The sequence below is a fragment of the Rhodanobacter sp. FDAARGOS 1247 genome (genome assembly GCF_016889805.1).
Lineage (GTDB): Bacteria > Pseudomonadota > Gammaproteobacteria > Xanthomonadales > Rhodanobacteraceae > Rhodanobacter.
The window spans coordinates 3,681,783-3,739,453 of sequence record NZ_CP069535.1; the positions used below are offsets into that span (position 1 = coordinate 3,681,783).

Annotated in this window: 44 protein-coding genes (3 of these 44 running past the window's edge); 13 read left to right on the forward strand and 31 right to left on the reverse strand. The window is 68.6% G+C overall.

All coding sequences use genetic code 11. The annotated features are described in order from the left end of the window. Window positions 1-2,289 carry the 3' portion of a Calx-beta domain-containing protein gene (locus I6J77_RS16695; RefSeq protein ID WP_239309071.1) on the forward strand. The gene continues 468 nt to the left of window position 1, outside the view, so the window shows 2,289 of its 2,757 coding nt (coding positions 469-2,757); its start codon lies off the left edge, out of view; it ends in the stop codon at window positions 2,287-2,289. A gap of 195 nt (window positions 2,290-2,484) precedes the next feature. Here I6J77_RS16695 and I6J77_RS16700 read toward each other — a convergent pair whose 3' ends face one another. From I6J77_RS16700 to I6J77_RS16710, 3 genes are all read right to left on the reverse strand, one after another. Beyond that, on the reverse strand, window positions 2,485-6,480 hold the full coding sequence (locus I6J77_RS16700; RefSeq protein ID WP_204109908.1) for an ESPR-type extended signal peptide-containing protein: 3,996 nt from the start codon (window positions 6,478-6,480) through the stop codon (window positions 2,485-2,487). A 241-nt stretch (window positions 6,481-6,721) separates the two neighbouring features. Then, window positions 6,722-8,722: a PA domain-containing protein gene (locus I6J77_RS16705; protein ID WP_204109909.1), complete on the reverse strand. Its 2,001-nt coding sequence runs from the start codon at window positions 8,720-8,722 to the stop codon at window positions 6,722-6,724. Further along, on the reverse strand, window positions 8,719-9,168 hold the full coding sequence (locus I6J77_RS16710; RefSeq protein WP_204109910.1) for a hypothetical protein: 450 nt from the start codon (window positions 9,166-9,168) through the stop codon (window positions 8,719-8,721). The genes I6J77_RS16705 and I6J77_RS16710 overlap by 4 nt, the downstream gene beginning before the upstream one ends. Window positions 9,169-9,619: 451 nt before the next feature. Here I6J77_RS16710 and I6J77_RS16715 point away from each other — a divergent pair, with 451 nt between their 5' ends. Then, window positions 9,620-10,417, forward strand: coding sequence for a TatD family hydrolase (locus I6J77_RS16715; RefSeq protein WP_204109911.1), 798 nt, complete (start codon window positions 9,620-9,622; stop codon window positions 10,415-10,417). Between the two features lie 25 nt (window positions 10,418-10,442). Here the strand turns inward: I6J77_RS16715 and I6J77_RS16720 are convergent, their stop codons facing one another. From I6J77_RS16720 to I6J77_RS16740, 5 genes are all read right to left on the reverse strand, one after another. Further along, window positions 10,443-10,979: a pseudouridine synthase gene (locus I6J77_RS16720; protein ID WP_204109912.1), complete on the reverse strand. Its 537-nt coding sequence runs from the start codon at window positions 10,977-10,979 to the stop codon at window positions 10,443-10,445. Between the two features lie 33 nt (window positions 10,980-11,012). Then, on the reverse strand, window positions 11,013-11,966 hold the full coding sequence (locus tag I6J77_RS16725) for a class I SAM-dependent methyltransferase (RefSeq protein ID WP_204109913.1): 954 nt from the start codon (window positions 11,964-11,966) through the stop codon (window positions 11,013-11,015). 76 nt (window positions 11,967-12,042) lie between these two features. After that, window positions 12,043-12,705: an NYN domain-containing protein gene (locus I6J77_RS16730; RefSeq protein WP_204109914.1), complete on the reverse strand. Its 663-nt coding sequence runs from the start codon at window positions 12,703-12,705 to the stop codon at window positions 12,043-12,045. Window positions 12,706-12,787: 82 nt separating this feature from the next. Further along, entirely contained in the window at window positions 12,788-13,900 is a 1,113-nt protein-coding gene (locus I6J77_RS16735) for an S-(hydroxymethyl)glutathione dehydrogenase/class III alcohol dehydrogenase (RefSeq protein WP_204109915.1), read from the reverse strand. Between the two features lie 70 nt (window positions 13,901-13,970). Beyond that, window positions 13,971-14,891, reverse strand: a complete 921-nt coding sequence (locus tag I6J77_RS16740; protein WP_204109916.1) for a LysR substrate-binding domain-containing protein — start codon at window positions 14,889-14,891, stop codon at window positions 13,971-13,973. A gap of 107 nt (window positions 14,892-14,998) precedes the next feature. On the opposite strand from I6J77_RS16740, the gene I6J77_RS16745 reads away from it, so the two are divergent. Further along, window positions 14,999-15,181 carry a hypothetical protein gene (locus I6J77_RS16745; protein ID WP_204109917.1) on the forward strand — a complete coding sequence of 61 codons (183 nt, stop codon included), beginning with the start codon at window positions 14,999-15,001 and terminating at the stop codon, window positions 15,179-15,181. A gap of 108 nt (window positions 15,182-15,289) precedes the next feature. Then, window positions 15,290-16,234, forward strand: coding sequence for an aldo/keto reductase (locus tag I6J77_RS16750; RefSeq protein ID WP_204109918.1), 945 nt, complete (start codon window positions 15,290-15,292; stop codon window positions 16,232-16,234). 13 nt (window positions 16,235-16,247) lie between these two features. On the opposite strand, the gene I6J77_RS16755 is transcribed toward I6J77_RS16750, so the two are convergent. Together I6J77_RS16755 and I6J77_RS16760 are read right to left on the reverse strand one after the other, a co-directional pair. Then, window positions 16,248-17,267, reverse strand: coding sequence for a TraB/GumN family protein (locus I6J77_RS16755; RefSeq protein ID WP_204109919.1), 1,020 nt, complete (start codon window positions 17,265-17,267; stop codon window positions 16,248-16,250). A 122-nt stretch (window positions 17,268-17,389) separates the two neighbouring features. Further along, window positions 17,390-19,615 carry an NADP-dependent isocitrate dehydrogenase gene (locus I6J77_RS16760; RefSeq protein ID WP_204109920.1) on the reverse strand — a complete coding sequence of 742 codons (2,226 nt, stop codon included), beginning with the start codon at window positions 19,613-19,615 and terminating at the stop codon, window positions 17,390-17,392. 199 nt (window positions 19,616-19,814) lie between these two features. Between I6J77_RS16760 and I6J77_RS16765 the strand changes: the two genes are divergently transcribed. Continuing rightward, entirely contained in the window at window positions 19,815-20,183 is a 369-nt protein-coding gene (locus I6J77_RS16765; RefSeq protein WP_239309073.1) for a hypothetical protein, read from the forward strand. A gap of 78 nt (window positions 20,184-20,261) precedes the next feature. Here I6J77_RS16765 and I6J77_RS16770 read toward each other — a convergent pair whose 3' ends face one another. The 5 genes from I6J77_RS16770 to I6J77_RS16790 all read right to left on the reverse strand — a co-directional run bounded on the left by I6J77_RS16770 (window position 20,262) and on the right by I6J77_RS16790 (window position 29,235). Then, on the reverse strand, window positions 20,262-20,795 hold the full coding sequence (locus I6J77_RS16770; protein WP_204109921.1) for a hypothetical protein: 534 nt from the start codon (window positions 20,793-20,795) through the stop codon (window positions 20,262-20,264). A gap of 37 nt (window positions 20,796-20,832) precedes the next feature. After that, on the reverse strand, window positions 20,833-21,135 hold the full coding sequence (locus tag I6J77_RS16775) for a LysM peptidoglycan-binding domain-containing protein (RefSeq protein WP_056714474.1): 303 nt from the start codon (window positions 21,133-21,135) through the stop codon (window positions 20,833-20,835). Window positions 21,136-21,305: 170 nt separating this feature from the next. Continuing rightward, entirely contained in the window at window positions 21,306-24,446 is a 3,141-nt protein-coding gene (locus I6J77_RS16780; RefSeq protein WP_204109922.1) for an efflux RND transporter permease subunit, read from the reverse strand. Between the two features lie 194 nt (window positions 24,447-24,640). Then, window positions 24,641-27,880 carry an efflux RND transporter permease subunit gene (locus I6J77_RS16785; RefSeq protein ID WP_204109923.1) on the reverse strand — a complete coding sequence of 1,080 codons (3,240 nt, stop codon included), beginning with the start codon at window positions 27,878-27,880 and terminating at the stop codon, window positions 24,641-24,643. Window positions 27,881-27,981: 101 nt separating this feature from the next. Further along, window positions 27,982-29,235 (reverse strand): efflux RND transporter periplasmic adaptor subunit, encoded by a 1,254-nt coding sequence (locus I6J77_RS16790; RefSeq protein WP_204109924.1) that lies wholly within the window; start codon window positions 29,233-29,235, stop codon window positions 27,982-27,984. 473 nt (window positions 29,236-29,708) lie between these two features. Here I6J77_RS16790 and I6J77_RS16795 point away from each other — a divergent pair, with 473 nt between their 5' ends. Then, the gene (locus I6J77_RS16795) at window positions 29,709-30,230 is read left to right on the forward strand and encodes a cytochrome c5 family protein (protein WP_056767984.1); all 522 of its coding nucleotides are present in this window, start codon (window positions 29,709-29,711) and stop codon (window positions 30,228-30,230) included. A 169-nt stretch (window positions 30,231-30,399) separates the two neighbouring features. On the opposite strand, the gene I6J77_RS16800 is transcribed toward I6J77_RS16795, so the two are convergent. After that, window positions 30,400-30,993: an ACP phosphodiesterase gene (locus I6J77_RS16800; RefSeq protein WP_204109925.1), complete on the reverse strand. Its 594-nt coding sequence runs from the start codon at window positions 30,991-30,993 to the stop codon at window positions 30,400-30,402. 48 nt (window positions 30,994-31,041) lie between these two features. On the opposite strand from I6J77_RS16800, the gene I6J77_RS16805 reads away from it, so the two are divergent. Next, entirely contained in the window at window positions 31,042-31,731 is a 690-nt protein-coding gene (locus tag I6J77_RS16805; protein WP_204109926.1) for an alpha/beta hydrolase, read from the forward strand. A gap of 34 nt (window positions 31,732-31,765) precedes the next feature. Further along, complete coding sequence (zapE, locus tag I6J77_RS16810) at window positions 31,766-32,887, forward strand: cell division protein ZapE (protein ID WP_204109927.1); 1,122 nt, start codon at window positions 31,766-31,768, stop codon at window positions 32,885-32,887. Between the two features lie 15 nt (window positions 32,888-32,902). On the opposite strand, the gene I6J77_RS16815 is transcribed toward zapE, so the two are convergent. The 5 genes from I6J77_RS16815 to gpmA all read right to left on the reverse strand — a co-directional run bounded on the left by I6J77_RS16815 (window position 32,903) and on the right by gpmA (window position 37,482). Next, entirely contained in the window at window positions 32,903-33,445 is a 543-nt protein-coding gene (locus I6J77_RS16815; RefSeq protein WP_204109928.1) for a DUF1453 domain-containing protein, read from the reverse strand. A gap of 113 nt (window positions 33,446-33,558) precedes the next feature. Then, a complete protein-coding gene (locus I6J77_RS16820; protein ID WP_204109929.1) occupies window positions 33,559-34,974 on the reverse strand; it encodes a hypothetical protein in 1,416 nt (471 codons plus the stop codon). Then, complete coding sequence (locus tag I6J77_RS16825) at window positions 34,971-36,206, reverse strand: glycosyltransferase family 2 protein (RefSeq protein WP_239309075.1); 1,236 nt, start codon at window positions 36,204-36,206, stop codon at window positions 34,971-34,973. The genes I6J77_RS16820 and I6J77_RS16825 overlap by 4 nt, the downstream gene beginning before the upstream one ends. Further along, the gene (locus I6J77_RS17845; protein WP_239309077.1) at window positions 36,169-36,366 is read right to left on the reverse strand and encodes a hypothetical protein; all 198 of its coding nucleotides are present in this window, start codon (window positions 36,364-36,366) and stop codon (window positions 36,169-36,171) included. The genes I6J77_RS16825 and I6J77_RS17845 overlap by 38 nt, the downstream gene beginning before the upstream one ends. Before the next feature lie 372 nt (window positions 36,367-36,738). Continuing rightward, a complete protein-coding gene (gpmA, locus tag I6J77_RS16830) occupies window positions 36,739-37,482 on the reverse strand; it encodes a 2,3-diphosphoglycerate-dependent phosphoglycerate mutase (protein ID WP_056767969.1) in 744 nt (247 codons plus the stop codon). A gap of 146 nt (window positions 37,483-37,628) precedes the next feature. Between gpmA and I6J77_RS16835 the strand changes: the two genes are divergently transcribed. After that, the gene (locus I6J77_RS16835) at window positions 37,629-38,288 is read left to right on the forward strand and encodes a hypothetical protein (protein ID WP_056714448.1); all 660 of its coding nucleotides are present in this window, start codon (window positions 37,629-37,631) and stop codon (window positions 38,286-38,288) included. An 86-nt stretch (window positions 38,289-38,374) separates the two neighbouring features. On the opposite strand, the gene hemF is transcribed toward I6J77_RS16835, so the two are convergent. Both hemF and I6J77_RS16845 read right to left on the reverse strand, forming a co-directional pair. Next, on the reverse strand, window positions 38,375-39,283 hold the full coding sequence (gene hemF, locus I6J77_RS16840) for an oxygen-dependent coproporphyrinogen oxidase (protein ID WP_204109930.1): 909 nt from the start codon (window positions 39,281-39,283) through the stop codon (window positions 38,375-38,377). Between the two features lie 113 nt (window positions 39,284-39,396). Continuing rightward, entirely contained in the window at window positions 39,397-40,101 is a 705-nt protein-coding gene (locus I6J77_RS16845; protein WP_204109931.1) for a YdcF family protein, read from the reverse strand. 136 nt (window positions 40,102-40,237) lie between these two features. On the opposite strand from I6J77_RS16845, the gene I6J77_RS16850 reads away from it, so the two are divergent. The 4 genes from I6J77_RS16850 to I6J77_RS16865 are packed head-to-tail and all read left to right on the forward strand — an operon-like array spanning window position 40,238 to window position 44,595. After that, the gene (locus I6J77_RS16850) at window positions 40,238-41,443 is read left to right on the forward strand and encodes a beta-ketoacyl-[acyl-carrier-protein] synthase family protein (RefSeq protein ID WP_239309079.1); all 1,206 of its coding nucleotides are present in this window, start codon (window positions 40,238-40,240) and stop codon (window positions 41,441-41,443) included. Then, window positions 41,440-42,231, forward strand: coding sequence for a beta-ketoacyl synthase chain length factor (locus I6J77_RS16855; RefSeq protein WP_204109932.1), 792 nt, complete (start codon window positions 41,440-41,442; stop codon window positions 42,229-42,231). The genes I6J77_RS16850 and I6J77_RS16855 overlap by 4 nt, the downstream gene beginning before the upstream one ends. Next, a complete protein-coding gene (locus I6J77_RS16860; protein ID WP_056767955.1) occupies window positions 42,228-42,986 on the forward strand; it encodes a glycosyltransferase family 2 protein in 759 nt (252 codons plus the stop codon). The genes I6J77_RS16855 and I6J77_RS16860 overlap by 4 nt, the downstream gene beginning before the upstream one ends. 28 nt (window positions 42,987-43,014) lie before the next feature. Further along, entirely contained in the window at window positions 43,015-44,595 is a 1,581-nt protein-coding gene (locus I6J77_RS16865) for an NAD(P)/FAD-dependent oxidoreductase (protein WP_204109933.1), read from the forward strand. A gap of 123 nt (window positions 44,596-44,718) precedes the next feature. Here I6J77_RS16865 and I6J77_RS16870 read toward each other — a convergent pair whose 3' ends face one another. Further along, window positions 44,719-45,327 carry a hypothetical protein gene (locus I6J77_RS16870; RefSeq protein ID WP_204109934.1) on the reverse strand — a complete coding sequence of 203 codons (609 nt, stop codon included), beginning with the start codon at window positions 45,325-45,327 and terminating at the stop codon, window positions 44,719-44,721. 39 nt (window positions 45,328-45,366) lie between these two features. Beyond that, a complete protein-coding gene (locus I6J77_RS16875; protein ID WP_204109935.1) occupies window positions 45,367-46,194 on the reverse strand; it encodes a glycoside hydrolase family 19 protein in 828 nt (275 codons plus the stop codon). A 160-nt stretch (window positions 46,195-46,354) separates the two neighbouring features. Then, on the reverse strand, window positions 46,355-47,092 hold the full coding sequence (gene fabG / locus I6J77_RS16880; protein WP_056714429.1) for a 3-oxoacyl-ACP reductase FabG: 738 nt from the start codon (window positions 47,090-47,092) through the stop codon (window positions 46,355-46,357). A gap of 49 nt (window positions 47,093-47,141) precedes the next feature. Next, a complete protein-coding gene (locus I6J77_RS17900; protein WP_204109936.1) occupies window positions 47,142-53,882 on the reverse strand; it encodes an autotransporter-associated beta strand repeat-containing protein in 6,741 nt (2,246 codons plus the stop codon). 412 nt (window positions 53,883-54,294) lie between these two features. Further along, the gene (locus tag I6J77_RS16890) at window positions 54,295-54,771 is read right to left on the reverse strand and encodes a phosphotransferase (RefSeq protein WP_204109937.1); all 477 of its coding nucleotides are present in this window, start codon (window positions 54,769-54,771) and stop codon (window positions 54,295-54,297) included. After that, window positions 54,755-57,073 carry an MMPL family transporter gene (locus tag I6J77_RS16895; protein ID WP_204109938.1) on the reverse strand — a complete coding sequence of 773 codons (2,319 nt, stop codon included), beginning with the start codon at window positions 57,071-57,073 and terminating at the stop codon, window positions 54,755-54,757. Before I6J77_RS16895 ends, I6J77_RS16890 begins: the two co-directional genes overlap by 17 nt. Window positions 57,074-57,075: 2 nt before the next feature. Then, on the reverse strand, window positions 57,076-57,671 hold the 3' portion of the coding sequence (locus I6J77_RS16900; protein ID WP_204109939.1) for a LolA-related protein. It continues 61 nt past the right edge of the window; the window shows 596 of its 657 coding nt (coding positions 62-657); the start codon falls outside the window, past its right edge; its stop codon occupies window positions 57,076-57,078. Next, on the reverse strand, window positions 57,659-57,671 hold the 3' end of the coding sequence (locus I6J77_RS16905; RefSeq protein ID WP_204109940.1) for an acyltransferase. The gene runs 944 nt beyond the window's last position; the window shows 13 of its 957 coding nt (coding positions 945-957); its start codon lies beyond the right edge, outside the window — the gene reads right to left on this strand; its stop codon occupies window positions 57,659-57,661. The genes I6J77_RS16900 and I6J77_RS16905 overlap by 74 nt, the downstream gene beginning before the upstream one ends.

Here is a 57,671-nt window from a genome sequence, read left to right on the forward strand (position 1 = left end):
TATGCCCGCATCAGCAACGCGGCCGGGCTGGTGCAGGACACCGGCGACAACGCGGCGGACTTCAGCCTGCAGTCGCCCTCGGTGCCGCACAACGCCGGCAGCAGCTGTTCGGACCTCGGCCTCGGCGTGTCGGTGGCCGATGCGGTGATCAACGAAGGCGACGGCGGCACCACCGCGCTCGACTTCAGCCTCACCCTGAGCAAGCCGGCACCGTCGCCGGTGCAGGTGCGCTTCCGCACGGCCGATGGCGCCGCCACCGTCGCCGATGGCGACTACGACGCGGTGGACCAGGTGGTGACCTTCGCCGCCGGTGACACGGTGCAGAAGGTCACCGTCACCGTGCACGGCGACACGAAGATCGAACCCGACGAGGATTTCGCGGTGCAGCTGAGCGAGCCGTCCAGCGGCCTGGCGATTGCCCGCGGCGAGGCGATCGGCGGCATCCTCAACGACGATGCGGCCCAGGTCGAGATCTTCCAGATCCAGGGCAACGGCGACAGCTCGCCGTTCACCGGCCAGCCGGTGATCACCCGCAACAACATCGTCACCAGCGTCGGCCCGGCCGGCTTCACCATGCAGACGCCGGATCGCCGCGACGACCACGTCCGGCTGACCTCGAACGGCGTGTACGTGTTCACCGGCAGCGCACCGACAGTGAAACTCGGCGACGCGGTGGACGTGCGTGCCCGCGTGGCCGAGTACTACGGGCTGACCGAACTGACCGGCGCCAGCATCAGCGTGCTCAGCTCGGGCAACCGGCTGCCACAGCCGGTGCTGTTCGGTCGCAACCTGCCGTCGACCGATCCGGCGAACCTGTCCTGCGGCACGACCAATTTCGAATGCTTCGAGGGCATGCGCATCCTGATCGTCAACGGCATCGTCGATCGCGGCAACCAGCGCTACGGCAGCGATCCCTTCGCCGAGGTCTTCGTCAGTGCCGGCGGCAGCCGTTCGCTGCGTTCGCAGGGCGTCACCTTCGGCCTGCCGGCCTCGGACATCCACTCCGGCGTGTGGGACGGCAACCCGGAAGTCTTCGAGATGGACGCCGATGCCCTCGGCGCGGTGCCGACCGGCACCGGGATCAACGGCGGCGCGCGGTTCATCGCCGAAGGCGTGATGAGCTACAGCTTCGGCGACTACGACTTCCAGCCCACCATGCTGCACATCCTCGATGCCAACACGATGCCGCGCCCGGTGCATGACTGGCGGGGCCCGGATGGCCTGCGGGTGGGCAACCTCAACATGCTGCGGCTGTGCGACACCGATGGCGGCAACAGCACCTACGAGTGCGGTGATGAAGGCACGCCGACGGCGGACGAATTGCAGCTCAAGCTGCAGCGCCTGTCCGCCTACATCGGCGGCGTGCTGAAGCTGCCCGACGTGCTGGGCGCCGAGGAGGTGGAAAACCTGCCCGTGCTCGAACAGCTGGCCGCGCAACTGAACAGCGACTACGGCGTGCACTACTCCGCGCACCTGGTCGACGGCCACGATCCCAGCGGCATCGACGTGGGCTTCCTGGTGCAGGACGACCGGGTGCAGATCGCCAGCGTGAGCCAGCTTGGCTACGACGCGACCTGGGTGGACCCGGGCACCGGCCAGTCGACCTATCTGCACGACCGTCCGCCATTGCTGCTCGAAGGCACCAAACTGGGCAAGGGCAGCTTCTCGTTCCGCCTGATGGTGGTGCATCCGAAGTCGCTGATCGGCGTGGATGGCGGGGCGGATGCCACGCGCAACCGCCTCAAGCGCTTCAACGGCGCGGTGGACATCGCCCAGCGCGTGCAGGCGCTGCAGACCGACGCGAAGTCCGCTTTCGAACCGCTGGTGGTGCTGGGCGACTTCAACGCCTATCCGTTCACCGACGGCTGGACCGACGTGGTCGGCGCGATCGCCGGCACCTACGACGACAGCGCCAACCTGCTCGACCTCGGTGGCAACATCGTGAAGCCGGCGTTGTGGAACGCGGTGCAGTCGGTGGCCCCCAACGACCGTTACTCGTTCCTGTTCACCCAGCAGCTTGGCGAGATCCAGGGCTACCAGAGCACCGGCTCGTTCGACTCCGGCCGCGATGTTCCGGTGGCCCAGGTGCTCGACCAGGCGTTGCTTGATCGCCTCGCCCAGCGCTGCTTCCGCGGTTTCGAATACGGTCGCGGCAATCTCGATGCGCCCGACCAGACCCAGGACGACGCGGCCGGCGAAACCGGCATTCGCAAGGCCATCGGGGTTTCCGACCACGACGGCTTCGTGCTCGACCTGGCCTGCCCCGGGCTGGGGCACGGGCACCACTGAGGCTTCATCGCGTCACGGCAGAAAGGCCCGCCCAGGCGGGCCTTTCCTTTTGCGGCGTGCGCATGGCGGCGCGGAAGCGTGACCGCTGCCGCGCGCGACGGCGGTGGGCCTCGACCACAAAAAAACCGGCGCCACGTGGGCGCCGGTTCCTGTCGTGCATGTCCGGGCCCGTATCGCGGGGCCCGGCGGCCTGATTTACCAGCCGATACCCACGCCCACGCCACCGGAGGTCTCATTGCCGGTTACCGCGGCACCGAAGGTCAGGTTGGCCTTCGGCGACAACTGCCGCGAGTAGCCCACCGCCAGCGCTGCGCGGTTGCCGTAGCCACCCATGCCCACGCCCACCCGGTTCGGCGTGTTGATGCCCTGGGTGCTGAACGCCATCTGCGCCATCGCCGCGCCCATCGCGCCAACCTGGTTCACGCGCTTGTCCATGGCACGGAAGCGGTTGTTGGTGTCGTTGCGCAGCGAGTTCACGTCCGCCGTGCTGGCGATGTTGGCGAACTTCTGGTCGGTGTACGCATTGGCGCTCTGCAGGGTCTGCTGGGCATTGGCGTCGCTATAGTCCTTCGCGCTGACCAGGGCTTGCTGCACCTGACCGTAGTTCGCCGCGTCGGTGGCCTGGGTACCGGCCGCCACGTTGGTGATCTGGCGGTTGTTTGCCGCCGTGCCCACCGACACCGAATTGGCTCGATCAGCCAGCGAGCCCTGGCCCAGGGCCACCGCACCGGCCGCCGTGGCCGAACTGCCCTGGCCGATCGCCGTGCCCGACGCCGCGCTCACCGATGCGCCTTCGCCGACCGCCACCGCATTGGTCGCCGTCGCCGCGATGGTGGTGTTGGCACCCACCGCGGTGCTGCCATCGGCATTCACCTTCGCATTGCCGCCGATGGCGGTGTCGTTCGGGCCCGCCGCGTAGCTGTCGCCGCCGATCGCCGTGCCATGGTCACCGCCCACTTCGGCATTCGAGCCGATCGCCACGCCACGCGAGCCGGCCAGCACCGAAGCGTCGTCGCTGCCATCGCCCACGGTGTCGATGCCGATCGCGCCCAGCTCCGCCGTGCTCTGCTGCAGGTCGCCGAGCTGTCCCTCGATCGTGTCGACCCGGCCATCCAGCGAACTGATGGCGGCGGTGTTCGTGGCGATGTCGGCCGTATTGGTCGCGATATCCGCGGTGTTGGTCGCGATGGCGGCGGTATTCGTGGCAATCGCCGCCGTGTTGGCGCTCACGTCCGAGCCCGTCTGCGTCACCTGCGTCTGCAACGCTTCCAGCTGGCCCAGGTTCACCGCATCCGTGGCCTCGGTGCCGTCAGCCACGTTGGTGATCTGGCGCTCGGAGCCGGCGCTGCCCACGGAGACCGTGTTGGCCCGGTCAGCCAGCGACTGCGCACCCAGCGCCACCGAGTTGTCCGCCGCCGCCTGCACCCAGGCCCCTGCACCCAGGGCCGTGCCGTTGATCGCATCGGCACCCGACAACCAGCCGAACGCCGCCGCGTTGTCGGCCGTGGCGTAGGCGCCCGCGCCGATCGCCGTGGTGCCCGCACCCGAGGCTTCGGTGATGAAACTGCCACCGGCCGCGCTGCCACCCAGCGCCACGCTTTCGTCACCGCTGGCGCTGCTGCTTTCGCCCACGGCGACACTGCTGACACCGTCGGCCGCCGCGAACGCGCCACTGGCCAGCGAATAGTCGCCATTGGCGCTGGCACCGTAACCGGTCGCCGTCGCCGCCACGCCGGCGGCAAAACTCTGCACGCCAACCGCCACGGTCGCTATCTGCGTCGCCGCTGCCCCGAAGCCCAGGGCGACGGATTGGTCACCGGTGGCCACCGACGTCGAGCCCACCGTGGTGGAATACTCGCCGGTCGCCGCCGATTCGGCGCCGACCGCCGTGGCATAGGTGCCCGGGGTATACGCCAGCGCACCCAGCGCGGTGGATTCGTCACCGTCGGCCTGTGCACCGATGCCCACCGACGACGCCGCCAGACCACTGGCGATCGCGCTGGCACCGATGGCGGTGCCGCCGTCGCCCGCCGTCGCCGCACCGGTGGTGCCGGTCAGGATGTTGGTCGCCTCTCCGCCGATCGCCACGCTGTCCGCACCGGTGGCCGTCGCGCCCGCGCCGTAGGCCGAGCTGTTGCCGCCGATGGCCTGGGCGCCGTTGCCGTACGCCGAGCTGTTGTCCGCCGCCGCGTGGCTGTCGCTGCCGGTCGCCACGCTGCCGATGCCGTCGGCCATCGCGTTCGCACCGCTGGCCACGCTGTTGTCGCCCGCCGCGACCGCGCCGTAACCGGTGGCCACGGAGAACACGCCCAGCGCGCTGCCGCCCCAACCGACCACGGTGGAACCTTCGCCCAGCGCCACGCTGCTCGCGCCTACCGCCGTGCTGTAGTCACCTTCGGCATCGGACTGGAAGCCGTAGGCCGAACTTTCCTCTCCGATCGCCACGCTGCTGCTGCCCGTCGCCGAAGAACCGGTGCCCAGCGCCAGGGCGCCGTTTCCGGTCGCCACGCTGTCGTCGCCCACTGCCGTGCTGAGGGCACCCGATGCGACCGCGCGGGCACCTGATGCCAGCGCGTCTTCCGTGCCGTCCGTGGCTCCGTCGGCACTGAAGAACTGGGTCGCGGAGGTGACCGCCGCCAGCTGGTCCATGTTCACCGCATCCGTACCTGCCGTACCGGCGGCCACGTTGGTGATCTGGCGCTCGGAGCCGGCGCTGCCCACGGAGACCGTGTTGGCCCGGTCAGCCAGCGACTGCGCACCCAGCGCCACCGAGTTGTCCGCCGCCGCCTGCACCCAGGCCCCTGCACCCAGGGCCGTGCCGTTGATCGCATCGGCACCCGACAACCAGCCGAACGCCGCCGCGTTGTCGGCCGTGGCGTAGGCGCCCGCGCCGATCGCCGTGGTGCCCGCACCCGAGGCTTCGGTGATGAAACTGCCACCGGCCGCGCTGCCACCCAGCGCCACGCTTTCGTCACCGCTGGCGCTGCTGCTTTCGCCCACGGCGACACTGCTGACACCGTCGGCCGCCGCGAACGCGCCACTGGCCAGCGAATAGTCGCCATTGGCGCTGGCACCGTAACCGGTCGCCGTCGCCGCCACGCCGGCGGCAAAACTCTGCACGCCAACCGCCACGGTCGCTATCTGCGTCGCCGCTGCCCCGAAGCCCAGGGCGACGGATTGGTCACCGGTGGCCACCGACGTCGAGCCCACCGTGGTGGAATACTCGCCGGTCGCCGCCGATTCGGCGCCGACCGCCGTGGCATAGGTGCCCGGGGTATACGCCAGCGCACCCAGCGCGGTGGATTCGTCACCGTCGGCCTGTGCACCGATGCCCACCGACGACGCCGCCAGACCACTGGCGATCGCGCTGGCACCGATGGCGGTGCCGCCGTCGCCCGCCGTCGCCGCACCGGTGGTGCCGGTCAGGATGTTGGTCGCCTCTCCGCCGATCGCCACGCTGTCCGCACCGGTGGCCGTCGCGCCCGCGCCGTAGGCCGAGCTGTTGCCGCCGATGGCCTGGGCGCCGTTGCCGTACGCCGAGCTGTTGTCCGCCGCCGCGTGGCTGTCGCTGCCGGTCGCCACGCTGCCGATGCCGTCGGCCATCGCGTTCGCACCGCTGGCCACGCTGTTGTCGCCCGCCGCGACCGCGCCGTAACCGGTGGCCACGGAGAACACGCCCAGCGCGCTGCCGCCCCAACCGACCACGGTGGAACCTTCGCCCAGCGCCACGCTGCTCGCGCCTACCGCCGTGCTGTAGTCACCTTCGGCATCGGACTGGAAGCCGTAGGCCGAACTTTCCTCTCCGATCGCCACGCTGTTGCTGCCCGTCGCCGAAGAGCCGATGCCCAGCGCCAGCGCACCGGCGCCAAAGGCTGCGCTGTCGTCGGACCCGGCGAAGCTGAGTGCGCCCACCGCCGTCGCACGATCACCGGTCGCGGAAGCATCCGGACCGCAGACGAAGGCGTCGTCACCGGATACCGCACCCGGCGTGCCCACATCGAGCTGGCACGTTGCGGGCAGGTTCTGGGCCGAGGCCGTGGCGACGGGAGCCAGTGCCAACGCACCGACCAGTGCAACCGCGCCGCAAACCAGCCCGACGGACCCTGCCTTGCCGCGCGTCGAGGCCAGCTCGGAAACGGCAACCATGGCGCCCAGCGTGCGGCTCCATACCTTCCTGTAAATCTTGTTCATGCAACACCTCGGCGGTTATGACATGCAACTCTATGGATGGCACCAGCCATGGCCTGCCGCGATGGCCCGGCCGCTGGTGCGAAAAATTCGGATTTGCCGATCGCCGGCAGACGCGATGCCACGCCTCGGAACGATGCGCCTGCCACGATGCGAAGCAATGGATTGCCTGGCCGCGACAGAACACCGACCCAGAGGAGCCTGGCAGGACGACCGGAGTCGTCGCTGCCAGGCGATCTGTGGCTTACCGCTGGGTGAAGTTGCCCAGCACCGTCACGCCGCTGTAGTCGGTCTCGCCGTATACGGTGAGGTAGTAGGTTCCCGCCACCGGACGCGTGATCATCACCGCCTCGCTGTTGGTGCGGGCATGCACCGACTTCCAGTCGTAGTCCGCCGGCGAAGCCTGCGAACCGAGCTTCACGTAGACCGTCACGTCACCCGTGCCGCCCAGTGTGCGCAGGCTCAAGCCCAGCGCCCCGGCCGGGACCTCCAGCGTGTACACCTTGCTCGAGGCCGCCGCACCGGATTGCCCCGGCACGGTCACGCCGGCGGAGATTTCCTGCGGCGCAAACGCACTCCACGCCTTCCACTGGTTCAGGGTTTCCGCATCACTGAGGCAGGCATTGAGGCTGCTGGCCTGATCGCCGGTGATGAGGCCGTCAGTGGCGAGGCCAGCCGCGTAGGCGCGCACCACCGGGCGATAGTCGCCCACCGTCGGAGCAGCACCGGCGATGATCCTGGCGTTGGCGACCACGTTGGCACCGATCACCACACCACCGGGCAGCCAGGTCGGGATACCGCTGTCGCAGTCCAGCAGGCTCTGCGTGCCCTCGTTCAACTGCCAGCCTTCGTCCTGGAACAGCGCCGGGGTCAGGTCAAGGTCGATGTGACCCGCCAGATCCGAGTTGATGGCGTATTCCATCAGCGCATTGGGAGTCAGGCGCGTGTCGTAATGCGAGAACGACGAGCCCTGCGCCAGCACGGTCGGTGCGTACAGCTGCACGTTGCCGGCCGCGTCGGCACCGGCCATCACGTCGCCGAGGACGAGAGCACCGGTCAGACCCGCCAGATTCGCCCGCAACGTGTTGCCGTCAGCCTGGCTGACCGAGATCACCGGGATGCTCGCCGTGATGGCGGGCACGATGGTGCCCGCGGCGTTGTTGGCAATGATCACGCCGGTCGCGCCGGCGGCGATGGCGTTGCCTGCCTTGATGTCGAAAGAGCAGGTGCCGCGATTGACCAGCACGAGATGACCGGCCACGTCGGCCGCGTTGGTGAACGGGTTGCAGCCCTCGAGGTTGCTGGTGCTGGGCGAAAGCGGGGGACTGATCGCCCCGATGATCGAGCCGCTGAAATTGGCCGGGGTTGCCGGAATCGGGCTGCTGCTCTGGTTGAAGGCATAGTCGCCGGCGGCACCCGCCGGTGCGGAGACACGCAGCGTGGTCACCTTGCCCAGTGCCAGCGGCGCCTGTTCTTTCACGTTGGCGCCGGTGAACACGAGGTTGCCGTCGTTGAGCGCCGAGGCGACACGCTGGGTCGGCGTCATCGCATACCAGCTCTTCTGCTGGGTATCGTCGTAGACGAAGGTCGTGTAGATGTCCTGGCGACCGACGCCATCGTTGCCCTGCAGCGGCTGGCCGGTGGTGAGGCTGCCGAAACCGGAGAAGCCCAGGCCGTGGGCCATCTCGTGCAGCACCACGTTGAGGAAGTCGATGCTGCCGGCCGGCTGCTTGCCATCCAGACCGAAGTACCAGCTGGAACCCTCGAGGCAACCGGTGGAACCGAGCGCGCCGTTGAAGCGTGCACGAATGTCCGCTGCGCCGTCGCCCGCATCCTCGCCGGCGAGCGAATCAAACAGCGCCGAGTGATACCAGGTATTGGCGACCGCGCCCTGTGGTGCCGGTGCCGCGAACGAGTAGATGTTGGTGGTGCCCGCCGAGCCAAGCACGCCCGAAGTGGCGTCGCAGCTGAGCTTGGCGAAGCTGGCGCTGACCGTGACCGGAACGTCGCTCTGCAGCACCGCGCCCCATATGTCGGCCGCGAACTTGAACACGATCTGTGCCTGCTCGCCGCGCGTGGTACCCGGATTGCCACCAACCGGCGTGGCGGGCGTCGGATCATCCAGGCCCTGGCCGGTGCCGACGTCCTGGTTGGAGATCTTGATGTCGGCGGCTGACACCTGGCCGGCCATGAAGATCAGGCCGAGACCGAGGAATGCATTGAACATGCGGTTGCGGCGGATCATTTCGTCACCTCCACCGATGCCGGGGCGCTCTGGGTGTCACCCTCGTGATGGATGCTCAGGCTGCCATCGGCGCGACGTTCGGCGACCAGGCTGCTCATGAGATTCTCCGGCAGGGCCATGCCCACCGCGGCATGCCCATTCCTGAGCTTGAAGGTATGGAAGGTGGCGCGAGCCTCGGCCTCGTTGCGGGGCGCGGCCGGCTGGCCAAGGGTGCGCTTCGAAGACGCCGTCGCGGACTGCTGCAGCATCGCCCGCGACAATGCCGCGCGCTGCTCCGGCGTGGGGGCCACGAGCTGGCCGGTCGGCGAAATCGCCACCTGCACGCCCTGCACCGTTACCGATGTTGCCTGCGCCGCCGTCTGTGGTTCGGCCGCGGTGGCCGCCGTGGCGACGATCAGTCCAGCCAGCGCCAGACCCGAACCGCGCGCTACCCATTTCTTGTCCATGCAATCCCTCCCGTTGAAAGCCGCACCTCGTTCGAGGCGTGCAAAAGCCCGTCACGCGCATTTCCACGCGTGCTGTTGAATGTCCTGGTTGGGGATTTGACGGAATCATGCGAAAGCTCCCCCCTCGCACGACGCCTGCCCCACGACGTCAGGAATGTGACGCCGTCGCTTGAAACTATCGCAAGTTCCAGCGGTGGTCAACGCGACTTTTTCCGGGTGACCGGGGTTCACCTGGCAGGTACGCGAGACCGCCATCCGCAGGTGAGCACGACCACGTAAGCGTTCCCGCGGCCGGTCGCATGTTGCGTTGCGCCGAGAAACCCCGACTCAGCACCGTCCCGCACGGCGGACCTTCACCCATTCAGGCAAAACGTACCGGATGGAGGCACGCAAACAGGGACCCGGCGGCGCGGTTCTGGCAACATGATCGACGAATGTCCCGGAAAAACGCATGTCTCTCATCGATATCGGCGCCAACCTCACCCACGAGTCCTTCCACCACGATCTGGATGCTGTGATGCAACGTGCGCAGGCGCACGGCGTGGACCGGATGATCGTCACCGGCGCGTCGCGCGACGGCAGCGCCAGCGCCCGCGTGCTGGCGGCCCGGCATCCGGCCCGGCTGTTTGCCACGGCTGGCGTCCATCCCCATCACGCCGTCGAATACGACGACGCCACCGACGCGGCGCTGCGCGAGTTCGCGCAGGACCCCGCGGTGGTGGCCATCGGCGAAACCGGCCTGGACTACAACCGCAACTACTCGCCACGCGGGGTGCAGCTGCAGGTGTTCGAACGGCAGCTGCAGCTGGCGGTGGACGTGGGCAAGCCGCTGTTCCTGCACCAGCGCGACGCCCACGGCGACTTCGTCGCCCTGCTCGCCCGCTACCGCGACAAGGTCCCGGGGGTGGTGGTGCACTGCTTCACCGATACCGGCGAGGCGCTGGGCGACTACCTGGCGCTGGACTGCCACATCGGCATCACCGGCTGGATCTGCGACGAACGCCGGGGCACCCACCTGCGCGAGCTGGTGCGCGGGATTCCGGCGAACCGGCTGATGATCGAGACGGACGCGCCCTACCTGCTGCCGCGCACGGTGCGCCCGCAGCCCGCGCACCGACGCAACGAGCCGATGTACCTGAAGCACATCTGCGAGGAAATCGCCCGCGATCGCGGCGAGAGCGCGGCGGTGACGGCGGCGAACAGCACCGCGACGGCCGAGGCGTTCTTCGGACTGCCGCGCACCTCGTGACAGGCGGCATAGCGGGCGCGGCGGGTCAGTCCGCCAGCACGCGCGTCTCGCCCGGGGCGAGGCCGGCCAGCCGGTGTTCGCCGATCTGCACGCGGATCAGGCGCAGGGTCGGAAACCCGGCTGCGGCGGTCATCCGGCGCACCTGCCGGTTGCGTCCTTCGCGCAGCGTGAGGCTGATCCAGCTGGTCGGGATCGCCTTGCGAAAGCGCACCGGCGGCTTGCGCGGCCACAGCCATGCCGGCTCGTCGACCAGCCTCGCCTCGGCCGGCAGGGTCGGGCCATCGCTCAGCACCAGCCCTCGCGCAAGCGCCTGCAGCGCCGCCTCATCGATGCTGCCGTCGAGCTGCGCCAGATAGGTCTTGGCCTGCTTGTGGCGGGGATCGGTGAGCCGATGGGCGAGGCGGCCGTCGTCGGTCAGCAGCAACAGGCCCTCGCTGTCCTGATCCAGCCGTCCAGCCGCATAGACGTCCTTTTGCACGACGAAATCCGCCAGCGTCGGACGACCGCGATCATCGGTGAACTGGCAGAGCACGCCGTAAGGCTTGTTGAGGGCGATCAGCATGTGGGCGTGACAGCGCAGCGCATCAGGCCATGCTCAATGCGCTTCGTTTCCGGCGGGCGCCGTCGGCTTGACGAACTTCAGCGTCATCCGGTCCGACTCGCCGATCGCCTGGTACTTCGCCTTGTCCTGGTCGCCCAGGGTCAGGGTCGGCGGCAGGGTCCAGACGCCCTTCGGATAGTCCTTCGTGTCTTTCGGATTCGCGTTGACCTCGCTGCTTTCCTCCAGCACGAAGCCGGCATCGGTCGCCAGCTTCACCACGTACGGCGTGGGCAGGTAGCCGCTGCCTTTCACCGCATCGATCACGGCGCCTTCGCCGGCGCGGTGATCGACCACGCCGAGCACGCCGCCGGGCCTGAGCACGTCGAAGAAGGCCTTGAACATGGCCGGCCCGGTGCCGGCCATGCCTTTATCGGCAGCAATCCAGTTGTGCACGTTGCGGAAGGTCAGCACCACGTCGGCCGAACCGGGCGCCCCGAACTTCGGCGCGGCGGCATCGAATTCGACGATGCGGGCGTTGCCGTAATGCGCCGGGTCGGCGGCGAATTTCCGACGCAACGCGCTGTCGTCGCTGCGTGCCTCGCTGTCGGCGGACGGGGCTTTCTCCGCGGCGATGTAGTGGCCGTTGTCGTTCAGCAGCGGCGCCAGGATTTCCGCGTACCAGCCGCCGCCCGGGGTGATCTCGATCACTGTCTGGTCGGGCCGCACGCCGAAGAACTGCAGGGTCGCCTTGGGATGGCGGTAGGCGTCGCGCGCGCGGTTGGCGGGCGAACGCCAGCTGCCGGCCAGCACGCTGTCCAGCTGCGAAGCGGTGAAGTCGCTGGCGCTGGTGGGCGGCACCAGCTCATCCACGGGCTGGTCCGACTCCACCGATCCGGCCGACGCGGCCTGTGCGCGGGCAGGCCCGGGCAGCAGCAGCGCGGATGCCAGCAGCAAGGTTGCCGCGATGCCGATCCCGGCAGGTTTCGCCGCTGCGGTTGCACGAATCATGGTCAACTCCCTGGCGTGTGGCGGAACGTTCGAACTTCCAATATCACGAAAACCATGTGCAATCCCGGTGCAGGCCTCAGGACGGACGCGGGCACACCGATTGCAGGCCGTCGATGTGTTCGTGCAGATCCGGCGCGATGCCCTGCCACATCGGGTCGAGGATGAAGTCGATGCCTTCGTAGCGGGCCAGCTTTGCGGCGGGGATGAAATCCGCGTCGCCGGCGATCAGGATGATCTGGTCGACCAGCTTCTTGTAGGTCAGCGCCGCGATGTCGATGCCGATCTTCATGTCGACCTGGGTCTGGCGCATGTCCGGCTCGAAATGCCCGTCATCCAGATCGTCCCAGCGCAGGCTGCCGTCGCGCAACTGCTGGTAGGCACTGCGCTTCAGCTGCCACTCGCCGCGCTCGGACAGGCGCCCCAGCCGCAGCGCCATCTTGCGCTGGCGACGCAACTGGTCGTGCAGCTCGCGGCGAAACGCGGCCGCGCCGGTACGGCCGAAGTCGACACTGTCGCCGCTGACCGGCTTGATGAAACTCTTTTCCAGCGGCGGGCAATCGTAGAAGAAGATCCGGTACAGCTGTTCGCGCGGGCGGTCGACCGCCTTCAGGTGTTCCAGCGCCATGCCGAACACGGTCTTGGCCACCGCGCGCGCATCACCGGCATCGCGCTCGCCGTAGACCTTGCGGTAGCGGGCAAGAAAGAAGGCACCGTCGACGAGGATGGCAGTGCGACTCATGGAACGACCCTGGGCATGACGTGTGCAGACATGGAGACGGCGAACGCCGCCAGCGTGGCTGGCGGCGCCTGCACATTCTACGTCAGTAGTGGATCACCGAGCGGATCACCTTGCCCTCGTGCATCAGGTCGAACGCCTCGTTGATGCGTTCCAGCGGCAGCACTTCGGTGATCATCTCGTCGATGCGGATCTCGCCGGCCATGTAGCGGTCGACGTAGCCGGGCAGCTGCGAGCGGCCCTTCACCCCGCCGAACGCCGAACCGCGCCAGACCCGCCCGGTGACCAGCTGGAACGGCCGCGTGCTGATCTCCTGGCCGGCGCCGGCCACGCCGATGATGATCGACTCGCCCCAGCCCTTGTGGCAGCACTCCAGCGCCGAGCGCATCACGTGGACGTTGCCGATGCACTCGAACGAATAGTCGACGCCGCCGTCGGTGAGCTCGACGATCACCTGCTGGATCGGCGTGTCCGGGTAATCCTTCGGGTTGATGCAGTCGGTGGCGCCCAGCAGCCTGGCCATCTCGAACTTGGCCGGGTTGGTGTCGACCACCACGATGCGGCCGGCCTTCGCCATCACTGCGCCCTGCACCACCGACAAGCCGATGCCGCCCAGGCCGAACACCGCCACCGATGCGCCCGGCTCCACCTTCGCGGTGTTCAGTACCGCGCCGATGCCGGTGGTGATGCCGCAGCCGAGCAGGCAGACCTTCTCCAGCGGCGCGGCCGGGTTGATCTTCGCCAGCGAGATCTCCGGCAGCACGGTGTATTCGCTGAACGTGCTGGTACCCATGTAGTGCAGCAGCGGCTTGCCGTTCAACGAGAAGCGCGAAGTGCCGTCGGGCATCAGGCCCTGGCCCTGGGTCACGCGGATCTTCTGGCACAGGTTGGTCTTGCCGGACAGGCAGAACTTGCACTCGCCGCATTCGGGCGTGTACAGCGGGATCACGTGGTCGCCGACCTTCAGCGAGGTGACGCCCTCGCCCACTTCCTCGACGATGCCGCCGCCCTCATGGCCCAGGATCACCGGGAAGCGGCCTTCCGGATCGGCGCCGGACAGGGTGAACGCGTCGGTGTGGCAGACGCCGGTGGCCACGATGCGCACCAGCACCTCGCCGGCCTTCGGCCCGGCCACGTCGACCTGTTCGATGCTGAGCGGCTTGCCTGCTTCCCAGGCGACGGCGGCGCGTGACTTCATGGTTCAACTCCTGACGACGGTCGGCAACGACCCACGATGATGACGTGTCCGTGCGGATTGTGAAACCGCCTCAGTCCATCGCCGTGTCACCGGGCCGGAACGCCGACATCTGCCGTCGGTAATCCTCCGCCTCGGCCAGCAGCCACTCGCGGAACAGCTGCAGGCCGCGATGTTCCAGCGAGCGTGGCGGATACACCAGCCAGTACGCCTCCTTGACCGCCATGTAGCGTTCGCCCAGCACCTGCAGCCGGCCGGCATCGATCAGCGACTTCGACGTCACCATCCGTCCGAGTCCCACGCCGAGCCCTTCCAGCGCCGCATGGCGCAGCGCATCGAGGCTGTCGAACTGGGCCACGTAGCGCTTCGGTCGCGCGCCGCCGCTGCGCTTGAACCAGTCGTCCCAGCGCGTCGACGGCGCCGGCTCGCCGAGCAGCGGCCAGCGCGACAGGTCGCGCGGATCGGTGTCGCCCATCCGCGCCACCAGCTCGGGTGCAGCCACCGGCGCGATCCATTCGCCGAACAGTCGCTCGCTGTGCAGGCCGGCCCACTCGCCGCGGCCGTAGCGCAGACCGACATCCACCGGTTCGCGCTCGAAATTCACCAGGGTCGAACCCGACTGCAGGCTGAGCTCCAGCTCCGGATGCGCGGCCACCAGCCGCGGCAGCCTGGGCACCAGCCAGCTCGACATGATGCCGGGGCTGGCGCTGAGCGTGAGTGCGTCATGGCGGCGCGTGCGATACGCCGTCAGCGCGTGCTCGATGCCGTCGACATGCCCGCCGACCGCCTCCAGCAGGCTGCAGCCTTCGACGGTCAGCGTCACGCCGCGCGGACCGCGCTCGAACAGGCGCCGTTCCAGGCGTTCTTCCAGCTGGCGCATCTGGTGGCTGAGCGCGCTGACGGTGAGATTCGCCTGCGCCGCGGCGCGCGACAGGTTGCCCAGCCGGGCGACCAGCACGAACTGTTGCAACAGGCCCAGTGGCAACTTTCCCATCTTGAATTTCCTTCAAGCCTGGCTTGCGAATATATCGCTTTTTGGCGGCCTGGCGCCTGCGTATCTTGAACGCTCCCCAAGCCGCAGCCCTCCCGAGGAGGCTCCCCATGAACTCGTTGTGGAAAGATCTGCTGTTCCTGCATGGCTACCTGGTGCGCAAGGAAGACCTGGACTGGCGCCCCGACGCTCCACTCAAGACCGCCCAGGACGACAAACCGGCTAGCCTGGCCAAACGCACCGTGGTGGCGTGCTGCGCCCACGTGTGGCCACGCCTCGCCGGCCCGCGCTGAACCGGGCGCGGGCTTGAATACCGCGGATATGCAGCCACTTCGGCTGGATCGCGCGCCGCCGGCCGGGCCGCGCGCGGATCCTTCGCCTGCCGCCATCCGAGGTATTCCATGCACCAGCGCCCACTCGGCAACTCGCCGCTTTCCATCGCCCCGCTCGCCTTCGGCGGCAACGTGTTCGGCTGGAGCGCCGACGAGAAGCGTTCATTCGAACTGCTCGATGCCTTCGTCGACGCCGGCGGCAACCTGATCGACACCGCGGACGTCTATCCGGCGTGGGTGCCGGGCAACCGTGGCGGCGAATCGGAAACCATCATCGGCAAGTGGCTGAAGCAGAGCGGCAAGCGCGACCGCGTGGTGATCTCCACCAAGGTGGCCAAGTGGGCCGAACAGCCGGGCCTGTCGCCGGTGAACATCCAGCAGGCAGTGGACGGTTCGCTGCAGCGCCTGCAGGTCGACTGCATCGACCTGTACCAGGCGCACGAGGACGACGCCAGCGTGCCGATGGAAGAAACCCTGGGCGCCTTCGCCCGCTTGATCGAGGCCGGCAAGGTGCGGGTGATCGGCGCGTCCAACTTCAGCGCCGCCCGTTTCGCCGACGCGCTGGCGATGTCGCAACGGCACGGCCTGCCCCGCTACGAAAGCCTGCAGCCGGAGTACAACCTGGTCAGCCGCGCCGGCTACGAGCAGGCACTGGAACCGCTGATCCGCCGCGAGAACATCGGCGTGATCAGCTATTACGCACTGGCCAGCGGCTTCCTCAGCGGCAAGTACCGCAGCGCCGCCGACCTGGCCAAGAGTTCGGCACGCGGTGGCGCGGTGAAGAAGTTCCTGAACCCGCACGGCCTGCAGGTGCTGGCCGCGCTGGACGCGGTGGCCGCCGCCCACCACGCCACTCCCGCCCAGGTCGCACTGGCCTGGCTGATCGCCCGCCCCGGCCTCACCGCGCCGATCGTCAGCGCCACCAGCGTGGAGCAGCTGCGCGAATTGCTCGGCGCCACCGGGCTGCAGCTGGATGACGGCGAGATCGCACGACTGGATGTCGCCAGCGCCTGACCGTCGGTACGAATCATTCCGGCGCGTCGACCTGGTAGCCCTCGGCGCGCAACGTGGCCAGGTAGCCGTCCGGGTTCAGCAGCTCGTCCATCGGCAGCAAGGCGAAGGTCTGCGAGTTGGCCGTCAGCGCCTTGCGCGCGGCCGTCAGCCAGGTGCTGCGCAGGCGTGCCGGCACGTCGCCGAGACCCAGTGTCTGCGCAAAGCCGGCGCCGGTCACCGCCGCCACGCAGGCGTCACGGCGATCGCTGTCGGGCAGTCGGCGCAGGGTCTGCAGGTCGCCGGTGGCCCAGGCGTTCGCCCGTGCGGTCATCGCCGGCATGTCGTGCTCGACGCTGTCCAGGGTGCGGATGAAGCAGGTGGTGTCGTGCGGTGCCGCCTGCCTGAAGGCCTTGATCGCCTCGCGCGGATGCTCGATCACCACGCGATAGTCCACCGGCACCTCGGCCACGCCGTGCTGTTTGGCCAGGCCGTCGATGCTCGCCTGGATGCCGCCGGAACGACTCAGGCCGTTCGCCTTCAGCGCCTTGTGGTAGAGCTCTTCCGAGGCGAACAGCGGACGCCAGCGCTCGACGCCGCGATCGCGGCCGATGTACTTCTGCTTCAACACCAGCCAGCGTGCATGCACCGGCGGCGGCAGCACGTCCTGCAGCCGGCGGCCGTCGTCGTTCTTGCGCGCGCTGTACGCCGAGGGCAGCAGGAAGAGCTTGCCGAAGAAGCCCACCTTGGCCTCGAGCCTGACCGCAGGCGCCAGCAGCACCTGTTGCGAGGCGGCGATCACCTGCTCCACCTCCTGCGCCTGCCACTGCATGTCGCGGGGCAACGGCGAGAGCGTGCCCAGCACCCACATCACGTGATCGCCCTTGCTGACCTTCCACAGACCCGGCCCGGGCTGCACGCCGCTGACCACCACCATCGGCAGGTCGGCGACCCGGGACGAGGCGGATGACGCCGGCGCCGGCGCGGACGCCGATTGCGCGAACAGCGGCAGGGTGACGACCAGCAGCAGCGGACACAGTCCTTGCCAAACACGCATCGCGAAAACTCCCTCTCCAGATGATGACCGGCGATGCCGCGCGACCCGAAGGCGGGCGCAGCCGCAAAGAAAAACGGGGCGCCGATCGGCGCCCCGTTTCCGGCACGGACCGGCTCAGTGCGTCACTTCGACAGCTGCGCCAGCGCCGCGTTCAATGTCGCGCTCGGGCGCATCGCCTGGCCGACCCTGGTCATGTCGGGATGGTAGTAGCCACCGATCTCGACGCCGTGACCCTGCACTTCCGCAAGTTCGGCGACGATCTTCTGCTCGTTCTCGGTCAGCAGCTTCGCCAACGGCGCGAACTTCGCCTTCAGCTCCGCGTTCACGTCCTGGGCGGCCAGTGCCTGGGCCCAGTACATCGCCAGGTAGAAGTGGCTGCCGCGGTTGTCGATGCCGCCGACCTTGCGCGAGGGCGACTTGTCGGTGTCGAGGAACTTGCCGTTGGCCTGGTCCAGCGTCTTGGCCAGCACGTCGACTTCGGCGCTGCCGTAGCGGCTGCCCAGGTGTTCCAGCGAGGCGGCCAGCGCCAGGAATTCGCCCAGCGAATCCCAGCGCAGGTAGTTCTCTTCGAGGAACTGCTGCACGTGTTTCGGCGCGGAACCACCGGCGCCGGTCTCGAACAGGCCGCCACCGTTCATCAGCGGCACGATCGACAGCATCTTCGCGCTGGTGCCCAACTCCATGATCGGGAACAGGTCGGTGAGGTAGTCGCGCAGCACGTTGCCGGTGACCGAGATGGTGTCCAGGCCCTGGCGGATGCGCTCCAGCGAGAACTTCGTGGCCGCCACCGGATCCATGATGCGGATGTCCAGCCCGCTGAGGTCGTAATCCTTCAGGTAGCGCTCGACCTTGGCGATCACCTGGGCGTCATGCGCGCGCTGCGGATCGAGCCAGAACACCGCCGGCGTGTGCCGGGCGCGGCCCACCGCCAGCTTCACCCAGTCGCGGATCGGCGCATCCTTGGTCTGGCACATGCGCCAGATGTCGCCCGCTTCCACGTCGTGCTGCAGCAGTACGCTGCCCGCCTCGTCGATCACCTTGACCACGCCGTCGCCGGCGATCTGGAAGGTCTTGTCGTGCGAGCCGTATTCCTCGGCCGCCTGCGCCATCAGGCCCACGTTCGGCACGCTGCCCATGGTGGCCGGATCGAACGCGCCGTGCGCCTTGCAGTCCTCGATGGTGGCCTGGTACACGCCGGCGTAGCTGCGGTCGGGGATCACCGCCACGATGTCCTGCAGCTTGCCTTCGGCGTTCCACATCTTGCCGGAGTCGCGGATCATCGCCGGCATCGAGGCGTCGATGATCACGTCGCTGGGCACGTGCAGGTTGGTGATGCCCTTGTCGGAATTGACCATCGCCACGCCGGGGCGCTGCGCGTACTCGGCGTCCAGGTCGGCCTTGATCGCCGCCTGCTGCGCCTCGCTCAGCGAGCCGAGGCGCGCGTACAGGTCGCCGATGCCGTTGTTCGGGTTGAAGCCGGCCTGCTTCAGCACGTCGGCGTGTTTCGCCAGCACGTCCTTGTAGAACTCGCCCACCGCCACGCCGAACATGATCGGGTCGGAGACCTTCATCATGGTGGCCTTGAGGTGCAGCGAGAACAGCACGCCGCGCTTCTTCGCATCGGCGATCTGCGCATCGATGAAGCTGGCCAGCGCCTTGCGGCTCATCACCGACGCGTCGATGATCTCGTCGGCGAGCAGCGCGGTCTTCGGCTTCAGCACGCTGTGGCTGCCGTCCTTGCCGAACCATTCGATGCTGACGTTGCCGGCCTTCCCGACCACGACGGACTTCTCGCTGCCGTAGAAGTCGCCGCCGTCCATGTGCGCCACATGGGTCTGCGAATCGCCGCTCCAGGCACCCATCTTGTGCGGGTGCTTGCGCGCATAGTTCTTCACCGAGACCGGCGCGCGGCGATCGGAATTGCCCTCGCGCAGCACCGGGTTCACCGCGCTGCCCTTGACCCGGTCGTAGCGCGCCCTGATGTCCTTTTCGGCATCGTCCTTCGGCGCATCCGGGTAATCCGGCAGCGCGTAACCCTGGCCCTGCAATTCCTTGATCGCGGCCTTCAGCTGCGGCATCGAGGCGCTGATGTTGGGCAGCTTGATGATGTTCGCTTCCGGCGTGGTGGCCAGCTGGCCCAGTTCGGCGAGATCGTCGGCGATGCGCTGGTCTTCCTTCAGCATTTCCGGGAACAGCGCGATGATGCGGCCGGCCAGCGAGATGTCGCGCGTTTCCAGCCGGATGCCCGCGGTGCCGGCGAACGCGCTGACGATCGGCAGCAGCGACTGGGTGGCCAGGAATGGCGCTTCATCGGTGAGGGTGTAGATGATCTTCGGGGTCTGGGACATGGCGAGCGGGGATTCCCTGGCAAGGGCGGCATAACCGCGACAGATGACTGCCCATTGTCGCGCGAATGCCCGTTCCCGGCCACCGCGGACGGTGCGCGAGCGTGTGGCCATGCCAGAATGCGCCGGCTGGCGCGGCAACTGCCGGCCGACTGCACCGTCAGGTGCAGCGCGTGATCAACGCCCATGACAAGGAAGGAATATGAGTCAGTTGAGCCAATCCATCGTCGACTTCATCGCCGGCCTGCAACCGCTGTACACCTGCCAGCACGCCGACGGCCGCGAATGCGCGCTGTCCTTGCTGGACGGCTCGCTGATCCTGCCGGTGGACGAAACCCACTCGGCGGAGCCGGAAGGCTGGGTCGCGGTGTACTGGCAGGGCGACAGCCGCCGCCATTCCGAAGTGCCGGGTACGCAACTGGCCAGCGTGGCGGTATGGCGACATGTGGAATTGCATGGGGCCGGGCGCGATGCGGACGAACGTCTGGCCCTGCGCGAACAGCTGGCCCAGCGCTTCGAGCGGGAAACCGGCCTGTCATTGCAGCACGCCGCCGTGGCCTTGCCGGCCTGAACGGTCGGTCCGACCGCTGACCGGAACGGTCGGGCGGGCGACGCGTTGCGCCGCCCGCCCGATACGGACCTCAGCCGTTCATTTGATCGAGAAGTCCTTGCTGGCGACCGGCCGGCCGTCCAGCGAGATGTCCACCTTGTAGTTGCCGGCGGGGAAACCGCTCGGCTTGCTGATCATGAACACGGTGGTTTCCGGCCCGCTCGCATTCAGCGCCTTGCTGTCCTCATGCACGGTCTGGCCATCCTGGTAGGTCCACTTCGCGGCCAGTGTGCCGTTGCCACTGCCCGTCGTATCGACCGACGCGTAGATGCTGTCCTTCGGCGCGAACGAGTCGCCGCTGGCCGCGATCCGGTTGTTCGCGTCCACGCTGGAACCCAGCTGGACCGAGCTGAAGCTGATCGCCGCCGCGTTGCCGGTATTGTCCATGCCCATGGCCGCGGTGCTGGCGGGGGCGGGCGCCATGGTGGTGGGCGGAGGCGCTGGCGCCGTGGCCGCGGGCGGTGGCGTGGCGGGAATCTGCGAGGCCGAATCGTCGGTCTTGCCGCAGCCGCCCAGCGCCAGCGCTGCGGCCAGTGATGCGGCGAGGATCAGGGGTTGGCGAGTCATCTTCATGGCATGTCTCCTGTTGCGGGGCTTGCGGTGTCGTTGCTCAGGGCTTCGCCGGAATTTTCAGCATCTGGCCGGCCTTGATGTGGTCCGGGTCGGTGAGCTGGTCACGGTTCGCATCGAAGATCGGCTTCCACGCATTGCCGTTGCCATAGAAATGCCTGGCGATCTTCGACAGGCTGTCGCCTGCCACCACTTCGTAGACCGTGGCTTCGTCGGCGGTCGAACTCACATGCGATTGCACGTCGCTGAAATCGGCCTTCGCCGCAGGCGGCATCTGCGCGGCCTGGCTGCGCACCTCGCTGCGCACGTCGGAGAAGTCCGGCTTGCCGGTTTCGTTGCCCATGGCGTTGTCTCCGTCTCTATTGAAGAGGGAGTCATAGGTAACGGTCGTCCGGTTAACGCCTTGTGAGTGCGTTGCCGAAGTGTTCAGCCTGGAAGCTGGTGCCGGGAGCGTCCCTGTTCACGGCGACCAGCGGCACGGTCGGATACCCGGACGATTCACGACGGCCGTCGTCACGCCCCTGCCAGCTGACGGCGGCGCCGCGCCAGCTGACGCTCGCGCCGGCGTGCGGACCATGCCCGTCGGCGCTGGGCCAGGCAGGAGAAGATCACGTACAGCGCCGGGGTGCTCAGCAGGGTGAGGCTTTGCGAGATCAGCAGGCCGCCGATCAGGGCGATGCCCAGCGGGCGGCGCAGTTCGCTGCCTTCGCCCAGGCCGATCGCGATGGGCAGCGCGGCGAGGATCGCCACCATCGTGGTCATCATGATCGGGCGGAAGCGCACGGTGCACGCCTCGCGCGCGGCTTCGAGCGGGCTCTTGCCGTGCTCGCGTTCGGCGACCAGGGCGAAGTCGATCATCATGATCGCGTTCTTCTTGACGATGCCGATCAACAGCACCAGCGCGATCTGCGCCACCACCGACAATTCGGTGCCGGTCAGCCACAACGCCAGCAGCGCGCCGACGCCGGCGGCTGGCAGGGTGGACAGGATGGTCACCGGATGGATCAGGTTTTCGTACAGCATGCCCAGCACGATGTAGACGGTCAGCACCGCGGCCAGGATCAGCCAGCCCATGCCGCTCTGCGACTGCTCGAAGCGACGGAAGTTGCCGCCCATCTGCACCTTGATGTCGCCGGGCATGCGCATGTTCTGCACGGTGCCCTGGATGATACCCATCGCCTCGCCCATGCTGACGCCGGGCGCGAGGTTGAAGCTGAGGTCCATCGTGCTGTACTGGTTTTCGTGGGTGATCTGCGATGGCGCCAGCCCCGGCTCCTGCCGGGTGAAGGCGGTGATCGGAATCATCCTGCCGCTGCTGGAGGCCACGTAGATGCGGTTCAGCGCATCGGGCGTGGCGGTCTGGTCGGGCAGCGCGTTGACCACCACCTTGTACTGGTTGATGTCGGAGTAGATCGTGCTGACCTGGCGCTGGCCAAAGGCGTCGTAGAGCGCGCCGTCGATCGCGCCGATCGACACGCCCAGGCGCGCGGCCTTGTCGCGGTCGATCACCATGTTCTGGCGCAGGCCCGCTTCGTCGACGTCGGTGCCCACGTCGCTGAGCTTGGGATTCTTCTTCAGCTCGGCCTGCAGTTTCGGCAGCCACTCCTGCAGGCTGGCCTGGTCGTTGCCCTGCAGTGAAACCTGGTACTGGGCGCCCTGGCTGGTGCCGCCACCGCCGCCGCTGGGCAGGTCCTGCACCGGGCGCAGGCGCAGGTTGAGGTCGGGATACTTGGCCGCCTTGGCGCTGAGTCGGGCCAGCACGGTGAAGGTATCGTCCTTGCGACCCTGCGCCCGGGTCTTCAGGTCGATGTTGAACGAGCCGCTGGTGCCCTGCCGGCTGCTGCCCAGGCGCGAGCCCACGGTGGCCACGTCGGGATCGGCCATCAGCATCGCGGTCAGCCGTTCCAGCCGCTGCTTGCTCTCGGCGAAGGAGACCGTGGCGCTGGAACTGGCGCGGCCCCAGATCAGGCCGGTGTCCTGCTGCGGGAACAGGCCGGCCTTGACCACGCCGAACAGGAAGAAGGTGGCCACGATCAGCGCCAGCGGCGTCAGCGCGAACAGCAGCGCGTGCCGCAGCGAGAAGTTCAGCGCGCGGGTGTAGACCCGCAGCATGCCGGCGTGGAAACCGTCCAGCGAACGCGCCAGTCGCGACGGCGCCGCCGCCTTGTGCGCGTCATGTCCGCTGAGGAAGCGTCCGCACAGCGCTGGCGTGAGGGTCAGCGAGACCAGCGCGGAAACCACGATCGCCGACACCAGGGTCACCGCGAATTCGTGCATGAACATGCCGGTGACGCCGCCGGCGAACAGCAGCGGGATGAACACCGCGATCAGCGAGGCGGTGATCGACACGATGGTGAAGCCGATTTCGCGGGCGCCGGCGAGGGTGGCCTGCATCCGCGTCATGCCGTCGTCGATGTGGCGGATGATGTTCTCGATCACCACGATCGCGTCGTCGACCACGAAGCCGATCGCGATCACCAGCGCCAGCAGGGTGAGGTTGTTCAGGGTGTAGCCGAGGATGTACATCACCACGAACGCGCCGGCCAGCGACAGCGGCACCGCTGCCGCCGCGATCAGCGTGGGCGCCAGCCGGCGCAGGAACAGCGCCATCGTGAGGATCACCATCGCCAGCGAGATCAGCAAGGTGGCCTGCACCTCGTGCAGCGAGGCGCGGATGGTCGGCGTGCCGTCGAAGAATGGGGTGAGTTCGGTGCCCGGCTGCAGATAGGCGCGCAGGGTCGGCAGCTGGTCCTTGACCAGGTCCACCGTGGCAATCACGTTGGCGTCGGCCTTCTTGTAGACGTACATCAGCACCGCCGGCTTGCCGCGGAACCAGGCCGCCTGGTACGCGTCCTGCTGGCCGGCGTAGACCCTGGCCACGTCGGACAGCCGCACCGGCGTGCCATTGCGGTTGGCGATCACCAGCTGGGCGAATTCGTCGGCGCTGTGCATCTGCGTGGTGGCGCTGATCGCCATGGTGGTCTTGCCGTTGGACAGGAAGCCCTCCGGCGAGGTGACGTTGGCCGCGCTCAGCGCATTGCGCAGCTGGTCCGGCGACAAGCCCATCGCGTTCAGCGCGCGCAGGTTCACGTCGACGCGGATCGCCGGCGTGGCGGCGCCGGCGATCTCCACCGACGACACGCCGGGCAGCTGGCGCAGCCGCTGGGCCAGCAGCGAGTCGGCGGCGTTGTAGAGGTCGGCGGCGGACTGGGTGTCGGAGGTCATCGCCAGCGCGATGATCGGATCGTCGTTCGGGTTGGCCTTCTGGTAGCCCGGTGCGCCGTTGAGGCCGCTGGGCAGGTCCGGCGCCGCCGAGTTGATCGCCGCCTGCACGTCGCGCGCGGCCGCGTCCAGGTCGGTGCCGTTCTGGAACATCATGAAGACGAAGGTGCTGCCCTCGGAGCTGGACGAGCGCATCGTCTCGATGCCGGGCACCTGGCCCAGGTGCCGCTCCAGCGGCGCGGCCACGGTGGATGCCATGGTGCCGGCGTCCGCGCCGGCCTGGCTGGCCTGCACGAAGATCGCGGGGAACTGCATGTTCGGCAGCGCCGCCACGCCGAGCAGGAAGTAGCAGATCATGCCGCCCACGAACAGGCCGATCGCCAGCAGCGAGGTGCCGATCGGGCGGCGGATGAAGGTGCCGGAGATGTTCATGGGATCAACGTGAGCAGGGGATGGCGGGGGTATCGCAGATGACGCGTGAACGGATCATCCCACCCTCAACGTCCTAGTCGCCAAAAGGTTGATCGGAACGACTCCCGGCGAAGAGCGACCCCACCCCCTGCTAGCAGGGGAGGGAGCACGGCGCACAGTTCTATCCTGTTTTGCGCAGCAGGGGTATCGAAGGATCACGCTGCGTGGCTGGCCCGCGCGCGGGCCAGCGCATGCTGCTCGCGACGGACGGCGAGCCAGTCGGAGAAGCGCTCCATGTACAGGTAGATCACCGGCGTGGTGTACAGCGTGACCAGCTGCGACAGCAGCAGGCCGCCCACGATGGCCACGCCCAGCGGCCGGCGCAGCTCGGAACCGATGCCGTTGCCCAGCGCCAGCGGCAGCGCGCCCAGCATGGCCGCGGCGGTGGTCATCATGATCGGGCGGAAACGCAGCAGGCAGGCGCGATGGATCGCCTCGCGCGCATTGAGGCCGGTGCGACGCGCCTCGATCGCGAAGTCGATCATCATGATCGCGTTCTTCTTGACGATGCCGATCAAGAGCACGATGCCGACGATGCCGTCCACCGACAGGCTCATGCCGCACAGGATCAGCGCCAGCAGCGCGCCGACGCCGGCCGGCGGCAGGGTGGAGATGATCGTCAGCGGGTGGATGTAGCTCTCGTACAGCACGCCCAGCACGATGTAGATCACCACGATCGCGGCCAGCAGCAGCAACACTTCGTCACCCAGCGAGGAGGTGAACTCGGCGGCCTTGCCGACGAACTCGCCGCGCACCTGGGGCGGGAAATTCAGTTGCGCCTCGACCTGGTGGATCGCCGCCACGGCGTCGGACAGCGAATAACCCGGCGCCACGTTGAAGGCCAGGGTCACCGCCGGCAGCTGCTGCTGGTGGCTGACCACCAGCGGTGCGCTGGTGACTTCGGCGGTAACCAGCGAGGACAGCGGGATGCTGCCGCCGCCGCCGATCTGGAAACCCACGTTGCCGGTGTTGCCGATGCCCGAGGGCGTGGCCGAATTGCTGGATTTCAGCTGGCCGAAGCTGGTCGCGGTGCTGCCGACGAGTGCGCCGCTGCCGTTGCCGCGCACGGTCAGCTTGGTCAGCAGGTCGTCGCTGGTGCGGAACTCCGGCGCCACTTCCAGCACCACGCGATACTGGTTGAGCTGGGTGAAGATGGTCGAGATCTGGCGCTGGCCGAACGCGTCGTACAAGGTGTCGTCGATGCTCTGCACCGGCACGCCGAGGCGGCTGGCCTTTTCGCGGTCGATGGTCAGCTTCAGCGCATTGCCGTTGTCGGCAAGGTTGTTGTCGACGTCGGCCAGTTCCGGCCGCTGGCGCATCGCCTCGGTCATCTGGTTGGCGTAGCCGGCCAGTTCGGACGCGCTGACGTCGGACATCGAATACTGGTATTCGGTGGCGGCCACGCGGCTGTCCAGGGTCACGTCCTGCACCGGCTTCAGGTACAGCGCCACGCCCGGGATATTGGCCACCGCCTGCTGCAGGCGCGGCAGCAGCTTGTCCAGGCCGTCGCGGTCGCCGCGGTCCTTCAGCACGATGCTGAGCTGGCCCTGGTTGAGCGTGGGGTTGATCGTGCCGGCGCCGATGAAGGCGGCCACGCCGGCCACGGCCGGGTCCTTGCGCAGCGCCTCGGCGACCGCCTTGGTGCGGTCCTCCATCTGCGGGAAGGCGATGTTGTCGTCGGCCTGCACCACGCCGGTGATCAGGCCGGTGTCCTGCTCGGGCAGCAGGCCTTTCGGGATCACCACGTACAGGAACACGGTGAGCACCACCGCGGCGCCGGCCACCAGGATGGTCAGGCGCTGATGGTCCAGCACCCAGTCCAGCGAGCTTTCGTATACCGCCACGGTGCGCGACCACACGGTGCGCTTGCCGGCCGCCGCATGATGCTCGTGGGCGTCGTCGCCCTCGGGCAGCTGGTCCGGCTTGAGCAGGTAGGCGCACATCATCGGGGTCAGCGTCAGCGACACCAGCATCGAGATGGTCACCGCGATGGTCAGCACCCAGGCGAATTCGTGGAACAGCCGGCCGGTGACGCCGGGCATCAGCAGCAGCGGCAGGAACACCGCCACCAGCGACACGGTCAGCGACAGCACGGTGAAGCCGATCTCCTTCGCGCCGATCTCGGCCGCCTCCTTGCCGCTCTTGCCCTTCTCGATGTAGCGCACGATGTTCTCGATCATCACGATCGCATCGTCCACCACGAAACCGGTGGCCACGGTAAGCGCCATCAGCGACAGGTTGTCCAGCGACATGCCGGTGAACGCCATCACGCCGAACGTGCCCATCAGCGACAGCGGCACCGCCGTGGCCGGGATGATGGTGGCCCACAGCCGTCGCAGGAACACGAAGATCACGCCGATCACCAGGAACACGGTGAGGATCAGGGTGAACTCGACGTCGTGCACCGAGGCGCGGATGGTCACGGTGCGGTCGGCAAACACGTCCAGGTGCACGTCGGCCGGCAGCGCGCTGCGCAGTTCGGGCAACACGTTGCGGATCTGCTGCACCGTCTGCACGATGTTGGCGCCGGGCTGGCGGCGCACGTCCAGCAGCACCGCCGGCTTGCCGTTGGCCCACGCGGCGAGCTGGTCGTTCTCGACGCCGTCGACCACCTTGGCCACGTCGGACAGCCGCACCGGCGAGTTGTTCTTGTAGCTGATGATGGTGTTCTTGTACTCGGCGGCGTCACTCAACTGGTCGTTGGTGCCGATGGAGTAGCTCTGCGTCTTGCCGTTCAAGGTGCCCTTGGGCGCATTGACGTTGGCCTGGGTCAACGCGCTGCGCACGTCTTCCATGGTCAGGCCGAGGTTGGACAGCTGCGCCGGGTTCACCTGCACGCGCACCGCCGGTCGCACGTTGCCGGCGATCGAGACCAGGCCCACGCCCTGCACCTGCGACAGCTTCTGCGCAATGATCGAGTCGGCCAGGTCGTTCACGTCGCGCAGCTGGCGGCTGTCGGAGGTGAGCTTCAGGGTGAGGATCGGCGCGTCGGCCGGGTTGACCCGGTTGTACACCGGCGGATACGGCAGGTTGCCCGGCAGGGTGCCCTTGGCCTGGTTGATCGCCGCCTGCACGTCCTGGGCGGCGATGTCGATGTCGCGACCCATCGAGAACTGCAGGATGATGGTGGACAGCCCGGCGGACGAGTCCGAACTCATCATGGTCAGGCCGGAGATCTGCCCCAGGTTGCGTTCCAGCGGCGTGGTGATCAGCGAGGCCATGGTGTTGGCGCTGGCGCCCGGGTACTGCGTGCTGACTACCAGGCTCGGCGCCTCGATTTCCGGCAGCGCCGACACCGGCAGCTGGCGGTAGCCCAGGATGCCGAGCAGCAGCACCGCCACCATCAGCAGCGAGGTGGCGATCGGTCGGCGAATGAAGAGGGTCGAGAATCCCATGGCTATCCGTAACGTCTAAAGTGCGGTTTCAGCCGCGATCATGGCTGGCGCGCGGCCGCAGCCGCGCAACTTCGGGTGTCGCGGCGGCGCAGGCTGGCTGCTCAGCCGTGACGGCGACCACCGCCCTTGCTGTTCTGCTTGGCCTTTTCCATTTCGGTCGCGGTCGGCACCGCCGGCACTTCGCCGGGCTTCAGCGCGTTGACCTTGCTGCCGGGCTTCAGCCGGAACTGGCCCTCGGTGACGACGCGGTCGCCGGCCTTGAGCCCGCTGCCGATCATCACGTGGCTGTCGCCCACTTCGCCGGCCACCACCACCGCCTGCATCTTGACCGTGCTGTCGCCCTGCACCTGGTAGACATAGTCGCCGTCCGGCCCGCGCTGCACCGCCTGCGCCGGGATCACCAGGCCGCCATCGACGGTGCTGACCAGCAGCTGCACGTTGACGAACTGGCCCGGCCAGAGTTCGTTCTTCGCGTTGGGGAATTCGGACTTCAGGCGGAACGTGCCGGTGGTGGTATCGATCTGGTTGTCGATCACCTTGAGCACGCCGCCGCTGGCGATCGGATGGGCATCGGTGCGATCCAGCGCGGTCACCTGCAGCGCGGCGGCGTCCTTCCCGGCGGCGCTGCGCACCATGTCCAGGTTCTGCTCGGGCAGGGTGAACATCACGTTGATCGGGTGCAGCTGGGTCAGCGTCACGATCGTGCTCGAGGTGGTCACCACGTTGCCCGGGTCCACGCCGCGGATGCCGGCCAGGCCATCGATGGGCGAAATCACCCTGGTGTAGTTCAACTGCACCTGCGCATCACGCACGCTGGCCGCATCGGCGGACACGGCGGCCTGGTACTGGGCGGCGGTGTTGCGCAAGGTGTCCAGGTCCTGCTTGGAGATGTAGCCCTTCGCGGCCAGGTCCTGGCTGCGTGCCAGGTTGCTCTTGGCCGTGTCGAACATGGCCTGGTCCTGGCGCTGGCGCGCCACGGCCTGGTCATACGCCGCCTGGTAGGTGCGCGGGTCGATCTGTGCCAGCACCTGGCCCTTCTTCACCGGCTGGCCCTCGGTGAACTCGAGGCTGAGCAACTGGCCGCCGACCTGCGGGCTCACGCTGACCGTGTTGAGCGCCTGCACCGTGCCCAGTGCGGTCAGGTAGACCGGCACGTTCTGCCTGGCCACGGGCACCACGGTCACCGGCACCGGCGGCGTCTCGTTCTTGCCATCCTTGCCGCCACGGTCCTTGCCGGCCGCCTGGGCCGAGGACGCGGGGCCGGCCGGAGCAGGCTTGTGCAGCAGACGGAACCCCAGCGCCGCCACCACGATCACGGCGATGACGATCAACGCGATCTTCCAAAAACGCGACATGTAAAACTCCTGGATTGAACGGTGCGGCCATGCGACACGCGGCAGCGTGACATGCATCTGCCGCCTGGCGGTGCTTTCAGATTGCGCCGACGGACGACTCTTGAGGTGAAAGCATAGGGGCAGTTCAACGAAAATGAACAATGCCGGTTGACATGGGTGCGCCATGACCGATGGCAGGGTAACGGCTTTCGCGCGGGGTTGCGCCCGGTTTTCGCCGACCCCGTTCGCGGGGTCCGTCGTCAGCGAAGCCTGAAACTTGCCGCGCGCTTCGTTTATAATCTCCGACTGGTTGCCTGTCCGATCCCCGAACCCGGGCCGGGGGCAAGCTTGATCAGCGTCGCGCACTCATGGACCACCCTGCGTGGAGGTGTTCATGATCCGGTGTGACAGCAACAGGCAATCGAGGCAGGTCGGGGCCGCCATGGTGGCGTTCCGCCGTGCCCACTGAAAGGAGTACGTGCGTGAGCGGTTCCATGAGCAAGGCGGACCACAGCGTCCTGCGCCAGTTTTCGATCATGATCGGCGGGCTCGCCGTGTTGACGGTCGTGCTGATCTTCGCGGCGCTGGCCATCCATGAGCACGAGCCCAAGGAAACCAATCCGGAGCAGCCGGCCCGGGTGGCCGCGCGGATCGCCCCGGCTGGCGCCGTCTACGCCGGCAACACCGGCCGCGCCGCGATGCAGGCCGCCGCCGATGCCGCCGCCAAGGCCGCGGCCTCGCAGGTGGCCTACGGTGGCACCACCGACGGCAAGGCGATCTTCGATCACCTGTGCACCAGCTGCCACACCTCCGGCGTCGCCGGCGCGCCCAAGGTGGGCGACAAGGCCGCCTGGGGTCCGCGCCTGGCCCAGGGCATCGACGTGCTGGTCAAGCACGCGATCGAGGGCTACCACGGCCCCGACGGCAACTTCATGCCGCCCAAGGGCGGCAACCCGGCGCTCACCGACGAACAGGTCACCAACGCAGTGCACTGGATCGCTGATCAGGCGAAGTAAAACTTCGCCTGATCCAACAAGCTGTCTACAAACGCCGCCCTCGGGCGGCGTTTTCGTTTGCCCCTTCCCCCGTGGGGGAAGGTTGGGATGGGGAGCCCCGGAGTGCGGGGAAGATCAAAAGCACCCCACCCCAGCCCTCCCCTGCTGCGCAGGGGAGGGAGCAAGGGCCTCAGTCAGCGTGCCTCTCCACCCACTCCCGCGCGAACCTCCGCAACTCGGGAAAGAACGCCTCGAAGCACCGCTGCAGTTCCGCCTCCCGTTCCACCAGCACCGGCAGCGCCGAATCCAGCGGGTTGGCCCGGCTCAGGCGCTGCCCGATGCCCGCCAGCGCCTGGCCCAGCACCGCGCGATCGGCATAGCCGGCGGGCAGCTGGTGGAAATCCATGTAACCGCGGAAGCGCCGCAGGGCCGGGGGCAGCAGCGCATCGCCACGCCACAGCAGGGCGCGCAGCGCGTCGGAATACGGCAACAGGGGCTGTCCGCTCCAGCGCGGGAAGTCGCGCGCCAGGCAATGGTCGAACCACATGTCGAGCAGGATGCCCGCGTACCGGCGATAAGGCGACGGCAGCAAGGCCTTGGCCGCCAGCACCTCCGGGTGGGCGTCGGTATGGACGTCGATCGCGCGATGCAGGCGGATTCCGGTGATCACCCGGGGCGGATACAGCGCCGGGTCTGGCTGCCCTTGGACGAAATCGCCGAGCATGCCGCCCAGCTGCAGGTCCTCGTCGTCACCGGCCAGCAGGGCGTGCGCCAGATGGTTCACCGGCGGTTTCCGCGGCAGGCGATCCGATCGGCGGTTATCATCGTGCGCATGAATCCCACCGAACTCCCCGCCGAACCGGCCACCTTTCCCGATGTCGCCGCCAGTTTCATGCTCGACGGCCCGGTCGGCAAGCTGGAAACCATCAGCGATGTCGCCGAGCCGGTCTGCGCGCGCCGTGGCGTGGCGGTGATCTGCCATCCGCTGACCGTGGAAGGCGGCACCATGCACAACAAGGTGGTGACCATGGCCGAACGCGCCTTGCGCGAATCGGGACTGGACACGGTGCGCTTCAATTTCCGCGGCGCGGGCAATTCGGCCGGCGAGTTCGACGGGGGCGATGGCGAAAGCGAAGACCTGGCCGCCGTGGTGGCATGGGTGCGCCAGCGACGACCGCACGATGCCTTGTGGCTGTGCGGTTTCTCGTTCGGCAGCTACGTGACCCTGCGCAATGCGGTGAGGCTGCGCGCCGACGCGCTGGTGAGCATCGCCCCGCCAGTGGGCCGGCGGGAGTTCGGCCCGGTCACGCTGCCCACCTGCCCCTGGCTGGTGGTGCAAGGCGAAGCCGACGAGGTGGTTGATCCGCAGGCGGTGTTCGACTGGATCGACACGCTGGAGCACAAGCCCGAGCTGATCCGCATGCCCGACACCAGCCACTTCTTCCATCGCCGCCTGATGGACCTGCGCGGCGCGATCAAGCACGCCGTGCTGGGCTGGCTGCCACCGCCGCGAAACGACTGAAACCTGCATCCCCACTTCACGACCTGTCCGCTCCATGAGTGAAAACCCCTCGCTCGCGCCCAGCGCGCGCTATCACGAAGGCGTCGCCGCGCACCGCTGGGAGTCCGACCCGACCCAGCTGGCGCTGCTGCCCGAGTTCGATCGCATGCACGCGGCGCTGTGCGCCGCACCGGCCAGCGACAGCGGCCTGTTCGGCCGGCTGAAATCCCTGCTCGGCAACGACGAGCCACCCGCGCCGGTGCCGGGCCTGTACCTGTGGGGCACGGTCGGCCGCGGCAAGACCTTCCTGATGGACCTGTTCGCCGCCAGCCTGCCGCATGGCGTGGTGCTGCGCCGGCACTTCCATCGCTTCATGGGCGAAGTGCACGACAGCCTGCGCCAGCTCGGCGAGCGGCAGAGCCCGCTGGTCGAGGTCGCCGCGGGGATCGCCGCCCGCTGCCGGGTGCTGTGCCTGGACGAATTCCTGGTCAACGACATCGGCGACGCGATGATCCTGGCCAACCTGCTCGACGCGCTGTTCGAGCGTGGCGTCACCCTGGTCACCACCTCCAACACCGCGCCGTCGAACCTGTACCGGGACGGACTGCAACGCGCGCGTTTCCTGCCCGCGATCGCGCTGATCGAACGGCAATGCCACGTGGTGGAGATGGCCTCCTCGCGCGACTGGCGCCTGCGCGCGCTGACCCAGGCCTCGGTCTACCTGACCCCGCCGGGTGCCGAGGCGCATCGCACGCTGGAAAAGATCTTCGCCAGCCAGGCCGGTGACGACGTGGAGCAGGATGGCCAGCTGCACGTCAACGGTCGCGACATCCCGTTCCGCAAGCGCGCCGACGGCGTGCTGTGGTTCGAGTTCGGCGCCTTGTGCGAAGGCCCGCGGGCGGTGGCCGACTACATCGCACTGGCCAAGGCCGGCCCGGCGATCATCATCTCCAACGTGCCGCAGTTCACCGTGTACAGCGAGGACGCGGCGAAGCGCTTCGTGCAATTGGTGGACGAGTTCTACGACCGCCACGTGAAACTGGTGCTGTCCGCCGCCGCGCCGATCACCGAGCTGTACGACGGCGAGCGGCTGCGCGCGGAATTCGGCCGCACCGAGTCGCGCCTGATCGAGATGCAGAGCGAGGAATACCTGGCCCTGCCGCATCGGCCGGAATGAACCGGCGCGCCCCCGTTACAACGAGGTCGCGATGCCCGGATGGCTGCGCTGGAAACGCCGGTGATGGATCAGCAGGCCGGTGAAGTACACGATGTAGTAGCCCACCAGCAGGCCGATCACCAGCAGCGTCAACGGGGTCAGCGCGTGGCCCATCGGCTGCATCGCCGCGGCGCCGCCCGCCGTCGCCTGCATCTGCCACGTCTCGAACAGGCGCCAGGCCAGCCGGCCGAGCAGCAGGGCGGTGAGCAGGGCGCCGATCCACGGATTGGGCACGTAGCAATCGCCCTTGACCGGGTCGATCTCGAAGCGGGTCAGGCGCAGGCCGACCAGGCCCACCGCGCCACCGATCAGGACGCCGCCCAGCAGCCCTTCGGCCAGCGCCAGCCGCTGCAGTCCGCTGAGCGCCATCAGGCCGCCGAGGATCACGAAGATCACGATGCGGGCGATCATCCGCTTGCGCCGGATCGGCTGGCGGCCGAACTGCCGGCTCACGCGCTTCCAGACCATCCAGGCCAGCACCGGCAGCATGATCAGGTAACTCGTCATGTGAAGAGGCATCGCACTCACCGTGTGGATAAACAGGCTGCAAGCTTAGACGAGTAACCCGACCGCTGACGACTGACGCGCCCCCTTGATTGCGGATGACATGTGTCACCCGCGGCCGCACAGGATCAGAGGGGATAGCCGACGGACAGCATGAACGTGTTGTTCCAGTATCCGGCGCTGCCGGTACTGACGCTGGAGGCCGCCGAACTGCGTCCCAGCGCGAAGCGGAGCCGGCCGTTGTGCGGCAGGCGGCCATCGAGCGACAGGTTCGCCGCATAGATGCTCGCTGGCGCACCGTCGATGAACTGCCGACCGGCCCCGGCGGTGGCCCGCAGCTTCCAGCCCGGATTGAGTGCGTACACGCCGACCAGGCTGAATTGGGCCATGCGATAGCGTTCGGGATTGAAATAGATCCCCCGTCCGGGCCGACTGCTGCGGAATGCCCGCGCGGACAGCTCCGCGCCCACGGCAGCCGTGGTGTCGGGAATGTCGCAAGGGCTCAGCAAGATGCGCAAGCTGCCGCCGTCGCGCCGGTTGCCATCGCTGAACTCCTGGCGATACGCCGCGGGCAGCACGTACCAGTGCGTGGATGGACGGAGGCTCGCACCGAGACTGAAGGTGTCGTAGTTCAGGCGGTGGTCGATCGCCGCCACCGACAGGAGCGGCGCACGTTCCACCGCCGCGTTGAAGCCGAGGTTGTCGCCAGGCTGCAGCGCCCAGCTGACGTGGCCCTGCAGGTACTGCCAGCCGCCCGCGCGGCCCGGGCCCAGTTCGAGATCGACCTGGTGGAGGTCACCGATGCGCCATTGCGAGGTCACCGACAAGCGGTTCACCCGCCGTGCAAGCTGCTCATCCGCCACCCGGTTCGACTCGGCAGCCAGGCCCCAGGCCTGGGCCCATGCGCCGGTGGCGAACGTGGCAAAGCGGAACGCGCTGCCGATGGTGTAGACGCTGAGACCCTCATTGTCATGGCTGTAACCGAGGCTGCCCTCCAGCCGCGGTGCGAGGGAGTAACGCATGTCGTCGTGCAACAGCCGGTATTGCCTGCCGACACGGCCGCTGCCCGGGGTTGGCGATACGGCCTGCAGGTAGGCCGTGCTCCGGTCCTGCCAGCCAAGCGACTGGGCGGCACGCAGCAGCTGCACCGTGGGCCGAAGCTGGCCTTTGGCGAAGGGCGCCACCAGCGCATAGGCCGCGCGGGGACGATCCTGCGCATTGAGCGACTGTGCCAGCCCGGTATCAGCGGCCTGCCGTGCCGGCTCGTCAGCGGCGTGCGCGCGCGCCATCCGGAACGCCGTTTCCGCGGCGGGATAGTCGCCCAGCCAGAGCACGGCCTGACCCAGGCCCATCGCCGCGGCGTACGCGTCCTCGCGTTCGCCATCCGGGTGCGCCAGCGCGGCGGCGAACAACAGCCGCGCCTGCCCGGGCTGTCCGGCCACGAGCGCGGCGCGGCCCTCGCGGATGTTGACCGCCATCGGTGTCGTGCCGGCGTGGGCGACGGTGGCCAGCAGCAACGGCAGCAGCGCCAGGTACGCCCTCATTTGGTACCCCAGTGCTTGCGCAGATTGAGCAATTCGGACAGGTAGCCCGCCACGCAACCGGGCTGCAGCACGACGCCGTAGAACAGCGAATAGACAATGAACCCCACCGGATTGCGGCGCACCTTGAGTCCCTGCGCCTTGAACATCCGCGACTGGATGAAGAACATCAGGTAGTTGACGACGCATGCCAGCGGCAGCACCAGCAAGGTCATCGGACCTGCCACCCAGTAGATGCCGAACAGCGCCAGCACCATGCCCGGGATGAAGAACAGGGTATAGACCAGGTCCATGTAGGGAAACAGCAGGTTCCACCAGATGAAGATCGTGCTCATGCGCCAGCGGAACAACAGGCGGCCATGCATCTTGAACGCCTCGATCAGCCCGCGCGACCAGCGCTGCCGTTGCCGGATGAACTGCCGGAACGTGGTGGGCGCGTTGGTGAAGGAAATCGCATCCTCGCAGTAACCCACCCGATGACCCTGGTCGAGGATGGCCCAGGTCAGCACGATGTCCTCGCCTACCGACTCCGGCCAGCCGCCGAGCTCGCGCAGCACATCGGTGCGATACAGCGAGAAGGCGCCCTGCGCCACCAGGGTGCCCTGGAACAGGCTCTGCAGCCGCTTGATCGCGGCAATGCCGTGGAAGTAATCCCACTCCTGGATTTTCGTGACCAGGTTGTAGCGTGAATTGCGCAGCAGCACGCAGCCGGCCACGGCCGCCGTGTTCGGTGGATCGCTGAGGAAGCGCCCGACCAGGTGCCTCAGCGCATCCCGGTACAGATACGAATCGCCGTCCAGGGTGATCGTCAGCGAGTGACTGGCCAGCTTGAGGCCCTCGTTCAGCGCGTTGGCCTTGCCCCCGTTCTGCGCCAGGTCGATCACCCGCAGCCACGGATAATTGACACCCGCCAACAACGCTCCGGTGGCATCGGTCGAGCCGTCGTTGATCACCAGCACCTCGAGTGGCGCGGGGTAGTCCTGTTTGTCCAGGCTGGCGAGCGTGGACAGGATCGAATCCTGCTCGTTGTAGGCGGCCACCAGCACGGTGATGCCGGGAAAGGGCGTGATCACGACCCGTCGCGGACGGCGGTCGAGCAACAGGCCCAGGACCAGGAACGCGTTCATGAACCCGGGCAGGATCGCGATGCCGAAAATGACCAGGCGGGCAAGCAGGCCGCCCAGCACCAGCGACAGCTCATCGATCCAGCGTTGCGCCAGCACATACGAAACCACCGCACGCCACCGACACCAGCAGCGTGATGGCGAACTTCGTGCGCACTGACAGATAGCGTTGCCGGTGGCCGTTGCCCACGGCCGCCACCGTGCCCGAGGCCCCGAGGGAGGCATCCAGCGTCGGTCTCATGAACTCGCGGGCGTGCAGGTTCTTGTGCATGGTGTGTGGACGATCCGGCCAGTGAGGGTGGGAGAAGTCCGCAGCCATCCGCGGCGATCGGTTCTTGACCGATCGCTGTCAATGGCGTCGTGGAGCATTGCTGGAGGACCGCGCCGATCCGCGGCCCCGTTCTGTGACGCGGCTCACATCACCAAGCACTTGTCATGCCAGATTCGACTGACAGATGGAGCGGGGAATTCCGGCACGGCGCCGCCATGCCGCCCACGCTGGGCGAAGGCCGATCGCAGCTGGCTTGCAGGGCTCATGGCCAAGCGCCCGATACGACGCAGTCGGGCACAAATGGACTCGGTTGACCCCGCGCGTCCCGCTTCCGGAGGCTCCCCGACGAGATGTCGCCTCGGACCGCCTGGACTACTTCGCCTTGCCTTGGTTGGCCACCGCGGCCATTTTCGCGGCGATCGCCTCGGCGTCGCCGAGGTAGTAGTGGCGCAGCGGCTTCAGCTCGTCGTCGAATTCATAGACCAGCGGCACGCCGTTGGGGATGTTCAACTCGACGATCGCCTCGTCGGAGATGCCGTCCAGGTACTTCACCAGCGCCCGCAGCGAGTTGCCGTGCGCGGCCACCAGCACGCGCTGGCCGGCACGGATCGCCGGCGCCAGCACCTGGTGCCAGTACGGCAGCACGCGCTCCACGGTGTCCTTCAGGCATTCGGTGTCGGGGATGTCCTTCGGGTCGAGCTTCGCGTAGCGCGGATCGTGCACCGACTCGTTGGCGGCGCGATCCAGCGGCGGCGGCGGGATGTCGTAGCTGCGGCGCCAGATCTTCACCTGGTCCTCGCCGTACTTCAGCGCGGTCTCGGCCTTGTTGAGGCCGGTGAGGCCGCCGTAGTGACGCTCGTTAAGGCGCCAGTCGGTGACCACCGGCAGCCACATCAGGCCCATCTCGTCCTGTACGCCCCACAGCGTGCGCACCGCGCGCTTGAGCACCGAGGTATGCGCCACGTCGAAGCTGTAGCCGCCTTCGGTCAGCAGCCGGCCCGCCTCACGCGCCTCGGCCATGCCCTGCTCGGTGAGATCGACGTCGGCCCAACCGCTGAAGCGGTTGTCGAGGTTCCACTGCGATTGGCCGTGGCGGATCAGGACGAGCTTGTGCATGGGATGCTCAACAGAAGGGAATAAAGCGGGAATGGTGCAGGCCGACCCCGCTGTCGTCAAACGCGGCCCCTGCCACAGGTCATGCTAAACCTGCCGACCGCGCGGGGCATCCTAATGCCGGTACCTACCCACTCAAGGAGATTGTCATGCGTCGATTCCCCACCCTTCTGATGTTCGGCACGCTGGCGCTGGGCCTGCCACTGCTGGCGGCCGCGCACGACGGCGACATCGACAAGGTCAACGGCGCGGTGCGCGTGGAAGCCGGCCAGCAGGCGGGTGACGTCAGCACGGTCAACGGCGCGGTCCACGTCGGCGACAACGCCGTGGTGAAGGAAGCCAGCACCGTCAACGGCGCGGTCGAACTGGGCGCGAAGGCGCAGGCCACCGAGCTGGGCACCGTCAATGGCTCGATCAGCCTGGCCAGCGGCAGCCGGGTCAGCGGCAAGGTGGATGCGGTCAACGGCGCGATCCGTCTGGATCAGGGCGCCGATGTCGGCGGCCGGGTGGAGAACGTCAACGGCGCGATCGTGCTGGACGCCGCCCACGTCGCCGGCGGCATCGGCACCGTTTCGGGCGACATCACCGTGGGCGCGAACTCGCGTGTCGAGGGCGGCATCCTGGTCGACAAGAGCCACAGCTGGTTCAGCGGCAACAGTCACACGCCGGTGGTGGTGATCGGCCCGCACGCGGTGGTGCAGGGCACGCTGGAGTTCAAGCGCGAGGTGGTGCTGAAGGTCAGCGACAGCGCGCAGATCGGCCCGGTGAAGGGCGCCACGGCGGTGAAGTTCAGCGGCGCCACGCCGTAAGGCAGGAGTGATGGGAGAGGAGTGAGAGAGAGAGAGCAGGACGTTCGCTGGCTTTTCTCTCACTCCTCTTCACTCATTTCCCGCTTCTACGACAGCCAGTCGCGCGGCTTCAGGTAGGTGGCCAGTTCCGCTTCGGCGGAACCGGCCTCCGGCGCGTACGCATACTCGAAGCGCACCCGCGGCGGCAGGCTCATCAGGATCGATTCGGTGCGCCCGCCGGACTGCAGGCCGAACAGGGTGCCGCGGTCGTAGACCAGGTTGAACTCCACGTAGCGGCCGCGCCGGTACAGCTGGAATTCGCGCTCGCGCTCGCCGTACGGCGTGGCCTTGCGGCGTTCCACGATCGGCAGGTAGGCGTCGAGGAAGCCCTGGCCCACGTCCCTGGTGAAGTCGAGGCAGCGCTCGAAGCCGCCTTCGTTGAGATCGTCGTAGAACAGCCCGCCCACGCCGCGGGTCTCGTCGCGATGCTTCAGGTAGAAATATTCGTCGCACCACTGCTTGTAGCGCGGATAGACGTCCGCGCCGTAGGGCTGGCACAGGTCGCGCGCCACCGTGTGCCAGTGGCGCACGTCTTCGTCCACCGGATAGAACGGGGTGAGGTCGAAGCCGCCGCCGAACCACCACACCGGTTCCACCCCGTCCTTGCTGGCCTCGAAGTAGCGCACGTTGGCGTGGGTGGTCGGCACGTGCGGGTTCTTCGGATGCAGCACCAGCGACACGCCGGTGGCGACGAAGCTGCCGCCGGCCAGCTCCGGCCGATGCGCGGTGGCGCTGGGCGGCAGCTTGTGCCCGGACACGCGCGAGAAATTCACCCCGGCCTGCTCGAACACCGCGCCGTCGCGCAGCACGCGGGTGCGCCCGCCGCCGCCTTCGGCGCGGGTCCACGCGTCTTCCTCGAAACGTGCGTCGCCGTCGACCTGTTCGATCGCGCGGCAGATGCGGTCCTGCAGTTCGCGCAGGAAGGTTTCGGCACGGTCGGCTTGCTGGCTGCTCATCACGGGACTCGTTGCGGTAAGGCGATCAGCTTAGCAAGTGCGATCCGCGCGGGCGCTGCGACGCGGCGCCGCGGACGCCTGCGCTGGATCAGGGCGCGCGCGGCGCGCGCATGTCAGCTCAGCCGCTCGGCCATCCGCCGGTTGCCGGTCAGCGCGGCCCAGCGCGCACCGACGTCGATCCACATCAGGTAGCTGGCCTCGATCAGCAGGCGGCCAAGCGTGCGTGGCCGCAGCGAAAGCGTGGACTCGGCGGCGACCGGCTGTCCGTCGAAGCCCAGCCGCCTGGCCAGCATGCCGCAGCGCGCGAGGTGGTAGCGACTGGTCAGCAGGGCCACCGGCGGCAGCTCGCCGGTGGCCGAGTCGATCCGCAACAGCTGGCGCGCGTGGCGCAGGTTCTCCAGCGAGTCCACCGAATCCTGTTCCAGTTCCATGCGCACGGCGCCGGCCAGGCCATGTCGCCGCAGCCAGTCCTCGCCGGCCGCCGCCTCGCTCTGCGTCCCGCCGCTGTAACCGCCCAGCAGCAGCAGGTGATCGGTGTGCCTCTGTTCGACCAGCGCCAGCGCGCGGCGCAGGCGTTGCCGGTAGTCCGGACCCGGCGCGTCGCGCACCAGCTGGCGACCAAACACCAGCACGATCATCCGCCGCGGCGGCTGCAGCGGGCTGCGTGCGGCGACCCGGCAGACGTGGACCAGATAGCCCAGCCAGACCAGCCCCGCACTGAGCACCAGGGTCAGCAAGGTGACCAGCGCCGCGTGTTGCACGTCGCGATCGCGCAGGTAGCGCCAGGGACTTCGGGAGGTAGGCGGATGGGCTTGCACGGGAGACCGGGGCGGCGGGAACGATGCGGCCTAGTTTCGCACGCCTGTTCGCGACATCTTCATGCCGTCGCCGTCACGCTCTGCGCTCGCATGCACAGGCTAGGCATTCCGCCGGGTCACCGTTAGGCTTTCGAAGATGCCCACCAAGATGACCCCTCTCGCCGTCACTGCCCATACCGCCACGTCGGCGCTGGGCAGCGGACTGGCCGCCCAGCTCGCCGCGCTGGAAACTACCCGCAGCGGCCTGCGTCCGAACGACATCAGCAGCGCGCCGCTGGCGTGCTGGATCGGCCGCGTGGACGGCGTGGAAGAGGTGCGCCTGCCGGCCAGCCTGCGGGTGTGGGATTGCCGCAACAACCGGCTGGCCTGGCTGGGCCTGAACCAGGATGGCTTCATGCAGAAGGTCGAGGCGGCACGCGCCCGTTACGGCGCGGCGCGCGTGGCCCTGCTGCTGGGCACCTCCACCGCCAGCATCGGCGCCACCGAGGAGGCCTATCGCCAGCTCGACGCCGACGGCGGCTTCAGCGACGACCGGCTCTATCCGCCGCTGCACGCGCCACACTCGCTGACCGCCTTCGTGGCGGCGGCATTGCAACTCGAGGGCCCCTGCCTCACCGTCTCCACCGCCTGCTCGTCCAGCGCCAAGGTGTTTGCCAGCGCCGAGCGCCTGATCCGCCTGGGCCTGGTCGACGCGGCCGTGGTCGGCGGCGTGGACAGCCTGTGCGACAGCGTGCTGTTCGGCTTCAACGCGCTGGAGCTGGTCTCGCGCGAGCCGTGCCGACCGTTCGACGCCGCCCGCAACGGCATCTCGATCGGCGAGGCGGCCGGCTTCGCCCTGCTCGAACGTACCGCCGCTGCGCCCGATGCCGTGCAGTTGCTCGGTTACGGCGAAGCCAGCGATGCCCACCACATGTCCACTCCGCACCCGCAAGGCCTCGGCGCCGAACTGGCGCTGGACGATGCGCTGGCCCGCGCCGGCCTGTCCGCGGCGCAGGTCGATTACATCAACCTGCACGGCACCGCCAGCCAGAAGAACGACGAGGTGGAAGCGGCGCTGGTGACGCGGACGTTTCCCGCCCGCACCCGGGCCAGCTCGACCAAGGGTTACACCGGCCACACGCTGGGCGCCGCCGGCATCGTCGAGGCCGCCATCGCGATGCAGGCGATCGAACACGGCCTGATTCCCGGCAACCTCGGCGGTGACACGCCCGACCCGGCCTGCGGCGCGCAGTTCGCCTGGCGCAACGAGCGGCAGACGGTCGAGGTGGCGCTCAGCAATTCGTTCGGCTTCGGCGGCAACAACGCCTGCCTCGCCTTTGCCCGCGCAGGATTCGGCGCATGAGCAGGCTGGATGTCTGGGTCGACGGCATCGGCGTGTGGTCGTCGCAGCTGGCCGACTTCGCCGCCCTGCGCGAGATGCTCGCCGGCCGCCCGCCGGAACCACCGCCGCGCCGGCCCGCGGCCGCCACCCTGCCCGCCAACGAACGCCGCCGCGCGCCGGAAAGCGTGCTGCTGGCGGTGGAGGTCGCCGGCCAGGCGGTGGCGATGAGCGGCCAGGATGCGGCCGGCGTCGCCTGCGTGTTCGCCTCCTCGCACGGCGACCAGGCGATCACCGACTACATGTGCGCCACGCTGGCCCAGGTGCCGACCGAGCTGTCGCCGATCCGCTTCCACAACTCGGTGCACAACGCCGCGGTGGGCTACTGGACGATCGCCACCGGCTGCCATGCGCCCTCCACCGCGATCGCGGCACAACGGGCCAGCTTCGGCGCCGGCCTGCTCGAGGCGGCCAGCCAAGTGTGCAGCGAACAGCGCCCGGTGCTGCTGGTGTGCAGCGATCACATCGGCACCGGCCCGCTGCTCGAAGTGACCGCCTGCGCGCAACCGTTCGGCAGCGCCCTGCTGCTGACGCCGGCCCGCAGCCCGCGCAGCCTGGCCCGGCTGCGGCTGACGCTGACTACCGCGCCGGCTTCGAGCACACTCGACGAACCGCTGGCCGGCTGGCGCCAAGCCAACCCTTCCGCCGCCGCGCTGCCGTTGCTGGCACGGCTGGCGCTGGGCGATGGCAGCTGCCATGTCGAGGCGGCCGCGCAACTGGGATTGCAGATCGACATGGAGAACGTCGCTTGAACACCGTCAACCCGCGCTGGTGCGTGCTGATTCCCTGCCTCAACGAGGAGGCCGCGATCCAGTCGGTGGTCGAATCCGTGCTGGCGCTCGGTGCACCGGTGATCGTGATCGACGACGGCTCCGACGACCGCACGCCGGACATCGTCGCCACGCTGCCGGTGACCCTGCTGCGCCACGAGCAGCGCAAGGGCAAGGGCGAGGCGCTGCGCCACGGCTTCCGCGAGGCGGTGAAGCTCGGCTACGACGCCGTGCTGACCATGGACGGCGACGGCCAGCACCTGGCCGCCGACATTCCGCACATCGTGGCCGCGGCGACGAAGTACCCGCAGCACATCGTGATCGGCGCGCGCCTGCTGGACAAGGAACAGCAGCCGAAGGGCCGCCGCCGCGCCAACGCGGTGGCCGACTGGGGCATCTCCTGGGCCTGCGCGCAACCGATCGCCGACACCCAGAGCGGCCAGCGCTGGTATCCGCGCGCCGCGCTGGAACTGGTCGACCTGCCGGCGGAGAACTTCGTGTTCGAGGCGGCGATCCTGATCGCCGCCTCGCGCGAGAAGCGGCTGGGCGTGGTCTCGGTGCCGATCGCCTCGCGCTATCACGGCAATTTCCGGCCCAGCCACCTGAAGCCGGTACGCGACGTCACCCGCATCACCACCTACACGATCGGCCGCGTGGTCCATTACGGTCGGATCGTGGCCAGCTACCGTCGTTCGCGCGCCGCGCCGATCCTCTTCGAAGGCGGTGCGACGCACTGAGTTTCCGCGCCACCACGGAGTGCGTCGCATGAGCCGGACGGAGCACGAAGCGGTCATCCTCGGTGGCGGTCTGGCCGGCCTCTGCCTGGCGCTGCAGCTGCGTGGCGAGTTCCCGGACATGGACATCCTGGTGCTGGAGCGCAACCGTCATCCGCTGCCGGTGGCCGCGCACAAGGTCGGCGAATCCACGGTGGAGATCGGCGCGCACTACTTCGACCACACGCTGGGCCTGCGCGAACACCTCGATGCGGCGCACATCCGCAAGTTCGGGCTGCGCTACTTCTTTTCCGAAGGGCGCGACGACATCCAGAACACCACCGAACTGGGCGTGAGCCGGGTCCTGCCGATCCCCAGCTACCAGCTCGACCGGGGCATCTTCGAGAACTTCCTGGGCGAGGAGGCGCGCCGGCGCGGCATCGACTTTCGCGACGGCGCCACGGTCAGGGGTTTCAGCCTGGGCGAACATGGCGGCGCGCACGAGGTGCGCTTCACCGACGACAAGGGCGAACACACCGTCGCCGCACGCTGGCTGCTCGACGCCTCCGGTCGCGCCGGCCTGCTGCGTCACCGGCTGCAACTGACCGTGGACAACGGCCACCACGCCAACGCGGTGTGGTTCCGCATGGATACCCGACTGGACATCGGCCGCTGGAGCGACGACGCCGAATGGGGCACGCGCTGCACGCCGGCCGAGCGCTGGCGCTCGACCAACCACCTGATGGGCGCGGGCTACTGGGCGTGGCTGATTCCGCTGGGCTCGGGCGCGCATTCGGTGGGCATCGTCTGCGACGCGGCGATGCATCCGCTGGACGGCATGCGCGATTTCGAGCACGCGCTGCGATGGCTGCAGGAAAAGCAGCCGGCGATGGGCCGCGCGATTGCCGCCGAGCGCGATCGCCTGCTCGACTTCCGCTTCCTGCGCGACTACTCGTTCAGCAGCAGCCGGCTGTTCAGCGCCGACCGCTGGGCGCTCACCGGCGAGGCGGGCAGCTTCCTCGATCCGTTCTACTCACCCGGCAGCGACTTCATCGCGATCAGCAACACCTACATCACCGGGCTGATCGGTCATGACCGCGCCGGCCACAACCTCGCGCCCTACGCGCACTTCTACGAAAAGCTGTACCTCTCGTTCTACGACAGCACGCTGACCCTGTTCCGCAAGCAGTACCCGCTGTTCGGCAACCCCGAGGTGCTGTCGGCCAAGGTGATCTGGGATTACGCGTACTACTGGGGCGTGCTGTGCCAGCTGGTGTTCCAGCAGCGGCTCACCGACCTGGCGTTCCTCGGCGAAATGCGCGCGGAGCTGGAACAGGCGCAGGCGCTGAACAGCCGCATGCAGTCGCTGTTCCGCCACTGGCATGCCGCCGCCGGCGGCCACAGCCGGCGCGAGATGCTCGACCAGTGCGCGCTGGCATGGTTCGGCGAACTCAATGCGACCCTGCACGATCCGCTCGACGAAGCCGGTGTCCGCGCCCGCCTGCGCCATAACGTGCGCATGCTCGATGGCGTGGCTGATGCGCTGGTGCTGCAGGCCAGCGCCAGCGACCCGCGCCTGCACGCACCGATGTCGGGCCAGCCGCGCCCGCCGCTGTTCGCGGCGATCGCCTGACTGCGGGTTTCGGCTGGCGCAACCCGTTCGTGCCGGGAGAGCCGAACGACTGACCACGCCCTGTGGATTGCGGCGCCGCGCGCCTGCGCAAGGGAGCAGCGGTTCACGTCGCCCGGGCTTCAGCTACGGCTGTCTTCCTGTCGACGATGACCTCATCGCCCGAATCTTGCGCTGCACCTGCTTGATCGTATCGAGGCCCATCGCAGCCTCGCTGAGGTCACTGTCGAAACGGAACCCGCCTGGCTGGCTCGAAAAGACCAGCGGCTGGGACAAGTTGTCGCGCGCGGTCATGCAGCTGCCCAGCACGATGACATCGGTTTGATCGCCGTGGCGCGAAAACGCCACGGCGAGGATCTTCTGGCAAAGCTCGTTCCACAGATACCCCGGTGGCATCGGCAGTGAATATGCCAGAACCCCGTCGCGCCAAAGCTCGAAGCCGATCAAGTCGGTCTCCTGTTCGACAGGATTGGCAAGATGGCGACGAGCAAGAAAGCAGACCTTGCCGAAGCCGGGCAAATCGACATCGAACTTGGTACCGGCGACCACGTCGGCCGCGGCAATGCCGTTTCGCTCGCATTGCGCGACCTGGATATTCGCCACCCTCTGCGCATCGCTGGTTCCCGGCGAAGCGCAAGCAGGTAGAACGCCCACAAGCCCCGCCAACAGTATGGGGAGACGTGCGCGGCGCTGGATGCAGGCAAGCCAGCGATAATCATTTTTCTGGATGCCCATGTCAGCAGAACCCCGGCCAGTTGTCCGATGGAAACCGCGTCAACAGCGCCATGGCGCGCTTCCGGTAGTGCTCACGGTCATGATAACGAGAGCCTTGGCGTTTATTCTCAATGTCAGCCCCTTGAAGTTCCCTCGATCGGCGTAAGAATTGAGGTGCGTCTCGTTCCAGAACCAGGCGGCGGAATACACGGCCATCCTGGGCTCTTCCAGCAGCTCCGGGTGGTTCACCGCGTCGACGCCAGTGTCCTTCGCAAAGGCTGAATAATTGTTGCGGAACGTCAGCTGCATCAGACCGCGACCGCGATATTTCCAGCCATCGCCGCTCTTCTCGTCGCCATTACCGTTCTTGCCGGCGTAGACGAAGTTGGCCAGCTTTTCCGGATGCTTGATGTAATCGGCGGCGTGAGCGGTCTTGAAGGCGCTGGGAAAGGTGTCCCTGAGGTGTGCCGCATCGCGGTAATAGGTGGACTCCACCAGCTTGCAGAACTCGCTCGACTCCACCGCCACCTGCCCCATGAACGCCGCGATGCGCTGGATGGTGTTGATGCGATATTTCGCCAGATAGCTGTTCAGCGGCACCACGAATGATTCGGCTCTGGGCAGGCTCAGCCGTGGCAGCAAAGCGCACAGGAACTTCGCGTTGACCAAGCCGATGTCGTTGAGGGTCAGCGAAAAGCGCGGAGCCGCAGCGAACAGTCCTGCGCCGGGCCAGCTTCCGGGCAACGGATTGCCACCCCCGGCAGAGCCTGTCGGGAATGCCGGGCGGAAAATCCCGGTGCCTTGCCGACCCACGCAAGCCCGAGGAAAGGTCGATCCGCGCGTGCCGGGAAACAACCCTTTCCATGAGTCGTAGTCGTGATCACTCATTGATCGTCCACTCGAGTTGAAGGAGGTTCCTGACCGCAGGACTCCATCCCGCCCTGCGCCGCTTGTACTCGTCCACGATAACCGGCGGCGGTGCTCATCGATGTCAGGTGGTTGCGCCCGGGCGGGCTGCACCCTTTCTTCCGCAGCGAGTCCGGAATCCTCAGCCCATCCCGCCGTTGACGCCGATCACCTGGCCGTTGATGTAGGCGGCCGCGTCCGAGCACAGGAAGGCGACCAGGGCGGCGACTTCCTCCGGCTTGCCCGCGCGCTGCGCCGGCACCACCTCGCGGATGCGCTCGGGCGGAAACGCCGCGTCGGCCATGCGGCCCTCGATCACGCCGGGTGCCACCACGTTGACGGTGATGCCGCGCGAGGCCATCTCGCGCGCCAGCGACTTGCTGGCGCCGTGCAGCGCGGCTTTCGCGGCCGCGTAGTTGGTCTGTCCCCGGTTGCCCAGCTGGGCAGCCACCGAGCTGACCGACACGATGCGGCCGAAGCGCTGCCGCGCCATCGGCAGCAGCAGCGGCTGGGTCACGTGGAAGAAGCCGTGCAGCGAGACATCGATCACCCGATGCCACTGCTCGTCGCTCATGCCGGCCATCGGCGCGTCGTCATGGATGCCTGCGTTGTTGATCACCGCGTGGATCGGCCCTTCGGCCAGCAGCGTGTCGAGCGCGGCGCGGGTCACCTCGGCGTCGGCGACGTTGAACGCCAGTGCCTGCGCACGGCCGCCCGCGGCGACGATCGCGGCCGCGGTGTCCTCGGCCCGGGTCAGACTGTGGTGGCCGTGCACGATCACCTGCCAGCCGGCCGCGGCCAGCGCCTGGCAGATCGCGCCACCGAGTTCGCCGCTGCCGCCGGTGACCAGCGCGCGGCGCAGACTCGCAGGTTCGCTCATGACTTTCGTCCGCTCAAAAGCGCGAGTCTAGCGCAGCGCGTGGCCCCCTTCAGAACGTCACTTGCAGGGTCATCCGCACCGCATGGTCGCTTTCACGACCGGCCAGCACGCCGTCATATCCGGCACGCAGGCGGGTGTGCCGGGACAAGCCGGCGTCGATGCCGAGCTGCACCAGCGCGGCATTCGCCCGCAGCGGCACGCCGCTGACGGTGAAGCGTTCGCCATCGGCGAAGCGCTGCTGCGCCAGCGGCACCAGGTCGCCGAATGCGTGTCGCCAGCCGAGCGTGGCGTACAGCGACACCGGCGTCGCGGCGCTGTCCGCCAGCTGCCACAGGCCCCGCACGCCGAGCATGCCGAGGCTGACCTCGGTGGTTTCGCCCGCGCTGCGCAAGGCGGTGACGCTGCCTCGCTCATCGACCTGGCCGGTGTATGCCGCCACGTGCGCCAGGTTCACGAACGGCTGCACGCTGCCGTGCGCGCCGGTGTAGCGGTAGCCGCCTTCGAGATACGCCTGGCGGGTACGCCCGTGGTAGTCGGCGCGCAAGGTCCCCGGCAACACGGCATCGACGTGGCGCGTGCTGCGGATGTCGTGCCAGCTTTCGGCCACGCCGCCATCCAGCGACCAGCCGTTCCAGCGGCCGCCGGCGTACATGCCCAGGTGCCGGTTCTTCACGTAGGCCGAGCTGTCGAGCGCGGCGACGTCCAGCGCATCCTGGCCTTCGCCAGCGGTGATGCCGGCACGCAGCCAGTCGCCGATCGGCGCATCCACGCCGAGCAGGATGCCGCTGCCATGGCCCTGCATCGATGATGCATTGCCGTCGCCATCGGCGTGGCCGGAATGATTCCAGCCGTGCACCCAGATCGAACCCGCGCTGGCGCCGACGGCGCGGGCATCATCCTGCGCGGTGTCCGCGCGATGCAGGCGGTCGCCCATCGCCTCGCGCACGAAGCGGCTGTCCTGCAGCAGCGCGGTGCGGGTCGAGGCCAGCGATTCGCCTGACCACTGGCCGAGTGCCGCGCGGGTGGTGGTCACGTCCTGGCTCAGCAAGCCGTCGTACAGCCCGCCGCCACCCTGGTGTTCCACTGCATTGCCGGTGGCGCACTGGTTGGCGGTGACCGTTACCGCGCAGAAATCGACGTCGTTGCGGCTCAGCGTCAGCTGCACCGCGTTGGCCAGGTAGTCGAGCCTGGGATCGAGGAAGGCCAGCGTGGTGGTGACCGCGCCGAACTGGCCCTCGACACCGCCGGCGGCGGTGAGGATGGTGTAAGTGGTCTGCGTCGTGTAGCTGCCGTCGCTGGCCAGGTTCAGCACGGAACCGCCCTGCAGCGTGGCGTGTCCGGTCACGGCAAGCAGATCGCTGTGACCGGCTGCGTCGGTCTCCACTTCGTAGGACGCGCCGCTGCGGATCGTCACGTCGCCACTGGCCGAAAGCGTGCCGATCGAATGACCCGGTGCCAGCGTGCCGGCCAGGTCCAGGTTGCCCAGCGTGCCGCTACCCGACAGGCGCGTGCCGGCGTCCATGGCCAGCGAACCGCCCAGCGTTCCGTCCACCGCCAGGCCGCCAGCCAGGACCTCGGCGTCGCCGCTGAAGGCATGGTTGTCGCCGCTCAGGGTCAGGGTGCCGGCACCGGTCTTGCCCAGGCTGCCGCCACCGGAAAGGTCGTCGGCATAGCTGCCATCGACCGCCTGGTCGAACATCAGCGCGCCGTGATCGACGATGTCGCCCTGCACGCTGGCGGTGTCGCCGCGCAGCGTGCCGGCACCGATCGTGGTGCCGCCGGCGTAGCTGTTGGCACCGGTCAGGGTGAGCACGCCGGCGCCATGCTTGACCAGCGCGCCGCTGCCGGAGATCGCGCCGGCAAACGCCACGGCATCGCTCCGATCGAACACCAGCGTGCCGTTGTTCGTCACCGCACCGCTGCCCAGCGAACCGCTGGTGCCGCCGTCGCCGACCTGCAGGATGCCGGCCTCGATGGCGGTGCCGCCGGCATAACTGTTGGCGCCGCCCAGCAGCAGGCTGCCGGCACCCAGCTTGTGCAGGCTGCCGCTGCCGGAAAGCTGGCCCGCGTAGCTGCCATCGATCGCCTGGTCGAACACCAGCACGCCATGATCGACGATGTCGCCCTGCAGGCTGGCCGTGTCGCCGCGCAGCGTGCCGGCACGGATCGTGGTGCCGCCGGCGTAGCTGTTGGCGCCGGTCAGGGTGAGCACGCCGGCGCCGTCCTTGACCAGCGCGCCGCTGCCGGAGATCACCCCGGCAAAGCCCACGGCGTCGCTCCGGTCGAACACCAGCGTGCCGTCGTTCGTCACGGCGCCGCTACCCAGCGAACCGCCGGTGCCGCCATCGCCGACCTGCAGGATGCCAGCTTGGATCGTGGTGCCGCCGGCGTAGCTGTTGGCGCCGGTCAGGGTGAGCACGCCGGCGCCATCCTTGACCAGTGCGCCGCTGCCGGAGATCGCGCCGGCAACGCCCACGTCATCGCTCCGGTCGAACACCAGCGTGCCGTTGTCGGTCACCGCACCGCTGCCCAGCGATCCGCTGGTGCCGCCGTCGCCGACCTGCAGGGTTCCGGCCTCGATGACGGTGCCGCCGCTGTAACTGTTGGCGCCGTCCAGCAGCAGGCTGCCGGCACCGAGCTTGCGCAGGCTGCCGCTGCCGTCCAATGCCTGCGCCGCGGTGAAGGTGTGGCCGGCATCGACGATGTCGAAGCCGCCGCCAGCGGCGGTCATCGACAATGCGCGCGTGGTGCTGGCGAAGCTGCTGCCGGTCACCTGCAGCACGCCGCCATCGAGCACCAGGGCGCCGCCGGCGTCACCGAGGTTGGCATCGGCGGACACCGACAGCGTGCCGCCGCTGACCGTGGTGCCACCGGTGTAGGTGTTGTTGCCGGCCAGGATCAGGGTGCCGGCGTCGGCCTTGTCCAGGCCGTCGCTGCCGGCGATCACGTTGTTGATCGTGGCCGTCCAGTCCGCGCCGGCGCTGCTGCCGTCGCCGACCCGGATCACCGGCGTCGCGCCCTGGCCGCCGACCAGGGTCAGCGTGTCGCCGCCGAGCACATAGCCATCGCTGGCGAACTGCAGGCCGCTGGCGGTGACGGCGCCGTTGCCGCCATCCACCATCACCGTGCCTGCATCGCCGCCGAAGATGGCAAAGCCCGGCTGCGGCTGCATCGCCGCGTCGACGGAGCCGATGGCATCGGTCCACAACGGCGCGGTCGTCGACCATGTACCGCTGCCGCCGCCCATCCGGGTGGCCGTGGCCTGGCCATTGGCGTTCCAGAAGTTCAGCGTCAGGCCGGCGGTGTTGAGCAGGTTGATCTGCTTGCTGGCGAGGAGCGTCTGCAGTTGCAGGATGCTGCCGGCCGGCGTGGCGCCGAAGGCAAGACCGCCGTTGCTCTCGACCAGGGCGCCGCCCCAGCGGAACACGTTGTAGAGGCCGGCGCCCATGCCGCCGGCGTCGACGACGTTGAGCACGGCCCCGTTCAGCGTGAGGTCGCCGTCGACCTGCACGCTGTCGCCCGCGCCGAAGGTATGCAGGTCCGCGCCGGGGGCGCCGAACTCGTAGTCCAGCACGCTGCCGGATGCGGCGCCGAGATTGCCGCCGATGCTGAGCGTGCCGATGGAACCGCCCGGGGCCAGGTGTCCGCCGGACTGCAGCGCGACATCACCGTCGATGCGGCCGTGGCCGCCCAGCGTGGCGCCGCTGTCCACCTGGGTATCGCCGGCAATCGCGGCGGAAGCGTGCGCGGCGTCGCCCACCAGCAGGGTGCCACCGCGCAGCTCGGTGAGGCCGGCGTAGGTGTTGACGCCGTTCAGCACCTGGCGGCCGTCGGCCAGCACCAGGCCGCCACTGCCCCCGATGACCCCGGCGAAGCTGTCGTGGGCATCGCTCAGGGTCAGCGTCTGGCTGCCCAGGCTCACCGCGCCGCCGCCGCCCAGGCTGGCGATGCTGGCGCCGGCGCTGGTGCCGGCGATGTCGAAGATGCCGTTGTCGGTCAGCCCGCTGGATGCGGCGATGCTGCCTGCGCCGGTCAGTGCCCAGGTGCCGGCCGCGATGGTGGTGCTGCCGGTGTAGGTGCTGATGCCGCTGAAGGTGGCGCTGCCGCGGTCGTCGGCAAACACCACGCTGCCGCCAGTGCCACCGGCGATGCCGCCATCTGCCAGCACACCGCCGAAGCTCCAGTTGGAGGAGCCCAGGCTGATGGTGAGCGTCTGCGCGCCCAGCGCCACGGTGCCGTCGCCGTACAGGGTCGCGACCTGGGTTCCCGCGTTCGTCTGCGACAGGTCGAAGAAGGCACCGCTGGCGATGTTCAGGGTGCCACTGATCGCACCGTCGCCGGACAGCGCCAGCGTGCCGGCGTCGATGCCGGTGCCCTGGTACGAATTGGCGTGGCCGGTGAGGGTCAGCGTGCCCGCGCCGTCCTTGATGAGGTTGCCGTAACTGGCCGTGGTGATCGGACCGGCCAGGGTGACGTCGAAACCCTGGCTGTCGATGTGGGCGGAATTGGTGATCTCGATGGCACGCGACGAGCTGAACGAGGCGCCGGCCTGCAGCGTGGCATTTTCGATGCTCACCGCGCCGCTGCTGTCGCCCAGGTTGCCGTCGGCGGCAACGGACAGCGTGCCGGCGTTGATGAAGGTGCCGCCGCTGTAGCTGTTTGCACCGCTCAGCGTGAGCGTGCCGGTGCCGGTCTTGGTCAGGCTGCCGGCGCCGCTGACGAGGCCCGCGTAGTTGCCGTCACTGGCCTGGTCGAAGACCAGCGCCGCGCCGTCGTCGATATTGCCGACCAGGCTGCTGCTGTCGCCGACCAGGGTACCTCCGGTGATCGACCACGTTTGCGCCGCGGAGCCGTTGCCGCTGAGCGTCCAGGTACTGGCGCCGCTCTTCCGGTGGCTGGCAAAGCCGAAGACGGAGCCGATGTCGAAGGTGTTGCCGCCAACGGCATCGACGTCGCCGCCGAGGATGAGGCTGTCGCCGCCCACGCCGGTGCCGCTGCTGCTGATCACGGCGCCGGTGATGCTGGAGCCCGCGCGCAGCAGCAGGGAATTGCCGCCGCCGGACAGCAGCACCGCGATGCCCTGGGTGCCATCGTCGGAGCTGACGCCGCCCACCAGGCTGCCGCTGTTGTCGATCGATGTCTGCCCGTTGGCGACGATGGCCGCGGCGCCGGCGTTGGCACCCTGGCCGTTGCCGCCCTGGATCGTGCCGCCCGCGCGGTTGACGATGCTGGTCGCGTTCGCGATCACGGCGGTTCCGGCGAGGATGCCGCCAGTGCCCGCGATGGTGCCGCTGTTGTCGATGCTGACGCCGTCGACGGCGACGATCGCGGCCCCGCCGGTGGTGCTGATGTCGCTGAGGCCGCCTTCGTCGCCGAGGATCGAGGCGCCCGACTGGTTGACGATGCTCACGTTGCCGCTGGCATGAATGCCCTGGCCGCCGATGTTGCCGAGATGGAACACGCCGCCGTAGCCGCCTTCGATGATGCCGCCGGAGCGATTGGTGATGCTGATCTGCTCGCCGCTGGCAGCGGTGGCCGCGATGCCGATGCCGCCGGTGCCGCCACCGCCACCGGAGCCGCCGGTGCCGCCCGCGATCCGGCCGCTGTTGCCGATGGTCACGTTGCCGGTGGCCTGGATGCCGCTGCCACCGACGCCGTTGCCGCTGAAACCGGGAGCGGCCTGGGCGCCCACGCCGCCGCTCACGCTGCCCGCGTTGTCGATGACGAAGCTCGCCGCACCGCTGGTGGTGGCCGTGATGCCGTGGCCGCCGGTGGTGCCGCTGTTCAGGGTGGCGCCACCCATGATGTTTCCGCTGGCCTGGTTGGTGACCTGGCTGCCGTTGCCACCCACGATGCCGGCGCCGGCGATGGTGAAGGCGTCGCCGCCGGTGATGTCGCCGCTGTTGGTAACGTGGCTGCCGGTGCTGGCCAGGTCGATGCCGGCGCCGCCTTCGCCAGCGGCGCCGCCCAAGCCGCCCGAACCGCCCGGGGCGCCGCCCGCACCACCGATGACCTGGCCACTGTTGGTCAGGTTGCCGTTCGCGCCCGCCATCAGGATGCCGTCGCCACCACCGCCACCACCACCGCCCCATTGGCCGGTGGCGCCGTTGCCGCCGTTGCCGCCGGTGATGCTGCCGGCGTTGCCGAGCGTGCTGCCATCGCTCAACACGACCAGGCCGGCGCCGCCGCCACCACCGCCGCCGCCGATGCGGTCACCGTCGCCGCCGTTGCCGCCATTGCCGCCGGTGATGCCCAGGCCGACACCGAGAGTGAGGCTGGTGCCCGCGGCGTACACGCCGTCGCCGCCACCGCCGCCGCCACCGCTCATGAAGGTGACGCCCGGATCGGTCTGGCCGTCCGCGCCGTCGCCGCCGCTGATCGAGGTGTTGCCGATGGCGGTGGCGCCCACGCTGCCGCCGGCACCGCCGGCGCTGATGGCCGAGCCGCCGTGGCCGCCATCACCGCCATTGCCATTGCTGCCGGCATCGCCCGCCAGACCGCTGCCACCCTGGCCACCCGTGCCGTTGCCGTTGCCGCCGCTGCCGCCGTAGGCACCGCCACCCGCGCCACCCGCACCGCCCAGACTGCCGCCCACGGTGGCCCATGCCGGCAGCGGAACCAGGCTGACCGACAGCGCCGCGGCGCAAGCCACCGCCAGCAGGCGGTGCGGCGGGCGGGCGCGCGTGGCCGCGGCGGTGGCTCCACTCCGATGTGGCGTGACAGCCAGTTCCGAAGCCACCTGCATCACGCGCAGGGCGCGGTTCCAGATCAGACGGTAGGTATGGTTCATGGCGCGAGGTCCTTGGCAAGAGAACGGGGCGGCGGTCGCATCAATGCGGTCACCGGAAGAAGGAAGCGGGGATAACGCCGCGACGGGGCGACAGCGGGCGTACAGATCGGCGTGACCCGGCCCGGAAAGAGTCGATCGGATGTGCGTGACGCAAGGGCGGGCGCTGCGGGGTCGCGGCGCTTGCGGTTTTCGTCCGGCAGTCGCCCGTCAGCATGTCCATTGCGCAGGATCTCCCTTGGTCACTCGGCACCGCGGGCAGCGTGACGCCGGGCGCACCGCAAAGCATAAGCGAAGATGGCTCGCGATGTTCAATCGCGATGGCGGTCAACCGGCTCGCCGGGCAACCTGATCATCGCCGTATTGCGCTTCGATCACGCGCGCTGCGGACTCCGCCGGGTGACGCCGACCCGGGTCACGCCGGCGGGCCGGCGGCTCCCGCATCCGCGATCGACGGCGCGATCGATGGATGGATGACGGCCGCGCGCCCATGGGCCAGCATGCGACCGCGGTGTTCGACACGGAACGCATACTGCGCACCGCCGTCGTCCGCGTAGAGGCATTCGGCATGGACGTCCAGATGACCGTCCAGCTGATCGACGTACTCGTCGAACAACTGCACGTCGCGCAGGCTGACCAGCATGCCCGGCCGCACCTGTTCGTCGCCGCGCGCGCGCGCCAGCAGCGCGCCGTGCACGGCCATCGCCTGCGCGCCGTATTCGGCCAGGTGCACCGCGTGCAGGCCGTGTTCGCCGCGCAGCGGATTGTCGACGCGCGCATGACCGGCGCTGGTCGCGTGGATCGTGCGTGCGTCCCACGCGAGCACGGCGTCGAGCAGGCACATCGTGCCTGCATGGGGAATCAGTTCTTCCCAATCACTCTTCGGCAGCATGCGGCGCCATCAGGATCGACAGGCAGAAGTGGAAGGCCACGCCCAGGCTCACGGTGAGGCCGATCGCGCGCAGCACCGGGATCGTGGCCCACGCCAGCATGCCGAACACCAGCAGCGCGGACAGCACGCAGACGATGGTGGCGTGCAGGGTGCGCCGCTGTTCGGCGGGGTCGCCGGTGTCGCGTTCGAAGAACAGCGCGTAGTGCAAGCCCAGCCCGCCGGCCAGGATCAGCGCCACCAGGTGGAACAGCGAGATCTCGATGCCGATCACCCGCTCCACCGCCAGCACCAGGAAGGTGGCCAGGGTCATCGGCGCCAGCACATGCCAGGCGCGGCGCACGCTGCGCAGCGCGAAGCTGATCGTCAGCACCAGCAGCAGGCTGGCCGCCAGCAGTGCCTGCAGGATGCGCGTGCGGTAATCCACCACCAGCGATTCGGAGGCGGCCTTCAGATCCAGCAGGCGCACGCTGCCGTGGCTGCCGGCGCCCAGCGACTGCAGCGCGGCCACGTCGTGCACGCCGCTGACCGTGCCCAGGCCCAGCCAGTGACCGTCGCGCTCGACCAGCATCGCGGCCAGGCGCTGGCCCAGCGGGGTCTGCGCGTAGCGCTCGGGCGTCAGCGGCGGCAGGCTGCGTGCGGTTTCCACGTCGTCGACGAAGGGCTGGAACAGGTCGGCGCGGAAAGGCAGGCCATGCAGCGCTTCATCCAGTGCATGCTGCAGCGTGGCGCGATCAGGCAGCTTCGCCTGCCGCTCGCGTTGCACCGCGATGCTGGGCAGGTAACGCGACGGCAGTTCCAGCGCATCGGCGGCGTGCTTTGCCACCAGCGCATCGACTTGGGGCTGCAACCGCTCCGACAACGCCAGCACGCCCTGCTCGGTCGGCGCCTGCAGCACCAGCAGGTAGCGCACGTCGGGCGCGCCCAGCGCCTCGCGCAGGCGTGCGTCGTGCTGCAGCAGGTCCTGCGGCAGCGGGGTCAGCGCAGCCAGGTTGTTCTGCCAGAACGAACCGCGCGCCAGGGCCAGCATCGCCACGATCGCGACGGCGACCAGCAGCGGAATCCAGCGCGGCCGTGGCAGCTGGTCGACGAAGCGCCGCGCCCGCGCCAGCCAGGCCATGCCGGCCACGTCGCGGACGCGCCGAGGCAGCAGGTGCGGCAGCAGGTAGCGCGTGCTGAAGCCGGCCACCAGCAGGCCGACGATGGTGAACACCGCCAGCTGTTTCAGGCCGTTCACGCCGGACGCGTAGAACGCGAGGTAGGCGATGCATGCCGACGCAATCGCGGTGAGCAGCAGCGGCCACAACGCGCGCACGCTCTGCACCGCATCCTCGCCGGCGCGGCGATGGCTGAGCACGCGGATCGGGTACTCCTGCGCCACGCCGAGCAGGGTGAAGCCGAACGCCAAGGTGATGCCGTGCACGTCGGGAAACGCCAGGGTCAGCGCCGCGATGCCGGCTAGCGCCGCACTGGCGATCGGCAGCGCGCCCAGCAGCAGCGAACTGAAACTGCGATAGGCCAGCAGCAGCAGCGCGATGAAACCCACGGTGGAGATGCGTCCGATCCAGTCGGCCTGGTGCCGCGTCTGCGCGCCGACGACCACGCTGAAATAGCCCGGACCGCTGAGATCGAGCTTCGCCGCCGCGCTGCCCGGCAACGCGGCGAAGGCCTGGCGGATGCCGTCGATGGATTGTTCCTGTGCACCCGGATCGAAGCCCGCGGCCACTGTCTGCACCAGCAGCAGCGCCTCGTCCTGCGGCGAGAACCACACGCCTTCGCGCACTTCGGGCGACTTCGCCGGTGCCCACAACTCGGCCAGCTTCAGCACTTCCAGCGTGGGATCGCGGGGCAGCAGGCCCTTCAGCAAGCTGGCGGCGGGCGAGGACAGATCGTCCAGGCGCTGTTGCAGCTGATCGGCCAGGTAGGCCTCGTCCAGCGGCTGCGTGTCCAGCGTGGGCGAGAGCAGGAAGCGGTACGGCAACAGGCTGCTGTCCAGCGCGCCGAGATCGAATCCGCCGTTGACCACCTGGCTGTAGCGCGGGTCCTTCTTCAGCGCAGCGAGCAGACCCTGGCTCAACGCGGCCAGCTTCTCGTCGGGGGCGCCGCTGATCGACAGCAGCAGCAATCGCGAACCCGGGCCCTCGCCGACCTGCTCCATCAGCAGGCGCTGGTCGGGCGTGGTCGGCGCAGGCATGAAGCTGCGCAGGTCGGTGCTGATCTTCAGCCGCTGCGCCACCATCCAGCCCAGCGCGGCCAGCGCCAGCAACCACACGACCAGCAAGGTCGCACGGGCACCCCGGCGCATGCTCAGGGCGCGCCCTGGCACAGCGCCTGCAGCGCCTCGCGGGTCGGATCGGCGGGCATCTTCGCGGCCAGCGGACCGAGCAGGTCGACGGCAAGATCACCGTCGGCTTCCTGCATGTGCATGCAGCGCGACTGCTTGCCGACGCCGTCGATGCGGATGCTGGCCACGGTCTTCGCCACGCGCGCGTCGCGCGGCACCAGGGTCAGCGTCCAGGCGCCGTCGGCCTTCCCCGTCTGGGTGATTTCGAACGACTTCTGCAGACGCGCCGCGTCGCCGCTGAGCAGGGCCACGAAGCTGTCCAGCAACACTTGCAGCTGCGGCGCGCGCTTCAGCGAAAAGTGCCGCGCACTCCTGCCCTCGCGCTGCTGGGTGACCTCGCCGTCGGCGATGGTGGAAGTCTCCCGTTGCGGCTGGTCGACGCGCCGCTGCAACTGGTCGCCACCCAGCCACGACAACTCGCCGGACACCACCAGCGGCTGCTGCAACACCTGCAGGAAGCGCGCCTCGGCGAACGCCGTATGCGCGGGCGCCGGCTGGCCCAGCGCGGCGATCAGCGCATGCGCCGGGGAAGACGCTGGCGCCGGCTCAGACGCCGACG

What these genes read in the sequence shown, in the direction of transcription:
- I6J77_RS16700 (WP_204109908.1), bottom strand. Translation starts at nt 6,480, where the DNA reads ATGAACAAGATTTACAGGAAGGTATGGAGCCGCACGCTGGGCGCCATG.
- I6J77_RS16705 (WP_204109909.1), bottom strand. Translation starts at nt 8,722, where the DNA reads ATGATCCGCCGCAACCGCATGTTCAATGCATTCCTCGGTCTCGGCCTG.
- I6J77_RS16710 (WP_204109910.1), bottom strand. Translation starts at nt 9,168, where the DNA reads ATGGACAAGAAATGGGTAGCGCGCGGTTCGGGTCTGGCGCTGGCTGGA.
- I6J77_RS16715 (WP_204109911.1), top strand. Translation starts at nt 9,620, where the DNA reads ATGTCTCTCATCGATATCGGCGCCAACCTCACCCACGAGTCCTTCCAC.
- I6J77_RS16720 (WP_204109912.1), bottom strand. Translation starts at nt 10,979, where the DNA reads ATGCTGATCGCCCTCAACAAGCCTTACGGCGTGCTCTGCCAGTTCACC.
- I6J77_RS16725 (WP_204109913.1), bottom strand. Translation starts at nt 11,966, where the DNA reads ATGATTCGTGCAACCGCAGCGGCGAAACCTGCCGGGATCGGCATCGCG.
- I6J77_RS16730 (WP_204109914.1), bottom strand. Translation starts at nt 12,705, where the DNA reads ATGAGTCGCACTGCCATCCTCGTCGACGGTGCCTTCTTTCTTGCCCGC.
- I6J77_RS16735 (WP_204109915.1), bottom strand. Translation starts at nt 13,900, where the DNA reads ATGAAGTCACGCGCCGCCGTCGCCTGGGAAGCAGGCAAGCCGCTCAGC.
- I6J77_RS16740 (WP_204109916.1), bottom strand. Translation starts at nt 14,891, where the DNA reads ATGGGAAAGTTGCCACTGGGCCTGTTGCAACAGTTCGTGCTGGTCGCC.
- I6J77_RS16745 (WP_204109917.1), top strand. Translation starts at nt 14,999, where the DNA reads ATGAACTCGTTGTGGAAAGATCTGCTGTTCCTGCATGGCTACCTGGTG.
- I6J77_RS16750 (WP_204109918.1), top strand. Translation starts at nt 15,290, where the DNA reads ATGCACCAGCGCCCACTCGGCAACTCGCCGCTTTCCATCGCCCCGCTC.
- I6J77_RS16755 (WP_204109919.1), bottom strand. Translation starts at nt 17,267, where the DNA reads ATGCGTGTTTGGCAAGGACTGTGTCCGCTGCTGCTGGTCGTCACCCTG.
- I6J77_RS16760 (WP_204109920.1), bottom strand. Translation starts at nt 19,615, where the DNA reads ATGTCCCAGACCCCGAAGATCATCTACACCCTCACCGATGAAGCGCCA.
- I6J77_RS16765 (WP_239309073.1), top strand. Translation starts at nt 19,815, where the DNA reads ATGAGTCAGTTGAGCCAATCCATCGTCGACTTCATCGCCGGCCTGCAA.
- I6J77_RS16770 (WP_204109921.1), bottom strand. Translation starts at nt 20,795, where the DNA reads ATGAAGATGACTCGCCAACCCCTGATCCTCGCCGCATCACTGGCCGCA.
- I6J77_RS16775 (WP_056714474.1), bottom strand. Translation starts at nt 21,135, where the DNA reads ATGGGCAACGAAACCGGCAAGCCGGACTTCTCCGACGTGCGCAGCGAG.
- I6J77_RS16780 (WP_204109922.1), bottom strand. Translation starts at nt 24,446, where the DNA reads ATGAACATCTCCGGCACCTTCATCCGCCGCCCGATCGGCACCTCGCTG.
- I6J77_RS16785 (WP_204109923.1), bottom strand. Translation starts at nt 27,880, where the DNA reads ATGGGATTCTCGACCCTCTTCATTCGCCGACCGATCGCCACCTCGCTG.
- I6J77_RS16790 (WP_204109924.1), bottom strand. Translation starts at nt 29,235, where the DNA reads ATGTCGCGTTTTTGGAAGATCGCGTTGATCGTCATCGCCGTGATCGTG.
- I6J77_RS16795 (WP_056767984.1), top strand. Translation starts at nt 29,709, where the DNA reads ATGAGCAAGGCGGACCACAGCGTCCTGCGCCAGTTTTCGATCATGATC.
- I6J77_RS16805 (WP_204109926.1), top strand. Translation starts at nt 31,042, where the DNA reads ATGAATCCCACCGAACTCCCCGCCGAACCGGCCACCTTTCCCGATGTC.
- zapE (WP_204109927.1), top strand. Translation starts at nt 31,766, where the DNA reads ATGAGTGAAAACCCCTCGCTCGCGCCCAGCGCGCGCTATCACGAAGGC.
- I6J77_RS16815 (WP_204109928.1), bottom strand. Translation starts at nt 33,445, where the DNA reads ATGCCTCTTCACATGACGAGTTACCTGATCATGCTGCCGGTGCTGGCC.
- I6J77_RS16820 (WP_204109929.1), bottom strand. Translation starts at nt 34,974, where the DNA reads ATGAGGGCGTACCTGGCGCTGCTGCCGTTGCTGCTGGCCACCGTCGCC.
- I6J77_RS17845 (WP_239309077.1), bottom strand. Translation starts at nt 36,366, where the DNA reads ATGCACAAGAACCTGCACGCCCGCGAGTTCATGAGACCGACGCTGGAT.
- gpmA (WP_056767969.1), bottom strand. Translation starts at nt 37,482, where the DNA reads ATGCACAAGCTCGTCCTGATCCGCCACGGCCAATCGCAGTGGAACCTC.
- I6J77_RS16835 (WP_056714448.1), top strand. Translation starts at nt 37,629, where the DNA reads ATGCGTCGATTCCCCACCCTTCTGATGTTCGGCACGCTGGCGCTGGGC.
- hemF (WP_204109930.1), bottom strand. Translation starts at nt 39,283, where the DNA reads ATGAGCAGCCAGCAAGCCGACCGTGCCGAAACCTTCCTGCGCGAACTG.
- I6J77_RS16850 (WP_239309079.1), top strand. Translation starts at nt 40,238, where the DNA reads ATGCCCACCAAGATGACCCCTCTCGCCGTCACTGCCCATACCGCCACG.
- I6J77_RS16855 (WP_204109932.1), top strand. Translation starts at nt 41,440, where the DNA reads ATGAGCAGGCTGGATGTCTGGGTCGACGGCATCGGCGTGTGGTCGTCG.
- I6J77_RS16865 (WP_204109933.1), top strand. Translation starts at nt 43,015, where the DNA reads ATGAGCCGGACGGAGCACGAAGCGGTCATCCTCGGTGGCGGTCTGGCC.
- I6J77_RS16870 (WP_204109934.1), bottom strand. Translation starts at nt 45,327, where the DNA reads ATGGGCATCCAGAAAAATGATTATCGCTGGCTTGCCTGCATCCAGCGC.
- I6J77_RS16875 (WP_204109935.1), bottom strand. Translation starts at nt 46,194, where the DNA reads ATGAGTGATCACGACTACGACTCATGGAAAGGGTTGTTTCCCGGCACG.
- fabG (WP_056714429.1), bottom strand. Translation starts at nt 47,092, where the DNA reads ATGAGCGAACCTGCGAGTCTGCGCCGCGCGCTGGTCACCGGCGGCAGC.
- I6J77_RS17900 (WP_204109936.1), bottom strand. Translation starts at nt 53,882, where the DNA reads ATGAACCATACCTACCGTCTGATCTGGAACCGCGCCCTGCGCGTGATG.
- I6J77_RS16890 (WP_204109937.1), bottom strand. Translation starts at nt 54,771, where the DNA reads ATGCTGCCGAAGAGTGATTGGGAAGAACTGATTCCCCATGCAGGCACG.
- I6J77_RS16895 (WP_204109938.1), bottom strand. Translation starts at nt 57,073, where the DNA reads ATGCGCCGGGGTGCCCGTGCGACCTTGCTGGTCGTGTGGTTGCTGGCG.